At 64.4% G+C, this 55,571-nt stretch carries 55 protein-coding genes, 1 tRNA gene and 2 pseudogenes (1 of these 58 running past the window's edge); 28 read left to right on the forward strand and 30 right to left on the reverse strand.

Annotation, left to right across the window (positions count from 1 at the left end):
* Positions 1-591 precede the first annotated feature (591 nt).
* Positions 592-912, forward strand: a complete 321-nt coding sequence (locus tag ACYVH8_RS06095) for a helix-turn-helix transcriptional regulator (RefSeq protein WP_460487990.1) — start codon at positions 592-594, stop codon at positions 910-912.
* Between the two features lie 3 nt (positions 913-915).
* Positions 916-2,259: a type II toxin-antitoxin system HipA family toxin gene (locus tag ACYVH8_RS06100; protein ID WP_460487991.1), complete on the forward strand. Its 1,344-nt coding sequence runs from the start codon at positions 916-918 to the stop codon at positions 2,257-2,259.
* Positions 2,260-2,476: 217 nt separating this feature from the next.
* Here the strand turns inward: ACYVH8_RS06100 and ACYVH8_RS06105 are convergent, their stop codons facing one another.
* Complete coding sequence (locus ACYVH8_RS06105) at positions 2,477-3,256, reverse strand: hypothetical protein (RefSeq protein WP_460487992.1); 780 nt, start codon at positions 3,254-3,256, stop codon at positions 2,477-2,479.
* A gap of 78 nt (positions 3,257-3,334) precedes the next feature.
* Between ACYVH8_RS06105 and ACYVH8_RS06110 the strand changes: the two are divergent.
* Positions 3,335-3,592: pseudogene (locus ACYVH8_RS06110) on the forward strand (IS21 family transposase); the annotation flags it as partial.
* Here the strand turns inward: ACYVH8_RS06110 and ACYVH8_RS06115 are convergent.
* Positions 3,578-4,876 carry a type I restriction-modification system subunit M gene (locus ACYVH8_RS06115; RefSeq protein ID WP_460487993.1) on the reverse strand — a complete coding sequence of 433 codons (1,299 nt, stop codon included), beginning with the start codon at positions 4,874-4,876 and terminating at the stop codon, positions 3,578-3,580. The pseudogene ACYVH8_RS06110 and the gene ACYVH8_RS06115 sit on opposite strands and share 15 nt — an antisense overlap.
* On the reverse strand, positions 4,873-6,402 hold the full coding sequence (locus ACYVH8_RS06120) for a type I restriction-modification system subunit M (RefSeq protein WP_460487994.1): 1,530 nt from the start codon (positions 6,400-6,402) through the stop codon (positions 4,873-4,875). The genes ACYVH8_RS06115 and ACYVH8_RS06120 overlap by 4 nt, the downstream gene beginning before the upstream one ends.
* Positions 6,403-6,725: 323 nt before the next feature.
* Here ACYVH8_RS06120 and groES point away from each other — a divergent pair, with 323 nt between their 5' ends.
* Complete coding sequence (groES, locus tag ACYVH8_RS06125; RefSeq protein WP_174253249.1) at positions 6,726-7,016, forward strand: co-chaperone GroES; 291 nt, start codon at positions 6,726-6,728, stop codon at positions 7,014-7,016.
* Between the two features lie 156 nt (positions 7,017-7,172).
* On the forward strand, positions 7,173-8,825 hold the full coding sequence (groL, locus tag ACYVH8_RS06130; protein ID WP_460487995.1) for a chaperonin GroEL: 1,653 nt from the start codon (positions 7,173-7,175) through the stop codon (positions 8,823-8,825).
* A gap of 219 nt (positions 8,826-9,044) precedes the next feature.
* Here the strand turns inward: groL and ACYVH8_RS06135 are convergent, their stop codons facing one another.
* The 5 genes from ACYVH8_RS06135 to dsbD form a co-directional block, all read right to left on the reverse strand.
* The gene (locus tag ACYVH8_RS06135; protein ID WP_460488267.1) at positions 9,045-9,221 is read right to left on the reverse strand and encodes a hypothetical protein; all 177 of its coding nucleotides are present in this window, start codon (positions 9,219-9,221) and stop codon (positions 9,045-9,047) included.
* 70 nt (positions 9,222-9,291) lie between these two features.
* Entirely contained in the window at positions 9,292-9,795 is a 504-nt protein-coding gene (locus ACYVH8_RS06140; protein WP_460487996.1) for a hypothetical protein, read from the reverse strand.
* Between the two features lie 78 nt (positions 9,796-9,873).
* Positions 9,874-10,641 (reverse strand): thiol:disulfide interchange protein DsbG, encoded by a 768-nt coding sequence (gene dsbG, locus ACYVH8_RS06145; protein ID WP_460487997.1) that lies wholly within the window; start codon positions 10,639-10,641, stop codon positions 9,874-9,876.
* 7 nt (positions 10,642-10,648) lie between these two features.
* Positions 10,649-11,485, reverse strand: coding sequence for a TlpA family protein disulfide reductase (locus tag ACYVH8_RS06150; protein WP_460487998.1), 837 nt, complete (start codon positions 11,483-11,485; stop codon positions 10,649-10,651).
* Between the two features lie 2 nt (positions 11,486-11,487).
* Positions 11,488-13,275: a protein-disulfide reductase DsbD gene (gene dsbD, locus ACYVH8_RS06155; protein WP_460487999.1), complete on the reverse strand. Its 1,788-nt coding sequence runs from the start codon at positions 13,273-13,275 to the stop codon at positions 11,488-11,490.
* Between the two features lie 109 nt (positions 13,276-13,384).
* On the opposite strand from dsbD, the gene ACYVH8_RS06160 reads away from it, so the two are divergent.
* On the forward strand, positions 13,385-14,050 hold the full coding sequence (locus ACYVH8_RS06160) for a response regulator (RefSeq protein WP_460488000.1): 666 nt from the start codon (positions 13,385-13,387) through the stop codon (positions 14,048-14,050).
* On the forward strand, positions 14,047-15,399 hold the full coding sequence (locus ACYVH8_RS06165; protein WP_460488001.1) for an ATP-binding protein: 1,353 nt from the start codon (positions 14,047-14,049) through the stop codon (positions 15,397-15,399). Before ACYVH8_RS06160 ends, ACYVH8_RS06165 begins: the two co-directional genes overlap by 4 nt.
* Here the strand turns inward: ACYVH8_RS06165 and pgi are convergent.
* Together pgi and tal are read right to left on the reverse strand one after the other, a co-directional pair.
* Positions 15,364-16,923, reverse strand: coding sequence for a glucose-6-phosphate isomerase (pgi, locus tag ACYVH8_RS06170; RefSeq protein ID WP_460488002.1), 1,560 nt, complete (start codon positions 16,921-16,923; stop codon positions 15,364-15,366). The two genes, ACYVH8_RS06165 and pgi, sit on opposite strands and share 36 nt — an antisense overlap.
* Positions 16,924-17,871: a transaldolase gene (gene tal, locus ACYVH8_RS06175; protein ID WP_460488003.1), complete on the reverse strand. Its 948-nt coding sequence runs from the start codon at positions 17,869-17,871 to the stop codon at positions 16,924-16,926.
* Between the two features lie 173 nt (positions 17,872-18,044).
* Between tal and ACYVH8_RS06180 the strand changes: the two genes are divergently transcribed.
* Positions 18,045-18,893, forward strand: a complete 849-nt coding sequence (locus ACYVH8_RS06180; RefSeq protein ID WP_460488004.1) for a MurR/RpiR family transcriptional regulator — start codon at positions 18,045-18,047, stop codon at positions 18,891-18,893.
* Between the two features lie 8 nt (positions 18,894-18,901).
* On the opposite strand, the gene ACYVH8_RS06185 is transcribed toward ACYVH8_RS06180, so the two are convergent.
* A complete protein-coding gene (locus tag ACYVH8_RS06185; protein ID WP_460488005.1) occupies positions 18,902-19,201 on the reverse strand; it encodes a nucleotidyltransferase family protein in 300 nt (99 codons plus the stop codon).
* Entirely contained in the window at positions 19,191-19,616 is a 426-nt protein-coding gene (locus tag ACYVH8_RS06190; protein ID WP_460488006.1) for an HI0074 family nucleotidyltransferase substrate-binding subunit, read from the reverse strand. The genes ACYVH8_RS06185 and ACYVH8_RS06190 overlap by 11 nt, the downstream gene beginning before the upstream one ends.
* 210 nt (positions 19,617-19,826) lie before the next feature.
* On the opposite strand from ACYVH8_RS06190, the gene ACYVH8_RS06195 reads away from it, so the two are divergent.
* Positions 19,827-20,048: a hypothetical protein gene (locus tag ACYVH8_RS06195; RefSeq protein WP_460488007.1), complete on the forward strand. Its 222-nt coding sequence runs from the start codon at positions 19,827-19,829 to the stop codon at positions 20,046-20,048.
* Complete coding sequence (locus tag ACYVH8_RS06200; protein WP_460488008.1) at positions 20,048-20,542, forward strand: hypothetical protein; 495 nt, start codon at positions 20,048-20,050, stop codon at positions 20,540-20,542. The genes ACYVH8_RS06195 and ACYVH8_RS06200 overlap by 1 nt, the downstream gene beginning before the upstream one ends.
* A gap of 163 nt (positions 20,543-20,705) precedes the next feature.
* On the opposite strand, the gene ACYVH8_RS06205 is transcribed toward ACYVH8_RS06200, so the two are convergent.
* Together ACYVH8_RS06205 and ACYVH8_RS06210 are read right to left on the reverse strand one after the other, a co-directional pair.
* Positions 20,706-20,954 (reverse strand): DUF3047 domain-containing protein, encoded by a 249-nt coding sequence (locus ACYVH8_RS06205; RefSeq protein ID WP_460488009.1) that lies wholly within the window; start codon positions 20,952-20,954, stop codon positions 20,706-20,708.
* A gap of 115 nt (positions 20,955-21,069) precedes the next feature.
* A complete protein-coding gene (locus ACYVH8_RS06210; RefSeq protein WP_460488010.1) occupies positions 21,070-22,140 on the reverse strand; it encodes a porin in 1,071 nt (356 codons plus the stop codon).
* Between the two features lie 251 nt (positions 22,141-22,391).
* Between ACYVH8_RS06210 and ACYVH8_RS06215 the strand changes: the two genes are divergently transcribed.
* From ACYVH8_RS06215 to coq7, 3 genes are read left to right on the forward strand one after another with little or no spacing between them, the layout of a single operon-like run.
* Positions 22,392-22,634, forward strand: coding sequence for an AbrB/MazE/SpoVT family DNA-binding domain-containing protein (locus ACYVH8_RS06215; RefSeq protein ID WP_460488011.1), 243 nt, complete (start codon positions 22,392-22,394; stop codon positions 22,632-22,634).
* Complete coding sequence (mazF, locus tag ACYVH8_RS06220; RefSeq protein WP_460488012.1) at positions 22,631-22,978, forward strand: endoribonuclease MazF; 348 nt, start codon at positions 22,631-22,633, stop codon at positions 22,976-22,978. Before ACYVH8_RS06215 ends, mazF begins: the two co-directional genes overlap by 4 nt.
* Positions 22,979-22,983: 5 nt before the next feature.
* On the forward strand, positions 22,984-23,616 hold the full coding sequence (coq7, locus tag ACYVH8_RS06225; protein WP_460488013.1) for a 2-polyprenyl-3-methyl-6-methoxy-1,4-benzoquinone monooxygenase: 633 nt from the start codon (positions 22,984-22,986) through the stop codon (positions 23,614-23,616).
* A gap of 119 nt (positions 23,617-23,735) precedes the next feature.
* Here coq7 and ACYVH8_RS06230 read toward each other — a convergent pair whose 3' ends face one another.
* Entirely contained in the window at positions 23,736-24,185 is a 450-nt protein-coding gene (locus ACYVH8_RS06230; RefSeq protein WP_460488014.1) for an OsmC family protein, read from the reverse strand.
* 59 nt (positions 24,186-24,244) lie between these two features.
* Between ACYVH8_RS06230 and ilvA the strand changes: the two genes are divergently transcribed.
* The 5 genes from ilvA to miaB all read left to right on the forward strand — a co-directional run bounded on the left by ilvA (position 24,245) and on the right by miaB (position 28,741).
* A complete protein-coding gene (gene ilvA / locus ACYVH8_RS06235) occupies positions 24,245-25,792 on the forward strand; it encodes a threonine ammonia-lyase, biosynthetic (RefSeq protein ID WP_460488015.1) in 1,548 nt (515 codons plus the stop codon).
* A 163-nt stretch (positions 25,793-25,955) separates the two neighbouring features.
* On the forward strand, positions 25,956-26,735 hold the full coding sequence (locus ACYVH8_RS06240) for an enoyl-CoA hydratase (protein WP_460488016.1): 780 nt from the start codon (positions 25,956-25,958) through the stop codon (positions 26,733-26,735).
* A gap of 31 nt (positions 26,736-26,766) precedes the next feature.
* A tRNA-Met gene (locus ACYVH8_RS06245) sits at positions 26,767-26,843 on the forward strand.
* 79 nt (positions 26,844-26,922) lie between these two features.
* A complete protein-coding gene (locus ACYVH8_RS06250; protein ID WP_460488017.1) occupies positions 26,923-27,312 on the forward strand; it encodes a hypothetical protein in 390 nt (129 codons plus the stop codon).
* 76 nt (positions 27,313-27,388) lie between these two features.
* Positions 27,389-28,741: a tRNA (N6-isopentenyl adenosine(37)-C2)-methylthiotransferase MiaB gene (gene miaB / locus ACYVH8_RS06255; protein ID WP_460488018.1), complete on the forward strand. Its 1,353-nt coding sequence runs from the start codon at positions 27,389-27,391 to the stop codon at positions 28,739-28,741.
* Here the strand turns inward: miaB and ffh are convergent.
* Positions 28,738-30,102, reverse strand: a complete 1,365-nt coding sequence (ffh, locus tag ACYVH8_RS06260; RefSeq protein ID WP_460488019.1) for a signal recognition particle protein — start codon at positions 30,100-30,102, stop codon at positions 28,738-28,740. The genes miaB and ffh overlap by 4 nt on opposite strands.
* A 69-nt stretch (positions 30,103-30,171) precedes the next feature.
* Between ffh and ACYVH8_RS06265 the strand changes: the two genes are divergently transcribed.
* The 9 genes from ACYVH8_RS06265 (at position 30,172) to ACYVH8_RS06305 (ending at position 40,689) form a co-directional block, all read left to right on the forward strand.
* Entirely contained in the window at positions 30,172-30,972 is an 801-nt protein-coding gene (locus tag ACYVH8_RS06265) for a cytochrome C assembly family protein (protein WP_460488020.1), read from the forward strand.
* Positions 30,969-31,196: a PP0621 family protein gene (locus ACYVH8_RS06270; protein WP_460488021.1), complete on the forward strand. Its 228-nt coding sequence runs from the start codon at positions 30,969-30,971 to the stop codon at positions 31,194-31,196. Before ACYVH8_RS06265 ends, ACYVH8_RS06270 begins: the two co-directional genes overlap by 4 nt.
* Positions 31,197-32,930, forward strand: coding sequence for a two-component system sensor histidine kinase NtrB (locus ACYVH8_RS06275; RefSeq protein WP_460488022.1), 1,734 nt, complete (start codon positions 31,197-31,199; stop codon positions 32,928-32,930).
* Positions 32,927-34,417 (forward strand): sigma-54-dependent transcriptional regulator, encoded by a 1,491-nt coding sequence (locus ACYVH8_RS06280; protein WP_460488023.1) that lies wholly within the window; start codon positions 32,927-32,929, stop codon positions 34,415-34,417. Before ACYVH8_RS06275 ends, ACYVH8_RS06280 begins: the two co-directional genes overlap by 4 nt.
* 121 nt (positions 34,418-34,538) lie before the next feature.
* Positions 34,539-35,138, forward strand: a complete 600-nt coding sequence (ampD, locus tag ACYVH8_RS06285; protein ID WP_460488024.1) for a 1,6-anhydro-N-acetylmuramyl-L-alanine amidase AmpD — start codon at positions 34,539-34,541, stop codon at positions 35,136-35,138.
* Between the two features lie 390 nt (positions 35,139-35,528).
* A complete protein-coding gene (locus ACYVH8_RS06290) occupies positions 35,529-38,429 on the forward strand; it encodes a ribonucleoside-diphosphate reductase subunit alpha (protein WP_460488025.1) in 2,901 nt (966 codons plus the stop codon).
* Positions 38,430-38,554: 125 nt separating this feature from the next.
* Positions 38,555-39,745 (forward strand): ribonucleotide-diphosphate reductase subunit beta, encoded by a 1,191-nt coding sequence (locus tag ACYVH8_RS06295; protein ID WP_460488026.1) that lies wholly within the window; start codon positions 38,555-38,557, stop codon positions 39,743-39,745.
* Positions 39,746-39,919: 174 nt separating this feature from the next.
* The gene (locus tag ACYVH8_RS06300) at positions 39,920-40,288 is read left to right on the forward strand and encodes a histone H1-like DNA-binding protein (protein ID WP_460488027.1); all 369 of its coding nucleotides are present in this window, start codon (positions 39,920-39,922) and stop codon (positions 40,286-40,288) included.
* Positions 40,289-40,359: 71 nt separating this feature from the next.
* A complete protein-coding gene (locus tag ACYVH8_RS06305) occupies positions 40,360-40,689 on the forward strand; it encodes a DUF167 domain-containing protein (protein WP_460488028.1) in 330 nt (109 codons plus the stop codon).
* Between the two features lie 4 nt (positions 40,690-40,693).
* Here the strand turns inward: ACYVH8_RS06305 and ACYVH8_RS06310 are convergent, their stop codons facing one another.
* The 8 genes and pseudogenes from ACYVH8_RS06310 to ACYVH8_RS06345 form a co-directional block, all read right to left on the reverse strand.
* Positions 40,694-41,596: a carbohydrate kinase family protein gene (locus ACYVH8_RS06310; RefSeq protein WP_460488029.1), complete on the reverse strand. Its 903-nt coding sequence runs from the start codon at positions 41,594-41,596 to the stop codon at positions 40,694-40,696.
* A gap of 17 nt (positions 41,597-41,613) precedes the next feature.
* Positions 41,614-42,336 (reverse strand): DUF3426 domain-containing protein, encoded by a 723-nt coding sequence (locus ACYVH8_RS06315; RefSeq protein WP_460488030.1) that lies wholly within the window; start codon positions 42,334-42,336, stop codon positions 41,614-41,616.
* Positions 42,337-42,470: 134 nt separating this feature from the next.
* Positions 42,471-42,596 (reverse strand): annotated as a pseudogene (locus ACYVH8_RS06320) (zinc-ribbon domain-containing protein); the annotation flags it as partial.
* A gap of 45 nt (positions 42,597-42,641) precedes the next feature.
* Positions 42,642-43,535: a 50S ribosomal protein L11 methyltransferase gene (gene prmA, locus ACYVH8_RS06325; protein ID WP_460488031.1), complete on the reverse strand. Its 894-nt coding sequence runs from the start codon at positions 43,533-43,535 to the stop codon at positions 42,642-42,644.
* A gap of 121 nt (positions 43,536-43,656) precedes the next feature.
* Complete coding sequence (gene accC, locus ACYVH8_RS06330) at positions 43,657-45,006, reverse strand: acetyl-CoA carboxylase biotin carboxylase subunit (protein ID WP_460488032.1); 1,350 nt, start codon at positions 45,004-45,006, stop codon at positions 43,657-43,659.
* A 12-nt stretch (positions 45,007-45,018) separates the two neighbouring features.
* The gene (gene accB / locus ACYVH8_RS06335) at positions 45,019-45,468 is read right to left on the reverse strand and encodes an acetyl-CoA carboxylase biotin carboxyl carrier protein (protein ID WP_460488033.1); all 450 of its coding nucleotides are present in this window, start codon (positions 45,466-45,468) and stop codon (positions 45,019-45,021) included.
* A 127-nt stretch (positions 45,469-45,595) separates the two neighbouring features.
* Positions 45,596-46,141 carry a TlpA disulfide reductase family protein gene (locus ACYVH8_RS06340; RefSeq protein WP_460488034.1) on the reverse strand — a complete coding sequence of 182 codons (546 nt, stop codon included), beginning with the start codon at positions 46,139-46,141 and terminating at the stop codon, positions 45,596-45,598.
* Positions 46,142-46,149: 8 nt separating this feature from the next.
* Positions 46,150-46,749: a hypothetical protein gene (locus tag ACYVH8_RS06345; protein ID WP_460488035.1), complete on the reverse strand. Its 600-nt coding sequence runs from the start codon at positions 46,747-46,749 to the stop codon at positions 46,150-46,152.
* Between the two features lie 104 nt (positions 46,750-46,853).
* Between ACYVH8_RS06345 and mpl the strand changes: the two genes are divergently transcribed.
* Positions 46,854-48,323, forward strand: a complete 1,470-nt coding sequence (gene mpl / locus ACYVH8_RS06350; protein WP_460488036.1) for a UDP-N-acetylmuramate:L-alanyl-gamma-D-glutamyl-meso-diaminopimelate ligase — start codon at positions 46,854-46,856, stop codon at positions 48,321-48,323.
* 119 nt (positions 48,324-48,442) lie between these two features.
* Here the strand turns inward: mpl and ACYVH8_RS06355 are convergent, their stop codons facing one another.
* The 6 genes from ACYVH8_RS06355 to ACYVH8_RS06380 all read right to left on the reverse strand — a co-directional run.
* Positions 48,443-49,570: a 3-deoxy-7-phosphoheptulonate synthase gene (locus ACYVH8_RS06355; RefSeq protein WP_460488037.1), complete on the reverse strand. Its 1,128-nt coding sequence runs from the start codon at positions 49,568-49,570 to the stop codon at positions 48,443-48,445.
* Between the two features lie 222 nt (positions 49,571-49,792).
* Positions 49,793-51,253 (reverse strand): metalloprotease TldD, encoded by a 1,461-nt coding sequence (tldD, locus tag ACYVH8_RS06360; RefSeq protein ID WP_460488038.1) that lies wholly within the window; start codon positions 51,251-51,253, stop codon positions 49,793-49,795.
* A 43-nt stretch (positions 51,254-51,296) separates the two neighbouring features.
* Entirely contained in the window at positions 51,297-52,187 is an 891-nt protein-coding gene (locus ACYVH8_RS06365; RefSeq protein WP_460488039.1) for an NAD(P)-dependent oxidoreductase, read from the reverse strand.
* A 58-nt stretch (positions 52,188-52,245) separates the two neighbouring features.
* Entirely contained in the window at positions 52,246-53,400 is a 1,155-nt protein-coding gene (gene rodA, locus ACYVH8_RS06370; RefSeq protein WP_460488040.1) for a rod shape-determining protein RodA, read from the reverse strand.
* Between the two features lie 43 nt (positions 53,401-53,443).
* On the reverse strand, positions 53,444-55,270 hold the full coding sequence (locus tag ACYVH8_RS06375; protein WP_460488041.1) for a sensor histidine kinase: 1,827 nt from the start codon (positions 55,268-55,270) through the stop codon (positions 53,444-53,446).
* Between the two features lie 3 nt (positions 55,271-55,273).
* Positions 55,274-55,571, reverse strand: the 3' portion of a protein-coding gene (locus ACYVH8_RS06380) for a response regulator (RefSeq protein WP_460488042.1). It continues 401 nt past the right edge of the window; the window shows 298 of its 699 coding nt (coding positions 402-699); the start codon falls outside the window, past its right edge; it ends in the stop codon at positions 55,274-55,276.

A 55,571-nucleotide genomic window follows, 5' to 3' on the forward strand; every position in this document is an offset into this window, starting at 1 on the left:
CGGGTCTTCTTCCTCTTGCCTGCGTATTCGGCATCGGCGAAACTGATCTGGTCCATCGGCACAACTCCTTTGCCACGATCAACGATTCAAGGGGCCGTTCGGTGGACTTGTTCAGACCTTCCTTAGCCGACAACCGACACGACATCTGTGCGGAACGCCATTAAGGTTTGGACTGACCCCGCTGTAAGCTGTTGATTCTTATGGAGCGAGGAAAAATCACGCCACTGGAGGCTGGACGAATGCGCCACTAAACATTGGATTTTTACGGTTTTTCGCCATTGAATACTGGATTTTTCCACTTCAAAACTTCCTTGGATACTTATTGAGTCGTTATCGGGACGATTAATTTCGTGGCACTGCGTTGGGTACGCCGTGAGCGAGAAAGCACACGATCTCGCCAGTTTGCTGTGGTCCACTTCGAGCCGCTGTCGCTATCCCGTTCACATGTGTGCAATAATCTTAAATAAGACCATTAAATCAAAAATCAAATTTAATGACTTGAAATAAATCCATTGTTGACATAATTATTTATGGTATATATAATGACCATAAACATGAAATTGATTCTTAACTGATTGTTTTTAAACTATTATGGAAAACTATCTCACGGCCGAGGAGTTCGAGGTGGAACTGGGCGAGCAGCTGCGCGCGGCACGGCTGCGGCGCAACCTGACTCAGGAGGAGTTGGCCACCAGGGCGGGCGTCTCCCGCACGGCGGTTCGCGCGCTGGAGCGGGGTAGCGGCTCCACGGTGCAGACCCTGGTGCGAGTGCTCAAGGCGCTGGGCATGCAGGACTGGCTCAAGAGCCTGCAGCCCGAGGTAACGGTGAGCCCGCTGCAGATGCTGCGCTCATCCAAGCCGCGCCAGCGCGCGCGCTCACCGCGGCGCACCGCTTCCGCCGCAAAGGCGTGATTGATGGCCACCAAGCAGACCCGCAGGGAACACGGCGGCAGCTACAAGCCCGTCTCGGCCGTCGAGATCCGGATCTGGGGAACGATGGTAGGCGCCGTCGTGCTCGATCCTGCGCGCGGCTACTACGCCTTTGAGTACGCCCCTGCTTTCGCGCGCCGTGGTATCGAGCTGGCGCCCTTGCAGATGCCGCTGGCGCAGGCAGACCGCCCCTTCGTGTTCCCCGCCCTGCCAGAGCTGACCTACCGGCGCCTGCCGGCAATGCTGGCCGACGCCTTGCCCGACAAGTTCGGCAACGCGCTGATCGACGCCTGGATGGCCGGCCGAGGTGTGCCGGCACAGAACATCACTGTGCTGGACCGCCTGGCCTACATGGGCCGCCGCAGCATGGGCGCGCTGGAATTCCGGCCGGCCAGGGGGCCCAGCGCAAAGTCCGCGACCGCGCTGCAACTGGCCAGCCTGGTGGAGACCGCTCGCCAGGCGCTCTCGGGCAGGCTTGACACAGACGACCACGCCCGTGCCGCCCTCTCCCAGATCATTTCGGTGGGCACCTCAGCCGCTGGCGCGCGCGCCAAGGCGGTAGTGGCCTGGAGCCGGACCACCGGTGAGTTGCGCGCCGGCCAGTTCGACGTGGAGCCAGGCTTTGAGCACTGGCTTCTCAAGTTCGACGGCGTCGGCGAGGATAAGGTGCTGGGCCCGTCCAGGGATTACGGTCGCATCGAGTACGCCTACTACCTGATGGCCAGGGACGCTGGCGTGCACATGTCCGAATGCCGAATGCTGGAGGAGAACGGGCGAGCGCATTTCATGACCCGGCGCTTTGACCGCGACGGCAATGAGCGCCTGCACATGCAGTCGCTGTGCGCGATGGCACATCTGGATTTCAACCAGAAGGCCACGCACAGCTACAACCAGCTCTTTGACACCATCCTTCGACTCGGGCTGGGCCGGCAAGCGCTCGTGCGGGCTTTCACGGCCATGGTCTTCAACGTGATGACGGCCAACATGGACGACCACACCAAGAACTTCGCCTTCTTGTTGCGCCAAGGCGGTCGCTGGGAGCTGGCGCCGGCATTTGACATCACACACGCCCACAACCCCAGGGGAGAGTGGACCAACCAGCACCAGATGTCGATCAACGGCAAGTTCGACGAGATCACCCGCTCCGACCTGCGCACCGTGGCCGACCGGTTCGATCTGCTGCAGGACTACGCGGCCGTGATCGAGCGCATCGGCGACGCTCTGAGCGCCTGGCCTCGCTACGCGCAGCAGGCAGGGGTGGATCCCGCGGAAACCGAGGCCATCGCGAAGAACCTTCGCGTGCGGAGGCTACCTCCGCACGCAATCTAAAGATGACACTGGGCTGAGATCCACCACCCACCCTGTAGAAGAGCCCCCGATGAGACATCATCGGGGGCTTTTTTCTTCCGCGCGCGCTAATGAGTAGCTGTTGCCCAGAGAATTCTGGGTAACAGGCTGGCCATGAGTTGATTCGCGGTTCCCATAGGTATGGGAGCGAGCCAGTACTACGAATACGCCCCGTATTCAATGCGAGCCAGTCCTCGAACTAGCGTCCTTGTTTTTTTCGATTGGCTTCAGCCCTTTGAAGCAGGCCATCCAACATCTCGTGCATCTGGCTCACAAGTCCTATCTGGTGAAGATCCGCCATGCAGTGCAGTGGGTCTGCATAGCGCAGTCCATCCTCTAGGACCTGCCAAGGCTGCGGACGGCCCCCCAGAAAGTGCAGTGCCAGCTTTCCCGTCCACTTGCTATCCGCAACTGTGTCCAAGATGGGATCGAGCTTTTGAACAAAGCCAAGATCCACCTTGCCAGGTGCACCGGCGATCATCAGGTCTAGCCTCGGGGTTCCGACCAGCTCTAGACGTGGATAGTGAAAGGCCGCACCTACCGTGCCGCCAATGGCCACATTTGGCAGATTCAGTTTAACCAGGCGCTCGATCATTTGTGGGATGGGACGTCCTTCTCCAAACGTGCGGTCGAATTTCAGCGTCGGTCGTGCAACCTGGCGTTGCAGCAACCAGCGGAAGAATTCACTACGAGGAAAAAGCCGCAAGTGGAATTTCCGATCCCCGGTCCGCTCAAGGAAAGTCAGCGACTCCAACCGCTTCATGACGGCCGTAACCGTTGGATGGCTGACATGGAGCTGGTCCTGCAATGCCTTGGAAGTCACGGTGTCTTCGCCTTGGAACCAACGATTCATCAGCGCTTCCAGCACGGCGTCCTGTGCGCCTCCACCAGATTCGACGGCCTGGGCTGTCGGGTTGTGGAACTCCCTTTGCAGCCACTTGTGGAGCTCTGTGTTGAATTCCGCCGAAATCTGACCCACTAAGGACAGAGATTTCCATCCAAAGTTGACCCACGTAGGCCCTACCCTGCAAGTTTTAAAGGCAGGGGGAATTTAGGAGTGATAGACGTGGCGACATTGAATGTCATCAGACGTTGGGCACTGCGAGAACAGATGTCCATTCGCGAGATCTCCAGGCGTACAGGCCTGGCTCGCAACACGGTAAAGAAGTACCTGCGGTCCGATGAGACCGAGCCCACTTACGCAAGACGGGTCAGCTCAAGCAAGCTCGATCCCTACGCTGAGAAGCTGGCCATCTGGCTAGGAATCGAGGCAACAAAATCGCGGAAACAGCGGCGCAATCTAAAGCAGATCTACACACGCAAAGGTCTTGTAAGCGCTCAGAATGCGCTGCTGGTGCGCGGGTGTGAGGAAGCTCTGTGCGCGCTCGCGGGTGACCTCGTTCACCGCGTCGATGAAGATCACCTTGTCCCTGCGAGTGGCGGCCTTTTTGCGATTGCAGATGACGATGCACGACTCCATCGGGGAGTTGTAGAACAGGTTGGAGCCCAGGCCGATAACCGCCTCCACCCAGTCTTGCTCGACCATCTTCGCGCGCATGGCTTGTTCCTCGTTGCGGAAGAGCACGCCGTGCGGCCAGAGCACTGCGCAGCGCCCCTTGGCGGTCAGGCTGGTCAGGATGTGCTGCTGGAAGGCGTAGTCGGCGCGGCCTTGCGGCGGCGTGCCCAACGAGTTGCGGCCCCACTTGTCACTGCTCCACGCCTCCCGGTCCCACTGCTTGATGGAATACGGCGGGTTGGCCAGTATCACATCGAACTGTCGCAGGCGATCGCCTTGTATGTGTTTGGGTTCGGCCAGGGTGTCGCCCCGAATGATTTCGAAGTCCTCCACGCCGTGCAGGAACAAGTTCATGCGTGCGATGGACGAGGTGATGAGGTTGCGCTCCTGCCCGTAGAGCTTGAGCGTGCGGTACTCGCCGCCCGAGCGCCGTACCTCGTCCAGAGCCGAGATCAGCATGCCGCCAGTGCCACACGTGGGGTCGTAGATCGACTCTCCGGCCTGGGGTGCCAGGAGCTGCGTCATTAGATGAACGACCGTGCGGTTGGTGTAGAACTCGGCCGCCGTGTGACCTGAGTCGTCCGCAAACTTCTTGATCAGGTATTCGTAGGCGTTGCCCAGCTCATCTTCGGGGACGTTGGCCACCGAGAGTGTCTGGGTCGAGAAGTGCTCGATCAAGTTCTTCAGCGTTTCATCGGGCAGACGCTCACGGTTGGTCCACGGCGCATCGCCGAAGATGCCGTCAAGCAGATCAGGATTGGCCGTCTCGATGGCGCGCATGGCCTTCTGAATGGCCGCGCCGACGTTCTTGGGTGCCTGGCGTACATCGTTCCAGTGAGCGCCTTGGGGGATCTGGAAGCGGTGGTTCTCAGCGAACTGACCATAGGAGAGGTCACCCTTGGAGCTGGCCAGGGCCGCCTGGTATTCCTCCTCCCACACATCCGAGACACGCTTGTAGAACAGCAGCGGGAAGATGAACTGTTTGTAGTCGCCCGCGTCGATGAGGCCGCGCAGCAGCACGGCGGCGCCCCAGAGGTAGCTTTCGAGCTCTTGTTGGGTGATGCGTTTGCTTGTATGACTCATTTCAGCCATCCCCCTTCAGTCATGACCTGCGCAAGCCGTTCTTCGGCCTCGCGGCAGCGGGTTAGCGCATCCTTGAATGCCGCGATGGCGTCGGGCAGCCGCGGTATGTCTTCTTGCAGGGGCGGCAGGACGTAACGCGAGATGTTCAGCGTCCAATCTTCGGCTTTGATCTCGTCGAGGGTGACCACCCGGACCGCGTCCTGCACATTGGCAAAGCCGCGATAACAGCCGAGGATCTCAGCGGCATGCTCGGGCTCCAAATAGTTCTGCGCGCGGCCCCGGCGGAACAGTCGCGAGGCATCGGCAATCAGCACCTTCTTCTTGTGTTTGACCGGTTTACGCTTGCGCAAGACCAGGATGCACGCGGCTAACCCTGTGCCGTAGAAAAGGTTCGGTGCCAAGCCGATCACGGCCTCGACCAGATCCATTTCCAGCAGTTTCTGCCGGATGTCGCCTTCTGCACCTTTGCGGAACAGAGCGCCCTGGGGCAACACCACGGCCATCCGGCCAGTCACGTCGGCCATCGACTTGACCATGTGCTGCACCCACGCGAAGTCACCGCTGGACGATGGCGGCAGACCGGCAAAGTTGCGGCCGAAAGGATCGTTGAGCCACAGGTCCTCACCCCACTTTTCCAGTGAGAAGGGCGGATTGGCGATCACACAGTCGAAGGTGGCCAGTCGGTCGCCCTCGAAGAAAGCCGGGTTGCGCAGCATGTCGCCGCGCACCACTTGGAAGTCCTCGATGCCGTGGAGGAACAGGTTCATCCGCGCGATGGATGAGGTGGTGAGATTCTTCTCTTGCCCGTACAGCTTTCCCCAAAGCCGCTTCACGTCACCGTGCATCTCTTTGACGTGCTGCACGGCTGCAAGCAACATGCCGCCGGTGCCACATGCCGGGTCGTAGATGGTTTCGGCCTCCTTCGGATCGAGCATGTCGATCATCAGCCGCACCACGCTGCGCGGGGTATAGAACTCGCCGGCCTTCTTGTTGGTGGCGTCGGCGAACTTCTTGATCAGGTATTCGTATGCGTCGCCAACAACGTCCGACGCAACGTCTTGGTTGCCCAGAGGAAGCTTCGAGAAGTGCTCAATCAAGTCCTTCAGCAGCGCGTCGGAGAGACGTTCCTTGTTCGACCATTGCGCGTCGCCAAAGACGCCATAAAGAGTTTCGGGATTGGCTTTCTCGATTTCGCGCATCGCGCGCTGTAGCGCTGCGCCGACGTTTGACGCCTTAGTCCGCACATCGGCCCAGTGGCAGCCCTCTGGAATCTGGAAGCGATGGGACTCAGGGAACCATGCTAGCTGCTCATCACCAGTTTCGGTGACGATGTCCTGGTATTCCTCGTCCCATACATCGCAAATCCGCTTGAAAAACAGCAGGGGAAAGATGTACGTCTTGAAATCAGCCGCATCTACGGGACCTCGAAGGATGTTGGCCGATTCCCAAAGATGGTTTTCGAGCTGGCCCAGGCTGAGTACTTCTTTTTCCAATTTGCCTCCCATGGCATCACTGTGCGGGTGCATGTTAGCTCAGGGACAGACCGTCCAGGCGACGCGCCTGCGCGACAGCCCATCCAGGAGTGGGAATAAATCAATAAAAATCAACCACTTAGGACGGCGCACCGGAAGTAGTCGTTGAAACTTGGCGCTTCCTCTCCGCTTAGGAGTCCAAAGTCCAGTGGCGTTCCGCAATCTGCCCGGGCGCTTGAAACAGGGCAAAAAAGCCTTATGATTAGCACTCGCCGGATTCGAGTGCTAACACCTCGAATCCCAACCCAAGTCAGCGAGCACCAACTCATGGTGCTCGCTTTGTTCAAACCACTGTTTCAAACTCTAGGAGAGCCCTGATGAAACTGCGTCCTCTGGCCGATCGCGTGATTGTCAAACGCGTTGAAAACGAAACCAAGACTGCCTCCGGCATCGTCATCCCCGACAGCGCCGCCGAGAAGCCCGACCAGGGTGAAGTGCTGGCCGTGGGTCCCGGCCGCAAGAACGACAAGGGCGAAATCATCGCCATGAACGTCAAGGTCGGCGACCGTGTCCTGTTCGGCAAGTACAGCGGCCAGACTGTCAAGGTTGGCGGCGACGAACTGCTGGTCATGAAGGAAGAGGACCTCTTCGCGGTGGTCGAGAAGTAATGACGAAATGACCTCGTGCCCGATGGCACATCGATGACGCGGGCTACGCCCGCATGACTTCAGTCATTTCGTCATCGAAGCTGCGCAGCAGCAAGGTCATGCCCGCACTGCGGGCGTCATCCCTGACATAGTTTCAAATTTACTGGAGTAATAGAAATGGCAGCTAAAGACGTAATTTTCGGCGGTGAAGCCCGCGCCCGCATGGTCGAGGGTGTGAACATCCTGGCCAACGCCGTGAAGGTGACCCTGGGCCCCAAGGGCCGCAACGTGGTGCTCGAGCGCTCCTTCGGCGCCCCCACCGTGACCAAGGACGGTGTGTCCGTGGCCAAGGAGATCGAGCTCAAGGACAAGCTGCAGAACATGGGCGCGCAGATGGTCAAGGAAGTCGCTTCCAAGACCTCCGACAACGCCGGTGACGGCACCACCACCGCCACCGTGCTGGCCCAGGCCATCGTGCGCGAAGGCATGAAGTACGTGGCCGCCGGCATGAACCCCATGGACCTGAAGCGCGGCATCGACAAGGCCGTGACGGCCCTGATCGAGCAGCTGAAGAAGGCCTCCAAGCCCACCACCACCTCCAAGGAAATCGCCCAGGTCGGCTCCATCTCCGCCAACAGCGACGTCAGCATCGGCGAGATCATCGCCAATGCCATGGACAAGGTCGGCAAGGAAGGCGTGATCACCGTGGAAGACGGCAAGAGCCTGCAGAACGAACTCGACGTCGTCGAGGGCATGCAGTTCGACCGTGGTTACCTGTCGCCCTACTTCATCAACAACCCCGAGAAGCAGGCGGCCCTGCTGGACAACCCCTTCGTGCTGCTGTACGACAAGAAGGTGTCCAACATCCGTGACCTGCTGCCCACGCTGGAAGCCGTCGCCAAGGCCGGCCGCCCGCTGCTGATCATTGCCGAAGACGTCGAGGGCGAAGCCCTGGCGACCCTGGTGGTCAACACCATCCGCGGCATTCTGAAGGTCGTGGCCGTCAAGGCCCCGGGCTTCGGCGACCGTCGCAAGGCCATGCTGGAAGACATCGCCATCCTGACCGGCGGCAAGGTCATCGCGGAAGAAGTCGGCCTGACACTCGAGAAGGTGACGCTGGCCGATCTGGGCCAGGCCAAGCGCATCGAAGTGGGCAAGGAAAACACCATCATCATCGACGGCAACGGCGCTGCCGCTGACATCGAAGCCCGCGTCAAGCAAGTGCGCGTGCAGATCGAGGAAGCCACCAGCGACTACGACCGCGAGAAGCTGCAAGAGCGCGTGGCCAAGCTGGCCGGCGGTGTGGCCGTGATCAAGGTCGGCGCTGCCACCGAAGTCGAGATGAAGGAAAAGAAGGCCCGCGTGGAAGACGCCCTGCACGCCACCCGCGCTGCCGTGGAAGAAGGCATCGTGGCCGGTGGCGGCGTGGCCCTGCTGCGCGCCCGTCAGGCCGCTGGCACCATCAAGGGTGACAACGCCGACCAGGACGCCGGCATCAAGCTGGTGCTCAAGGCCATCGAATCGCCCCTGCGCGAAATCGTGTTCAACGCCGGCGGCGAAGCCAGCGTGGTCGTGAACGCCGTGCTGGCCGGCAAGGGCAACTACGGCTTCAACGCCGCCAACGACACCTACGGCGACATGATCGAGATGGGCATTCTGGACCCGACCAAGGTGACCCGCACCGCGCTGCAGAACGCTGCATCGGTCGCTTCGCTGATGCTGACCACCGAGTGCATGGTGTCCGAGTCCCCGAAGGACGAGGCTGCTGGCGGCGGTGGCATGCCTGGCGGCATGGGTGGGATGGGCGGCATGGGCGACATGGGCATGTAAGCTCTCCCTTGCTCCTTGCATGAGGGCACATGGCGGCGTTGCAAACGCTTGTCGTGCTAACGTACTGTCAGCGCGTTTGCGCCTTGCCCTGTGCCCTCATGCTGCGTCGAGTGGCGTTACGCTGTTCGATACACAAGAAAAAACCCGCAGTGCTAGCACACTGCGGGTTTTTTATTGCCCCCTCTCCCCCTGGGAGAGGGCCGGGGTGAGGGCTCGCGCTCAGTCGCGCAGCATCTTCAGCAAACCCGCCGTCGACGCGTCCAGCCCCGCCGCATCCCCGCTGCTCAGGCGCGGCTCGATGGCCTTGGCCAGGACCTTGCCGAGTTCGACATCCCATCGGCCCTTTTTTATTTCGTTATTCGCACGTTGCCCCAACCAGGCCAAGGGCAAGGGCAAGGGACTGCTTCATCCAAGCGAAGGCGAACGTTGTTTGACCGGGCATCGGAGCGCCCTTATTGGCGTTACATCATCGCTTTGATCTGTTGTAAAAAAATACAAAATGCCTTGATGTAAGTGCGATGGAAACGCCAAAAACGATATGAATAATCAAGCTCGGATACATCACAGAAAACCCAAGCTCCCAAGGAGTTTTTTCTCCGAAACTCAACGGGAGAAAGAGGGAGTTTAGGATGACGTAGTAGGCAACACCGTAGATTGCGCCGACAGACCATGCAGGAAATCGGCTTTTTGATAGGACAAGAAGGATGAGCAAAGGGGCTGCTGATAGCCAGCCGATGACGAAATGTTCGATAAACATCAACAGGCGAAATTCCATCTCGGGAAGGCCCGTGAAAAATACTTCAAGTAGTTTTTTCCCATAGTGCCCAACGCGAAGCCCAAGAAGCTGGAACATGAAGCCAAATGGAATCATTGCAACCGATGCGATGGTTCCTGACCGAACCGATTCTTTGGCAAAGTCTTTGAACAGCCTCTTTGGGCCTGACGCGTCCGTCATGCATTGCATATTCATTTTCAATTCCAAGTGGTGTGTGTCTGCGCTGCCTTGAGTGAGCCAGCCTGAAAATGGCGCCCGAAGCCCTGGACTGGATCAACGCGGGCCAAGGATTCGGCCCAGCATCTCCGCTGACGGCGCGCCTTGCATATTTTTTAAATTGCCGTCGCCGTCTTTATAAAGGGTCGTCGGTGTGGCAGAAAACCCCAGTTGCTGCATCAGCATCTGGTTGGCATCCAGTTGCGCGCGAACTTTTGGCGAGACCTGGGCCAGGGGCTTGATGCCGCCGCTGCCGTGTTGTTGTTCATGCTGGGTCAGCGCCGCCTGCGGATCCTGGGCCGAGAGCAGGGCCGCCGCCTTGCCCGGACTGGTGGGTCCGAGAATAGCCACGATGACATGCCGCACCTGAACCTTGCCGGCCTTGACCCAGGGTCTGGCATCCTTCCAGAACTTGTTGCAGTACGGGCAGTTGGGATCGGTGAATGTGTAAATGACACGCGGGGCATTTTTGGCGCCATCGGCAATCCAGCTGCTGCCCTCAAGCAGCTTCCAGACTTTCTCGGTCATGGGTTTGCTGACCAGCCTGTTCAGCGGTTCCTGGCTCAGGTCCACGCCTTGTGCATCAATCATGGCGCCGACGATCGCCTGTTTGCCGTCGGCAGTAAGGTAGATGGCCAGCGGCTGCTGCTCGATCATGCCGGCATAGCCGCTCAGTCCACCGGGCGCGTCGAACGTCCCGATCACCTCAACCCCTTTGGCTTCGAGCGCCTTGATCGGTGCGGGCCAGTCTTTGGCCTGTGCGCCCATAGCCATGCCAAGCAAGCCCAGAAAAACTGCAAATTGAACATATGGTTTTTTGATCATGGGGAATCTATTCCTTGGTTGAGAGAGTGGTGCGTGTGCGCAATGGGTTTAACTTGCTGGCCAGGGAGGCGGCCGACAGCTCGCCCAGGTGGGTGTCGGCCAGTCGTCCGCTGGCATCGTAGAACAGCGTGGTCGGCAGTCCTGTCGAGCCGACTGTACGGCCCAGTTCGGCGCCGGGGTCGAGCACCACATTGGCCAGACTCAGTGCGCTGGCGTTCAGGTAGCGCAAAGCGGTCGCCGCGTCTTCGCTCTGGTTGGCGAAGACAAAAGTGACCCCGGTTTCCCGCTGCTGTGCCTCGGCGAGGACTGGCATTTCGCGGCGGCAGGGCGGGCACCAGCTGGCCCAGAGGTTGACCACCATGGGTTGGCCCTTGGCAAGCGCAGCGAGTTCTGTCGATTCGCCTGCGAGTGTGATCAACGCCACTTTGGGCAGGGCCGGTCTGGGAGTGCTGTCGAAGGCGCCGAGTGCACCCGACATCGCTGCCCAGGCCAGCGCACCGGCGGTCAAGCCCAGGGCCAGCGGCTTGCGCAGCGCCGCGCGGCGCCAGCCGCGCCAGATCGCCACCAGCAAGGCCGCAGCCAGGCCGGCCCACGGTGAAAAGCCGCCATCACGAATGTCCAGGATGGACCACGGCGCGGCGCGGTACAGGTCAAACCATGTCGCGACGAAGGCAATGCGTGCGACCAGCAGTCCGCCCCACGCCATGTCGGACAAGACGTTGACGATGCCCGCTTGCTGACGCCGCCCGACCAGGTGGCCGACTCCGGCCGCCACCAGCAGGGACGTCAGCACGAGCAGATGGCTGACCTGCACGGAGAAAGGGCCGAGATTGACGTTGAGCATGCTCAGGCTCCTTGTTTCGCACGCGCCAGGCGGGCGAGAAATTCGTCGGCATCGAGTTCGCCGATGATGCGCTCGGCACGGCGTTCCTTGCCATCGGGGCCGATCAGCAGCATGGTCGGCGGTCCGAGAATCTGGTGGGTGCGCATCAGCGCCTGATCGTCCACATCGTTGGCCGTCACGTCGGGGCGCAGCAACTGCATGCCGGCCAAAGCCTGTTGCACCCGCGGCTCGGCGAATACCTTGCGTTCGATCACGTCGCAGGACACGCACCATTCGGCGTAAAAATCCACCAGCGTCCACTGCCCGCGCTGCCCGGCCTCGGCGATACGGGTTTCGAGCGCTTGTTGTGTCTTGACCGGCCCGAACCGGGTCATGAAGTCATTGCCGACCGCCGCCTGCGCGGGCGGGATGCCTCTTGCCTGGAAGGCCAGCGGCTGCAGGGGGTTCTGGGCGCCCCCGGCCGCGCCGATCACCATCGCGCCGCCCCACAGGCCGAGCAGCAGCGCCAGGTAACGGGACATCAGGCGTCCGCTGCCCATGCCGAGCTTCTGGCCCAGCGCCAGCAAACTCAGTGCGATGGCCAGCAACCAGGCGCCCCACAGGCCCAGCGTCAGCGCCGCAGGCAATACCCGCGCCACGAACACAATGGCGGTACCCAGCAGGACAAAGCCGAACAGCGCCTTGACCCGGTTCATCCAGTCGCCAGGACGCGGCAGCAGCCGTGCGCCCAGCGTGCCGACCAGCAACAGCGGCACACCCATGCCCAGGCCCATGGCAAACAGGACCAGGGCGCCGGTCACGACATCGCCGGTATTGCCGATATAAAGCAGCGCGCCGGCCAGGGGCGCGGTCATGCAGGGGCCGACCAGCAGCGCCGACAGCACGCCCATCGTGGCAGCGCCCGCCACCGTGCCGCCGCGCCGGCCCTGGCTGGCGTTGTTGAGGCGGTTGCGCAGCACAGCGGGCAGTTGCAGTTCATAAAATCCGAACATGGCCAGCGCCAGCACGACAAACACCAGACCGAAGGTGCCCAGCATCCAGGGGTTCTGCAACACGGCCTGCAGATTGGCGCCGGCCAGCGCCGCGGCGGCGCCGACACCGGCGTAAGTCAGCGCCATCGGCAGCACGAAGGCCAGCGAGAGGATAAAACCGCGCCTGGGACTCGCGCCGCTGCCCGCGATCAGGCTCGAGAGAATCGGCACCATCGGCAGCACGCAGGGCGTGAATGCCATCAGCAGCCCCAGTCCGAAGAACACGACAAGCATCCAGCCCATATTGATGCGCGACAGGCGTTCGGCCAGGTCCTGGTCTTCGCCGAGCGCGCCCGGGGGCGCCGGGTTCGGACGGGTCGTGGCCGAATCGGCCGGGACTGCCGGCGTTGCCGCGACATCGGCCAGATGGACGCGCCGGGTCTGCGGCGGGTAGCAAAGACCCGCATCGGCGCAGCCCTGCCAGCCGATGGTCAGCGCACGGGCATCGGTTGCATTGACCAGGACGCTGACCTGGTCGTGATAAACCTCGCTTTCGCCGTAGGTCTCATCGGTTTTGAACGTGCCGGCCGGCCACTTGACCTGCAGCCCACCACCGGCGGGGTCGGCTTCGACCTTCATTTGCTGGCGATAAAGGTAATACCCCTTGCTGATCGTCCAGTTCAGGCCGATCTGGCCATCGGCTTGCCTGGTGACGTCCAGTCGAAAAGCCTGCCCCACCGGCAGAAAATCCTGCTGGGCATGCGCCGGCAGAGCCCACAACACGGGCACCATCACGATCAACCACAACAAACGCAGCATAAGTGCCTTCACATCAAATGGAACACGCATCTTTGCGCGACCAGATTAAGGCTGCGTTAACGCTGGGATAATTAAAGGCCTGGATACTATCTGGCATGGAGGACAGGCCATGCGCGTGTTGCTGATTGAAGATGATGAACTGATTGCGCACGGCATCCTGGCCGGCCTGCGCGCGCACGGTTTGACGGTCGATGGTGTGCGCACTTCGGTACAGGCCGAGGCCGCCCTGTCGGCGGTGCATTGTGACGTGGTGATTCTCGATCTCGGGCTGCCCGACGAGGACGGCATGCGCCTGCTGCAGCGCTTGCGGGCCCATGGCATGGCGCTGCCCGTGTTGATACTGACCGCGCGCGACGCCGTCGAAGACCGCGTGGCCGGGCTGCGCGCCGGCGCGGACGACTATCTCCTCAAGCCTTTCGACCTCAACGAGCTGGTGGCCCGCCTGCAAGCCTTGCTGCGCCGCGCCGCCGGACGCAGCGTCGATGTCATCGAGCACGGCCCGCTGCGCCTTGATCCGGCCAGCGGCGAAGTCTCCCTGCACGGACGCGCCGTCGCTTTGTCACGGCGCGAACTGGCGCTGCTGGCCGCCCTGCTGCATGCGGGTGGACGCATCCTGAGCCCCGACCAGCTGAAAGACAGCCTTTACGATTTCAGTGAAGAGATCGAAAGCAACGCCCTCAGTGTGCATATCCATCATTTGCGGCGCAAGCTGGGGGCCGATGTGATCGAAACGGTGCGTGGCATGGGTTACCGGTTCAGTGCGGGGAAAGCATGACACTCAGGCTGCGCTTGTTGCTGATGATCGGCATCTCGATGATCCTGCTGTGGGGCGCAGTCGCGCTCTGGATGCTGCACGGTCTGGACAAGGAAATGCACCGCACCCTGGACCAGCGGCTTGCCATGTCGGCGCACATGGTGGCCGGGCTGATGTCGCAAAACCCCGCCGCCTGGGATGGCCGCACCGGGAAAGCGGGCGCATCGACGTTGAGCCTGCCGGCGGCGGCAAAAGGCCTGGCATGCCAGGTATCGCTGCGTGGCGAAGTGATCGCGCGTACACCGGGCGCCGTGCCCGAGGCGATGGCGACAGCCGCGTCGGCCCTCGGCTTTTTCGACCGCGAAATCAGGGGAGAACACTGGCGCAGCTACACCCTGGAATCACACGGTTTGCGGGTCACCACGTCCGATCGCCTGAACGAGCGTGATACGCTGCTGGGCAATGTGATGCTTGCGGCGGCAGTGCCCTTTGTCGTCGCCCTGGTGGGCAGCCTGGCGGTGCTGTGGTTCGGTGTGGGAAGCGGCTTGCTGCCGCTGGAGCGCCTGCGGCAGGCGCTGGCCAGCCGTACGGCGGAGACTTTGACACCGATTCCAGACAAACCCATGTCGCGCGACTTGCTGCCGCTGGTCAATACCCTGAACCATCTGCTGGGGCGGATGAACGTGACGATCCGCCGCGAACGCCGCTTCACCAGCGATGCTGCGCATGAATTACGCACGCCGCTCACCGCGATCAAGACCCATCTTCAGGTCGCGCGCATTACCCGCGGCAAGGACACCGAAGAGGCCATGGATTACGCTGAAGAGGGCGTGGCGCGGCTTCAGCGCACGCTCTCTCAACTGCTGACGCTGTCAGAAGTGGAAGGCGCTTTTTCCTGGGATGACGGGCGCGTCGCAGAGGCCCACGAAGTAGCCCGCCTCGCGATGCGCGACGCAGTACCCGATGCGCCTGAGCAGATCGCGCTGGACAGCGACGGCAACCGCGCCGAACTGGCGCTGCCCCAGGCGCTGGCAGTCACCGCACTGCGCAACCTGCTTGACAACGCCTTGCGCCACTCCCCTGCCGCCAACAGCGTCAGGCTGGAGATACGTCGCTCGCCGGAAACAATCAGTTTTCACGTGTTCGATCGCGGGCCGGGACTCAGCGATGACGAACTGGCGCTGGCGACGCAGCGCTTCTGGCGGCGCGGATCAGGTCGAGGCAGCGGACTGGGCTTGTCCATCGTTGCCGCCATTGCCGAGCGCTTCGGCGGATCGTTCGAATTGCTGCAGAGGAGCGATGGTGGTCTGGAGGCGAGATTGACACTTCCATGCTCAACTGCGCAGGCGTTTGAGCAAGCCGGCCGTTGATGCGTCCAGGCCGGTGGTGTCGCCACTCTCCAGGCGCGGCTCGATGGCCTTGGCCAGGACCTTGCCGAGCTCGACACCCCACTGATCGAAACTGTTGATGCCCCAGAGCGAGCCGGCCACGAAAACGCGGTGCTCGTAGAGCGCGATCAGCGCCCCCAGACTGGCCGGCGTGAGTTCTTCCAGAACCAGGAAGGTGCTGGGCCGGTTGCCCGGCATGTGGCGATGGCCACCAGGATCGGCCTGCCCCAGCATCAGGGCCTGGGCCTGGGCCAGGCCGTTGGCCAGCAGCTTGAGGTGGTGTTCTGGCAGCTCATGCGCCACCCTCTTCACCGCGATGAACTCGACCGGAATGACATCGCTGCCCTGGTGCAGCATCTGGAAATAGGCGTGCTGGCCATTGGCGGCCGGCTCGCCCCAGATCACGGGCGAGGTTGCGTAGGGCAGGGCCTGCCCGGTCTCGTCCACGCGCTTGCCGTTGCTCTCCATCTCCAGCTGCTGCAAGTAGGCCTGCATGCGGCGCAGGCCGCTGTGGTACGGCGCCACACTGCGGCTGCTGAAACCATGGAAATTGCGGTGCCAGAGGTCCAGCAGCGCCAGCTGCACCGGCAGGTTGCGCTCCAGCGGTGCGGTCCGGAAATGCGCGTCCATGGCGTGCGCGCCCGCCAGCAGTTCGCGGAAGTGCTGCGGCCCGATGGCAATGGCGATCGGCAAGCCGATCGCCGACCACATGGAATAACGCCCGCCCACCCAGTCCCGGAAACCGAAGGTGGTGCTGATACCGAATTCGGCTGCTGCCTGCACATTGCTGGTCAACGCGCAGAAATGGCGTGCGATATCGCGACCACCCTGCGCCTGGAACCAGGCCTTGGCCGAGCGGGCGTTGGTCATGGTTTCCAGCGTGGTGAAGGACTTGGAAGCCACCAGGAACAAGGTGCTCTCCGGCCGCACCCGGCGCAGCACCTGGCTGAGCTCATGCCCGTCCACGCTGGAGACGAAGTGGTAGCGCTTCCCTTGGTCGGCAAACTCGTCCAGGGCCAGCACGGCCATCTGCGGCCCCAGATCGGAACCGCCGATGCCGATGTTCACCACGTCGGTGATGGCCACGTCCTCACGCACGGCCTGGGCATAAGCCAGCATGGCGTCGAGCACGGCGTGGACCTGCCGCAGCTCGACCTGCACCGGCAGTGGCAGGGCCTGGGCATCAGCCACAGGCTGGCGTAGCAGCCAGTGCATCGCGGCGCGGTCTTCGGTGCTGTTGACATGCTGGCCGCTGAACAGGGCGTCGCGGTGCGCAGCCACCCCGCATTGCCGCGCCAGCTCGGTCAGTGCAGCCTGCAGGGTTTCATCGACCAGGTTCTTGGACAGATCGGCAAAAACATGAGGCGCTTGCAGGGTCAGCCGCTCGAAGCGGCCTGGATCGGTCGCAAAGACCTGACGCAGGTCCAGGGTGCGGCCCCGGGTCTCGAACAGCCGACGCAACACACCCCAGGCCGGGGTGCGGTCACAACGCAGGCGCATACTCATTCAGGCCGCCAGGATCAGTTGTTCGAGCTTGGCCGTGTCCACGGCAAAGGCCCGGATGCCCTCGGCCAGTTTCTCGGTGGCCATGGCGTCCTCATTGAGCGCGTAGCGGAAACCCGCTTCGTCGTACTGCACGGCCGGCAAATCCAGACTGCGCGCGGCCTGCGCGTCCAGGGCGCGCGTCACCGGTCCCTCGGCGACAGCCAGCTGGGCCAACAATTCGGGCGCAATGGTCAGCAGGTCGCAGCCCGCCAGCGCCACGATCTGGCCCGTGTTGCGAAAACTCGCGCCCATGACCTCGGTGGCAATGCCATGGCGCTTGTAATGGTTGTAGATGGCGCGCACAGACTGCACACCCGGGTCTTTGGCGCCGCTGTTCGCCGTCTCGTCCCAGGCGCTGCCTGCGGTTTTCTTGTACCAGTCATAGATGCGACCGACAAAGGGGGAGACCAGCTGCACCTTGGCCTGCCCGCAAGCCACGGCCTGCGAGAAGGAAAACAGCAGCGTGAGATTGGTGTGGATGCCGCGCCGCTCCAGTTGCGCCGCCGCCTGGATGCCCTCCCAGGTCGCGGCGATCTTGATCAGCACGCGGTCGATGTGCACACCCTGGGCCTGGTAGAGCTCGATGATGCGCTCGGCGCGCGCCACCGTGGCCGGCGCGTCGAAGCTCAGGCGCGCGTCGATTTCGGTCGAAACGCGGCCCGGGATCAATGCCAGGATCTCGCAGCCGAAGCGCACCAGCAGGCGGTCCACGATCTCGTCCCGTGCCCGGCCGCGAAACCGGGCCACGGTCTCTTGCAGCAGCGGGCGGTACGCCGGTTTTTGCACCGCCTTGAGGATGAGCGAGGGATTGGTGGTTGCATCCTGCGGCCGGACGGCGACCAGCTGGTGGAAATCGCCCGTATCGGCCACCACAGTGGTGAACTGGCGCAGCGCATCGAGTTGTTTCATGCCTTGAATTATGAGTGAAATAAAATTACGCTTGCTCATCAATCCATGTAACCTGCACATCTCACCCCATCCGTTCGGACTGAGCTTGTCGAAGTCCTGGTTTTGCTGGCGTTGCGCTTCGACAAGCTCAGCGCGAACGAGGTTGCAGTATCAGACGCACTATTGGAGAACCCATGCTCGACCGCATCCGCGCTTCGCTCCCCTCGCTGGCCCCGGCCGAACAGCGCGTGGGCCAGCTTGTCCTGGCCGATCCGCGTGCCTTTGCCAACCTGCCCGTCAGCGAACTGGCCGACCGCTCGCATGTGAGCAAGCCCACCGTCGTGCGTTTTTGCCGCAGCATGGGCTACGACGGCCTGTCCGACTTCAAGCTCAAGCTGGCCGGCACCGTCAGCGAAGGCGTACCCTTCATCCACCGCAGCGTGGACGTGGACGACAAGACCAGCGACGTGGTGGTCAAGGTGATCGACAACACGGTATCGGCCTTTCTCAAGTACCGCAACAACGCCTCCACGGCCGCCATCGACAAGGCCGCCGTCGTGCTGGCCGCGACCTACAAGACCGGCAAGCGCATCGAGTTCATCGGCGCGGGTAACTCGGGCATCGTGGCGCTGGACGCGCAGCACAAGTTCTTCCGCCTGGGTGTGAACACCGTGGCCTACAGCGATGGCCACATGCAGGTCATGAGCGCTTCGCTCATGGGACCGGGTGACTGCATGGTGATCATCTCCAACTCCGGTCGCACCCGCGACCTGATGGACGCCTGCGACATCGCGCGCAAGAACGGCGCCACCACCATCGTCATCACCACCAGCGGTTCGCCACTGGCCCTGGCCGGCCACATCCACCTGGCCGCCGACCACCCCGAAGGTTATGACCGCTACAGCCCCATGGTCTCGCGCCTGCTGCACCTGATGATCGTGGACATCCTGGCCACCTGCGTGGCCCTGCGTATCGGCGGCAACCGCCTGCAGCCCATGCTCAAGGAAATGAAGAACAACCTGCGCAACAAGCGCTACGCCTGAGGCTGGCGTCAGATCGCCAGCATCTCCTGCTGTATGCGTTCGGCCATGCCAGCCGGCAGGGCGCCGGCCTCCACCACATCGACGCAATAAGGCAGTTCACTGGCCTCAAAGGCATCACGCAATGCGGCACGCTGCGCCCAGGTCAAGCGCCATGGCTGCAGGATCAGCAGATCGAGATCGGAAAACGGGCGCGCTTGCCCGGTGGCGCGGGACCCGAACACGCGGAACACGGCTCCCGGCACAACCCCCTGGACGATGGCTCGCACCAGGCGCTTATGCTCGTCAGACAGCATCAGTTCAACGGGCAAGGCTGCGCTCCAGCGCTAGCGCGAGCTTCTTGGCATCCGGCCAGAACTGAGCGGCAGCCGCCGCCACCTCGGCAGCACGCGCCTCATCGTAGGTGTGACTGGTGGCGTTACGCATTTCACGCCACCGGCGCCAAGTCAGTGCATCGGGTAACAAGCCGGCGTCTGCTCCTTTCCTCAGCAGATCATTGAAGGACAAGTCGATGATCGCGTCCGCCGTGGCCACCCGTTCGATCAAGACCCGGCGCAGCATGCGCACCGACAATTCGTAGCTGAATTCAAATGACTGGATCACCGCAGAACGCAAATGCCGTTTCAAAAGTGCATCGTCCGGCTGCTGTTGCCAGAAGGTCAAGGCTTCCTCCAATTGTGCAAGGGCCTTGTGCAAAGGGCTCAGGTCGACCGACGGGTTTGCCATGGATCTGATTTTCGCTGTCGTACGGCAAATTGGCAAATTTCACCCGGCTGCACCTGATGATCGTGGACATCCTGGCCACCTGCGTGGCCCTGCGCATCGGCGGCAACCGCCTGCAACCAGCTCCCAGGCAATGAAGAACAAGCCGCGCAACAAGCGCTGCGCCGGAGGCGGCTTGCGACAGCCCCGTGGCGGGGATACACTTCAGACACCATGAAGACAGTCGGCCAACGACGCGAACCCGAATTGTCCCGGCAGGCCAGCGGCAGCCTGCTGGCCGAAGGCGCCCGTTTCAGCGAAAGTATCGCCTGGCTGGCCCCCAGCACTTTCGTGCCCAAAGGGGTCTATCGCTACGCCTCCCATGAAGAAGCCAACAGGCATGCGCTGGAGTGTCTGGCCAGAGGCATGGCACGGCAGGCCATGGAACGCGGCTGATGCAGGAGTTCAGTCGTCCTGCCACCCTGGACGATCTGAAGCTGCTGCTTCGCTCACTCAACGCGCATGAAGTGGAGTATCTGCTGATCGGAGGCTATGCCCTGGCAGCCCATGGTTACCAGCGTGCCACGACCGACATTGACGTTGTCGTCCCCGCCACCATCGAGGCAGGCCTGCGCGTCAAGCAGGCACTCATGGTCCTGCCTGACCAGGCAGCCCGGGACTTGAAACCCGAATGGTTCGAGGAAGGCGGGAACATCCGCGTCGCCGATGCCTTTGTCGTCGACCTGATGCTCAACGCCAACGGACAGACATACGACCAACTCAAACAGTATGCCGAAACGATCGATCTGGACGGCATACCGGTACGCACCCTCAAACTCCAGGGCCTTTTGCTGACCAAGAAGACGCTGCGGGACAAGGACACCGCAGACCGCGCCATCATCGAGCGGGCGCTTGACATCCTTGGAAAGAGCCTGCCCCCGGAGAAATGAAGAACAAGCCGCGCAACAAGCGTTGCGCTTGAAACGCAGCCCTGCATTGACACCCCAGTAGCGCGGCCCCCGTTCGGGCCGAGCCTGTCCTGAGCTGGATCGAAGGGCCCTTCGACAAACTCAGGGCGAACGGATGTGATGTGTGTCGTGATTCATGGAAGTCTCAATAGGGTTGGCGTGCCAGCAAGGCGCCGTCCAGCCCCACCGGGCCATACCAGGCACGCGCCTGTGATTGCGTGTTGTCGCTGTCGGTCATGACGGCCACACCGATCAGCCGGCCGGGTTCTTCACCAAAGACCTGGCGGTAATCGGCGCCTACATCACGCTCACAGGCCAGCCACGGGTTCAGGCCAGTTTGAGCAATATACCTACCAGCAAGCCTGATTGCGCCAAGGCCAGACCGACCACCCATTTGATGAGATCGGCCTTGAGCTCAGCTTGCTCGTAAGCACAATGAAAAAACCCTGCCGCGTTGCCGCGGCAGGGTTTTGGCTCCGAATCGTCAACTGGCTTGCGCCAGCGTCAGATCAGAAGTTGTGGCGCAGGCCGACCAGCAGGCGGCTGGCGTCCTTGACAACAGCAGCACCGCCGTTGTCGGCCTTCTCGATGATGTAGCGTGCGTAGGTGGTCGAACGCTTGCTCAGAGCGTACTGCACACCCAGGCCCGTCATGGTCGAGTCCACGTTGCCGACGAGCTTGTCGTCCAGCTTCTGGATGTTGGCCGTCAGGGTCAGGGCGGAAGACAGCGGCACATCGGCAGCCAGGTTCATGCCGGCGTTATCAGCCGTGTCCGTACCAGTCGCGTCGGTAGCCTTGTAGCTGTGACCACCCAGGGTGAACTTGGCGAACTTGAAGTCGTACGACACATAGTAGCTGGTCAGGTCATTCTTGGAGCCAACAGCTGCGGTAGCGGTACCAGCGTTACCACTGCCACCAGCAGTACCACCACTACCGATTTCGCGGGCGAACTTGCTTACGCCAGCGGCGATGGGGCCGTTGGCATAGAACAGGCCGACGTCGGACAGGGCGCCGGCAACGGGGGTGGTGCCATCGTCAGACTTGGGCGAGTAGAGCAGGGCGACGCTGAAGCCGGAGAAGTTCGGCGAGGTGTAGCCGATCGAGCTGTCGAAGCGGGTCACGGCCAGGCCCATCAGGGTGGAGTAGCCGCCAGCGCCCAGAGAGACACGGCCGGCGTCCTTGGTGCTGAAGCTGGCGCCACGGGCGCCCTGGACGGTCAGGGTGGGGGCGTTCGGAGCGCCCAGCTTGACGGAACCGAAAGAGCCCGACACGCCGACGAAGGACTGGCCGGTGCCGTAGGTGCCGCCGCTGCCTTCGGTGGCGGTGTCGGCCGCGTTGAAGTTGGTTTCCACCAGGAAGTCAGCCTTCAGGCCGCCACCCAGATCTTCCGAACCGGACAGGGTGAAGCCGGTCGTACCGAGGCCGTCCTTGCTGATACGCGTGCTGTTAACCGTGGTGCCGGCAGTGGTTTCGGTCTTGCTCGAGCGGTAGGTGGCGTCCAGGGTGCCGGACACGGTCACGTTCTGGGCGAAAGCGCCGGTGGCAGCCAGGGCAGCCACAGCAATCAGGGTCTTTTTCATGTTGAAAGTTCTCCAAAGGTTTAACAAGGGGTCCCGAAGGGAGTTTCCGGATCCCCGGGCCAACCTCCTCTAGCAAGGAAGTTGCATGTATTGCACCAGAGCCCGATAGCCGGGTCAAAGGAAAAACCCCCAGTCCTCCCGATTCGCACCGGGTTTCGTTGTGGCTCTGCAACATCGCCCCCATCCCTGGTGGCGCCCCCCGCCGATACCGCCAAATGTATCTACAATGTAGACACATTTCAAAGAAAATCATGGAAACCACCATCAAGAAATGGGGCAACAGCCCCGCCTTGCGCCTGCCGGCGGCTCTGGTCAAGGCGGCCTCGCTCAACCTGGACCAAAAAGTGAGCATCACGGCCCGTGGCGGCAAGCTCATCATCGAGCCGCTGGATTCGATCGAGTACCAGCTTGAAGACCTGCTGTCCGGGATCAGCCCCGCCAACCTTCATGACGAAGCCGACACAGGCAGGGCCGTGGGAAATGAATCGCTGTGACCACCGCGCGCGGCTACGTGCCGGAATGCGGTGATGTTGTCTGGCTGGCATTCGACCCGCAAGCCGGCCATGAACAGGCTGGCCACAGGCCAGCGCTGGTCGTCAGCCCGGCCACGTACAACCAGAAGACCGGACTGATGATCTGCTGCCCCCTGTCGACCCGGATCAAGGGTTATCCATTCGAAGTCCTCGCCGAAGTGGACGGCATTCAAGGCGCTGTCCTCTCCGATCAAGTCAAGTCCCTCGACTGGCGTGTGCGGAATGCCAAAAGAAAAGGCGCCGTCAACGCGGAAGTACTGGCGCAGGTGAGGGCAAAGATCAAGGCGCTTCTTGCCATCAAGTGATTGTCATGAACCCTCATTTTCCCGATCCCTTGCTCAGTGCCGCCGACACCGCCCTGCGCACCCTGTTTGCCCCGCCCCGCGCCACACACCCCACACCCCGCCCGGCCAGCCCGGACCGGGAACTGACGAACGAGGACAAGCGCCTTTCGGCCGCACTGATGCGCGTGAACCACGCAGGCGAGGTCTGCGCCCAGGCGCTTTACACCGCCCAGGCCCTGAGCACACCCGACCCGGCCCTGCGCGCGCATTTCAAGCGCGCCTGCGCCGAGGAAACCGATCACCTGGCCTGGACGAAGCGGCGGCTGGATGAGCTGGGCTCGCGCACTTCGCTGCTGAATCCGCTGTGGTACGCCGGCGCCTTCGGCATCGGCCTGGTGGCCGGCCGCCTGGGCAACGCGGTCAGCCTGGGTTTCGTGGTCGAGACCGAGCGGCAGGTGGAAGCCCATCTGATGAGCCATATGGACAGATTGCCCGCAGGCGACCAGACCTCGCGCGCCATCGTGACGCAGATGGCCGCCGACGAGGTGAGTCACGCCGTGGACGCGCAAAAGGCCGGGGCCATGGAGCTGCCCGGGCCGGTGAAGGATCTGATGCGTGCAGCGGCCAGGGTGATGACCACCACGGCGCATTACGTTTGAGAAAGAGGTGGGGCAGCCCTCACCCTGACCCTCTCCCAGGGGGAGAGGGAAAAGAGACCCAACGGACTTGTGGCCCCCTCTCCCTCCGGGAGAGGGCGGGGGTGAGGGCAATGAACCTGTCAGGCCTCCAATACCTCGAAACCGGTCGTGATCTCGGCCATCTTGCCCAGCATGATGCTGGCCGAGCAGTATTTTTCGTGGCTCATCTTGATGGCACGTTCCACGGCGGCGGCCGGGATGCCCTTGCCGGTCACGGTGAAGTGCATGTGGATCCTGGTGAAGACCTTGGGGTCTTCCGTGGCGCGCTCGCTCGTGAGCTTGACGCTGCAGCCGCGCACGGCGTGCCGGCCACGTTTGAGGATGAGCACCACGTCGTAGGCCGTGCAGCCGCCCGTGCCGGCCAGCACGGTCTCCATGGGGCGCGGGGCCAGGTTCTGGCCGCCGTTCTCGGGCTTGGCCGGGTCGGGCGCGCCATCCATCACCAGCACGTGGCCGCTGCCGGTTTCGGCCACGAAGCCCATGTGGGAGCGCGCGCCGGTGGCGCCGGTCCAGCTGACGGTGCATTCCATGTTCTGTTCCTTGTCAAAATGGGGGTCTGGCGCAAATTATCCCCACACCGCCAGTCCCCATGAAAAACAAGCCTCTCCAGCCCGCCGATTACCTGAAAAAAATCCTGACCGCGCGCGTCTACGACGTGGCCGTGGAGTCGCCTTTCGAGCCCGCCAAGGCCTTGAGCCGCCGCCTGCACAACAAGGTGCTGCTCAAGCGCGAGGACCAGCAGGCGGTGTTCAGCTTCAAGCTGCGCGGCGCCTACAACAAGATGGCGCATCTCTCTCCAGACGAGCTCAAGAGGGGGGTGATCTGCGCCTCGGCCGGCAACCATGCCCAGGGCGTCGCGCTGGGCGCGCACCGCCTGGGCACCCGCGCCGTGATCGTGATGCCCACGACCACACCGCAGCTCAAGATCGACGCCGTCAAGGCGCTGGGGGGTGAGGTGGCCCTGCACGGCGACAGCTATTCCGACGCCTACACCCACGCCCTGACACTGCAGAAGAAACAGGGGCTGACCTTCGTCCACCCCTTTGATGATCCGGACGTGATCGCCGGCCAGGGCACCATCGCCATGGAGATGCTGCGCCAGCACCAGGGCCCGCTGGACGCTGTTTTCGTGGCCATCGGCGGCGGCGGGCTGATCAGCGGCGTGGCGGCCTACATCAAGGCCGTGCGGCCCGAGGTCAAGATCATCGGCGTGCAGATGAACGACTCCAACGCCATGATCCAGTCGGTGCGCGCGGGCAAGCGCGTCACGCTGCAGGATGTGGGCCTGTTCTCCGACGGCACCGCCGTCAAGCTGGTGGGCGAGGAAACCTTCCGCCTGACGCGCAAGCTGGTGGACGACTACGTCGAGGTCGACACCGACGCGGTCTGCGCCGCCATCAAGGACGTTTTTGTGGACACACGCTCCATCGTGGAGCCGGCCGGCGCGCTGGCCGTGGCCGCCATCAAGCAGTACGTCGCCAGGCACAAGACCAAGGGGCAGACCTATGCCGCCATCCTGTGCGGCGCCAACATGAACTTCGACCGGCTGCGCTTCGTGGCCGAGCGCGCGGAAGTCGGCGAAGAGCGCGAGGCGCTGTTCGCCGTGACCATCCCGGAGGAACGCGGCAGTTTCCGCCGCTTCTGCGAGCTGATCGGCGCCCTGCCCGGCGGGCCGCGCCATGTGACCGAGTTCAGTTACCGCATCAGCGATGACCAGCAGGCCCATGTCTTCGTCGGCCTCACGACCTCGACCCCGGGCGAAAGCGGCAAGATCGCCGCCAACTTCAAGCGACATGGCTTCGCGGCGCTGGACCTGACACACGACGACCTGGCCCAGGAGCACATCCGCCACATGGTGGGCGGCCACTCCAAGCTGGCCCGTGACGAGCGCCTGCTGCGCTTCGTCTTCCCGGAGCGGCCGGGCGCATTGATGAAGTTCCTGAGCCTGATGCGCCCGGGCTGGAACATCAGCCTCTTCCATTACCGCAACCAGGGGGCCGACTATGGCCGCATCCTGGTCGGCATCCAGGTGCCCAAGACCGACGACAAGGCTTTCGCCAAATTCCTGGCCACGCTGGGCTATGCCTACGTGGAGGAAACGCGCAACCCGGCCTACCGCATGTTCCTGCAGGCCTGAAATGAAGCACCCCCGTGGCGGCCCTGGGGCCGCCTCCCCCCTCAAGGGGGCAACGCCAGTGGCCCGGCAAAGCCGGTTCCACGGCGTTCCCCGGTTAGACCGTCTCATGCGTCGCGAGTCGTGCACGGCGCGGTGGAGCAACTGATCTGCAACGGAGATCCACATGACTTACGAAATGATCCAGGTCCGCACCGAAGCCGGCAAGGTCGGTTTCATCACCCTGAACCGTCCCAAGCAGCTCAATGCGCTGAACGACCAGTTGATGGACGAGCTGGGCGCAGCGCTCAAGGCCTTCGATGCCGACGCGGCCATAGGCTGCATGGTCATCACCGGCAGCGAGAAAGCCTTTGCCGCTGGCGCCGACATCGGCGCCATGGCCAGCTACAGCTTCGCCGACGTCTACAAGGGCGACTACATCACGCGCAACTGGGAAACACTGCGCAGCATCCGCAAGCCGGTGATCGCCGCCGTCAGCGGTTTTGCCCTGGGGGGCGGCTGCGAGATGGCCATGATGTGCGACTTCATCATCGCCGCCGACAACGCCCGCTTCGGCCAGCCCGAGATCAAGCTGGGCGTCATCCCCGGCGCCGGCGGCACGCAACGCCTGCCACGCGCCGTGGGCAAGGCCAAAGCCATGGACATGGCGCTGACGGGCCGCATGATGGACGCGGCAGAGGCCGAGCGCGCCGGCCTGGTCAGCCGGGTCGTGGCGCTGGACAAGCTGATGGAGGAAACGCTGGCGGCCGCCCTGATGATCTGCGATTACTCGCAGGTGGCCGTGATGGCCGCCAAGGAAGCCGTGAACCGCGCCTTCGAGGGCTCGCTCAACGATGGCGTCATGTTCGAGCGGCGCCTGTTCCACGCCCTCTTTGCCACGGCCGACCAGAAGGAAGGCATGGACGCCTTTGTCAACAAGCGCAAGCCCGTTTTCCGGAATTGCTGAGGCGGCAAAAAACGCTATAATTTGCCCCGTCGGTGATATAGCTCAGTTGGTTAGAGCGCAGCATTCATAATGCTGATGTCGGTGGTTCAAATCCACCTATCACCACCAGAATTACCCCCAAAGCCACTGCCCGTGTACAGTGGCTTTTTTGTTGCGACGTCATCCTTTCAGCCTCTGGATAAACACCATGAACCGCTGTTCAACATTGCCTTCGTTCCATCTCCGATGCGTCCTCCTGGCCCTCGCCTTCGGTGGGCACCTGGTCACGGCCAGCGCCTCGGCCCAGACGACCGAGCCCCAGCGCATCCCCCCGATCTCCGCCAAGGCCCAGCGCGGCGTGCTGCGCGTCGTGGCGCCGCCCGATGTCCTGGTGGACGGCCAGCCGGCGCGCCTGGCGCCCGGCGCGCGCATCCGCGACCGCAACAACCTGATGGTCGTCTCGGGCGCGCTGCTCGGACAGGATCTGGTGGTGCGCTACACACGCGATCCGCTGGGGCTGATGCACGAGGTCTGGGTCCTCACGGCCAGCGAGGCCGCCGCCGGCATGCCGGCCCAGCCGGCCCCTGCGCAGTACTGACCCTTCTTGCCCGCCGTCGCGGATAGACGGCGGCCGCCATGCCACCCGTCGCAGCGCACTCATTCAGGATCTCACCATGAGCAAAAAAGTTTTCATCAAGACCTTCGGCTGTCAGATGAACGAGTACGACTCGGACAAGATGGCCGACGTCCTGGGCGCCGCCCAGGGTTATGAACCCACGCAGGACGTGGAGGAAGCCGACCTGATCCTCTTCAACACCTGCTCGGTGCGCGAAAAAGCGCAGGAGAAAGTGTTCTCCGACCTGGGCCGTGTGCAGCACCTGAAAAAGAAGGGCGTGAAGATAGGCGTGGGCGGTTGTGTCGCCAGCCAGGAAGGCGCCGAGATCATCCGCCGCGCGCCCTATGTGGACGTGGTCTTCGGCCCGCAGACCCTGCACCGCCTGCCCGAGTTGCTGAACGCACGTGAAGCACAGAACCGGCCGCAGGTGGACATCAGCTTCCCCGAGATCGAGAAATTCGATCACCTGCCGCCCGCCAAGGTGGAGGGCGGCACCGCCTTTGTCAGCATCATGGAGGGCTGCTCCAAGTACTGCAGCTACTGCGTGGTGCCCTACACGCGCGGCGAGGAGGTGAGCCGCCCCTTCGAGGACGTGCTGGTGGAAATCGCCGGCCTGGCCGACCAGGGGGTCAAGGAAGTCAATCTGCTGGGGCAGAACGTGAATGCTTGGCGCGCACGGATGAGCAGCAACGCGAGCGTTGCGGGGACATCCGGCGAGATGGCCGACTTCGCCACCCTGCTTGAGTATGTGGCTGACATCCCCGGCATCGAGCGCATCCGCTACACCACCAGCCATCCCAACGAGTTCACGCCCTCGTTGATCGCGGCCTACGAGAAGCTGCCCAAGCTGGTGAGCCACCTGCATCTCCCGGTGCAACACGGCAGTGACCGCATCCTGATGGCCATGAAACGCGGCTACACCGCCATGGAATACAAGAGCACGGTGCGCAAGCTGCGCGCCATCCGCCCCGGCATGTCCATCAGCAGCGACTTCATCGTCGGCTTTCCGGGTGAGACAGAGGAAGATTTCAGCAGGATGATGAAGCTGATCGAGGACGTGGGCTTCGACAACTCCTTCAGCTTCATCTTCAGCCCGCGCCCGGGCACCCCCGCGGCCAACCTGCACGACGATACGCCGCACGAGGTCAAGCTGCGGCGCCTGCAGACACTGCAAGCGGTGATCGAAACCCATCTCAAGCAGATCAGCGCCAGCCGCCTGGGCACGGTGCAGCGCATCCTGGTGGAAGGGCCGTCCAAACGGGACGCGGAGGAACTGATGGGCCGCACCGAATGCAACCGCGTGGTGAACTTCAAGGCGCCGCAGCGCCTGATCGGCCAGATGGTCGACGTGACCATCACCAGCGCCATGCACTACAGCCTGCGCGGCGAGGCGGTGACGGCTGACGTCTAGAAGGGCATTTTCGGGAGGCCTTTCATGCCCCCCATGCGCTTCATCATCTTCATCATGCCGCCGCCCTTCATCTTCTTCATCATCTCCTGCATCTGCTCGAATTCCTTGAGCAGGCGGTTGACGTCCTGAACCTGCACACCGGCGCCGGTGGCGATGCGGCGCTTGCGCGTGGCCTTGATGAGCTCGGGCTTGCGGCGCTCCAGCCTGGTCATGCTCTGGATGATGCCTTCCTTGCGGCGCAGGTCGCGCTCGACCTTGTCCGTGTCCATCTGGCCCGCCTTGGCCGCCATCTGGGCCGGCAGCTTGTCCATCAGGCTGGACAGGCCACCCATCTGCTTCATCTGCTGCAGCTGGGCCAGGAAGTCGTTGAGGTCGAAGCCCTCGCCGCTCTTGACCTTGGCGGCCAGCTTCTGCGCGGCCTCGATGTCCACGTTGGCCGTGACCTGCTCGACCAGGGCCACGATATCGCCCATGCCCAGCACGCGGCCCGCATGGCGCTGGGCGTCGAAGACCTCCAGCCCGTCGATCTTCTCGCTCGTGCCCGCGAACTTGATGGGCACACCCGTGACGGCGCGCACCGACAGCGCCGCGCCGCCGCGTGAATCGCCGTCGGTCTTGGTCAGGATGATGCCGGTCAGCGGCAGGGCCTCCTTGAAGGCCTTGGCCGTGTTGATCGCGTCCTGGCCCTGCATGGCGTCGACCACGAACAGTGTCTCGACCGGGTTCAGCGCCGCGTGCAGATCGCGGATCTCGCGCATCAGCGCCTCGTCGATGGCCAGGCGACCGGCCGTGTCGACCAGCAGCACGTCGAAGAAATGCCTCTTCGCATGGTCCAGTGCGGCGCGCGCGATGTCGGCCGGCTTCTGGTCCGGCGTGCTGGGGAACCACTCCGCGCCGGCCTGCGCCGTCACGGTCTTGAGCTGCTCGATGGCCGCCGGACGGTAGACGTCGCCCGAGACGGTCAGCACTTTCTTCTTGCGCTTGTCGATCAGGTGGCGCGCCAGCTTGGCCGTAGTGGTGGTCTTGCCCGCGCCCTGCAGGCCGGCCATGAGGATCACGGCCGGCGGCTGGGCCGCCAGATTGATGTCCGACACGCCCTCGCCCATGGTGGCGGCGAGTTCGCGGTTGACGATGCCCACCAGGGCCTGACCGGGCGTGAGCGAGCCCATGACGGCCTGGCCCAGGGCCTGATCCTTGACGCGGGCGATGAAGTCGCGCACCACCGGCAGGGCCACGTCCGCCTCCAGCAGGGCCATGCGCACTTCGCGCAGCATGTCGGCCACATTGGATTCGGTGATGCGGGCCTGGCCCCGGATTTCCTTGACGAGGCGGCTGAGTTTGTCGGTGAGGGCGGAGGCCATGGGTGTGTTCCGGTAGACGGGGGAGCCTGGAAGGCCAACCGGCGATTGGCAAGGGGCTAAACTGTATCCATGATTTTACCCAGTGCCTCCCCCACCGGCATGGCCCTGGCCCTGGCCGTGCTGGCTGCCGCAGCCTACGCCGTCCCGGCCGCCGGCCGACTGTCAGCCGTCGCCGCACGCCGCGTGGTGCTTCTGGCCTGGCTGCTGCACGGCCTGTTATTGGCCTGGGGCCTGTTGGGGGACAGCCCGCGCTTCGGTTTCGCACCGGCGCTTTCCGTCACCGTCTGGCTGGTGGCTGCGGTTTATGCCATCGAAAGCCAGTTCTATCCCCAGCTGCAGACCCGCTGGGCGCTCTCGCTCCTGGGGGCCGGCGCCGTGATGCTGGCGCTGTTTTTCCCCGGCCAGACCCTGCAAGCCCAGGCCTCGGCCTGGCTGCCCTTGCACTGGGCGTTGGGCATCGCCTCCTACGGCCTGTTCGCGGTGGCCGTGATGCACGCCCTGCTCATGCTGCGCGCGGAGGAGCGCATCCGCCATGCAGCCGACCCCCGCAGCGGCCTGCCCCTGCTGACACTGGAGCGCCTGACCTTCCGTTTCGTCGGCGCCGGTTTTGTGCTGCTGTCGGCCACGCTGCTGGCCGGTCTGCTGTTCGATGAGCAGTTGTACGGCTCGGCCTGGAAATGGAGTCACAAGACCGTGTTTTCCGTGCTGTCCTGGGCGGTCTTTGCCGTGCTGCTGATCGGCCGCGCGCGTTTTGGCTGGCGCGGCTGGCGCGCCGCGCGCCTGCTCTTCACCGGGGCGAGCCTGCTGCTGCTGGCTTATGTGGGCTCGCGTTTCGTGCTCGAAATCATCCTGGGACGCAGCACCGCATGAAGTTCCTGCTTTTCCTCGCCATCCTGCTGCTGGCCGTCTGGCTGTGGCGCTCGGGCCGCCGCAGCGACAGCCGCTCCGACCGGGCCGCGGCGCCCCCGCCACCCGGCCCCCAGGAAATGGTGCGCTGCGCCCACTGCGGCGTACACCTGCCGCACGGTGAGGCCATCGTGGGCCGCATCGGCCTGTACTGCAGCAGCGAGCACCGGCAGAACGCGGAGCCTTGAATGGATCCGCGGGACAACGTGCATTCCTGGTTCGGCCCCTCCCTGCTGGACGAACGGCTGGAGGCCCCCGAAGAACAGCAGGAGTTCAGGCGCCTGTGGCTGGGCTTCATGACGGCGCGCGTCACGCTCGGCCTGGTGCTGCTGCTGCTGCAAACCACCCTGTATGCCCTGGGCCAGGCCGCCAACATCTGGCTGGTGCTGCTCAGCGGCGTCTATTTCACGGCCACGCTCATGGTGCGCGTGGCGCCGCGCCCACGCCCACTGGGCCAGACCTTCGACCAGTCCTGGCTCTCCAGCATCGGCATCGACGTGCTGGTCTTCACGGCCCTGCAACTGCTGCACGGCAGCAGCATCAACTACACCCCGCTGTACGCGCTGCCGGTGCTGCAGGCCGCCGTGCTGGGCTCGCTGACCCTGTCCATGGGCACGGCCGCCGGCATCACCCTGCTGCTGCTGCTGCACAGCGCCTGGCAATCACTGCACGGCCCGGGGGAGGCCACCCCGTTCTTCATCCAGGCGGCGCTCACCGGCGCGGGCAGCTTTGTCATCGCCTTCCTGGCGCACCAGCTCTCGGCCCGCCTGGCCAGCGAGCAGCAGCGCGCACGGCGCAGCCAGCATGCCATGCGCATCCAGCAGCAGGTCAACGACCTGGTGATCGAAGCCCTGACCGATGGCATCCTGGTGGTGGACGTGCGCGGCACCGTGCATGCGGCCAATCCGGCGGCGCGTCAGATGCTGCAGGCCGACGAACGGCCGCTCAAGCACACCCCTTTCAATCTGGCAGGCGAACCGGGCTGGCAATCGTTGGCCGAGCTGGCCTTCCAGGTCTTCACCGGCCGGGGGGACTTCCGCCATGCCGACATCGGCATCGAACATGTCGGCCAGGGCAACCGGCGCCTACGCGTGCGCACCCGCATGACCACCGCCCACTGGGGCGAGACCGAGATCCTGTGTGTCATGTTCCTGCAGGACCTGCGCGAAATGGAAGCGCGCATGCGCACCGAGAAACTGGCCAGCATGGGTCGCATGTCGGCCGCTGTGGCGCACGAGATCCGCAACCCGCTGGCCGCCATCACCCAGGCCAATGCCCTGCTGGAAGAGGACATCCAGGATCCGCGGCATCTGCGTCTGACCCAGATGGTGCGGCAGAACGCTCAGCGCCTGGACCGCATCGTCGACGACGTGCTCAACATCTCCCGCGCCGGCAAGCAGGCGGCCAACTTCGAGTCGCGTGTTCTGGAACTGACGCCCTCCGTGCAGCGCATCGGCCAGGACTGGGCCCAGCAGACCGGCAGCAGCACCTTGCTGTCCCTGCATCTGGCCCCCCATCCGCTGCCGGTGCACTTCGAACCCGAGCACCTGCGCCGCGTGCTGGTCAACCTGCTGGACAATGCGCGCCGTTACGCCCGCCAGCTGCCCCATGCGATCCAGGTGCATGCCCGCGCCGACACCAGCGGGCAGGCCCTGCTGGCGGTCTGGAGCGACGGCCCGCCCATGGAGCCCTCGGTCGAACAGCACCTGTTCGAGCCCTTCTTTTCCTCCGAAAGCCGTTCCAGCGGTCTGGGCCTGTATATTTGCCGGGAATTGTGCGAAGGGCACGGCGCCGCCATCGGCTACCACCGTGCCCGCCGCATCGCACGCGACACCCTGATGGATGGCAACGAATTCTTCATCACCCTGCGCCTGGCGGCCGCTGCGGCATCACCCGCCGCCCGCACCCGCGCCGCACCATGACCACGCCAGCCGCCACCCCCCACATCCTGGTCGTCGATGATGAACCCGACCTGCGCACACTCTACGAGTTGACGCTCTTGCGCGAAGGCTACCGCGTCGACGTGGCCGAGACCGTCGCCGACGCCTGGAACCACCTGCAGGAACGCCGCTACGAGGTGCTGATCACCGACATGCGCCTGCCCGACGGCTCGGGGCTGGAGCTGATCCAGCGCCTGCGCGCCCAGCAGCGCAATGAGCGCAGCGTGGTCATCACGGCCTACGGCTCGGCGGAGAACGCCGTGGAGTCGCTCAAGGCCGGCGCCTTCGACTACCTGACCAAACCGGTCGATCTGAAGCAGTTCCGCACCGTCATCGCCTCGGCCGTACAGGATGCCCTCAGCCCCCGTGCGACCAGTGCGCCCGCCCCCGTCAGCACCGCGCGTGCAGCGGTCCCCGCACCAGCTTCTGCAGCCGACGCAGCCCTCAAACGCCTGGTAGGCAGTTCACCGGCCATACGCCGGGTGCGCGAGCGCATCGTCAAGGTGGCGCGCAGCATGGCCCCCGTGCTGGTCTGCGGCGAGTCCGGCACCGGCAAGGAGCTGACAGCCCAGGCCCTGCACGCCTGGAGCCACCGTGGCACCGGCCCGCTGGTGGCCGTCAATTGCAGCGCCATCCCGGAGAGCCTTCTGGAGACCGAGTTCTTCGGCGTGCGCAAGGGCGCCTACACCGGCGCCAACCAGGACCGCAACGGCTACTTCCAGGCGGCCGGCGGCGGCACCCTGTTCCTCGACGAAATCGGTGACCTGCCCCTGTCCATGCAATCCAAGCTGCTGCGTGCCATCCAGGAGCGCTGCGTGCGCCCCGTAGGCGGCACGCAGGAGGAGACCGTGGACGTGCGCATCGTCAGCGCCACCCACAAGAACCTGGCACGCGAAGTACAGGAAGGCCGCTTCCGGCAGGATCTGTACTACCGGCTCAACGTGATCGAAATCGACATCCCCCCGCTGCGTGAACGCCGCGAGGACTTGCCCGCCCTTTGCGAAACCCTGCTGGCCCGCATCAGCCAGGAGTCCGGTCTGCGGATGTCGCGCCTGCCGCCCGAAGCCCTGGCCCAGCTGGCCAAGCACCCGCTGACCGGCAATGTGCGTGAGCTGGAAAACCTGCTGCACCGCGCCATGGCGCTGAACGAGGGCGGCGAACTGAGTTTCGACAACATCGACACCACGCCCGCCATCCTGGATCCGACGGCCTCGGACCTGGCGCCCACCGTGCCCGGGGTGCCGCCACCCGGCCTGGCCCCCGGCCCGCCGGAGAACCCGGAACTGCCGGCCGACCTGCAAGGCCACCTGGACCGCCAGGAGCGCGACATCCTCATCAAGGCGCTGCAGGAAACCGGCTTCAACCGCACGGCCGCCGCAGCCAAGCTGGGCCTGAGCCTGCGCCAGATCCGCTACCGGATCGCCCGCCTGAACATCGACACGCCACAGGGCAACGAGTCCGGCGCATGAGCACCGCACGGCCGCCCGAAGGGGCTCGCACCGCAGCCCGTCAGGGCGGAGGTCTCCCATGAGCACCCGCACGGCCGCCAGCAGGCGCTCACCCCGCAATGCGCAGCATGGAGCTTAGCCCTTGAGCACGCCCCCCCCCACCCCGGTGCGCGACAGCCTGTGGGACGGCGGCTGGTACCGCTACGCGCGCCGGCTGGACTCGCCCAACTTCGGGCCGCGTCCGGCAGATGCCACCGTGGACCTGCTGATCATCCACTCCATCAGCCTGCCACCGGGCCAGTACGGCGGCGACGAGGTGCAGCACCTGTTCACCAACACGCTGGACTGGAACGCCCACCCCTACTTCAAGAACATCGAGGGCATGCAGGTCTCCTCGCATTTCTACATCCGCCGCAACGGCGATCTCTGGCAGTTCGTGAGCTGCGAGGAGCGCGCCTGGCATGCCGGCGTCTCGAGCTACCGCGGGCGCGACAACTGCAACGATGACTCCATCGGCATCGAGCTCGAAGGCCTGGAAGGCGAGACGTTCGAAGCCGGGCAGTACGAAACCCTGGGCAGCCTGTGCGCAGCCCTGGGTCAGCGCTACCCGGTGCAGCACATTGCCGGGCACGAGCATGTGGCGCCCGGACGCAAGGCCGACCCCGGCCCGGGTTTCCAGTGGCCGGTGCTGCGGCGGACCCTGGGCTGGCCATCTCGGTATTTTCCCGAAGAGCCCGCCTGAGCCGGACCACCCGGCGGCGGCACACCGACCGCGCTTCACATCACTCCGAAAAGCCGCAGCGCAGACTGCATGCGGTCTGGCACGGAAAATCTGCTGCCGTGCCGCATGCCTGCTGGCCTTCGGCCAGAAGATTGCGCGATTTCAAGCGCTGCGCCGCGCCAGCACTGGACCTTGCGCTCACTGTTTCCGCAAGCAGATACAGCACTTTTTTTGCGCCAGATACGCCATGTACTGTATGCCCAACGCTACACTACCGGTAGTGGCTTGTATTCACCAAACACACCATATATAGTGCTTTTTGCTGGCAGTGCTTTTCTTCAACAGAACGCATCGCGAGCCAGAATACGGACCCCGAGAACCAACAACAGATTTGCTGACGACGAGGAAATAATGCAAACAGCCTTGAACCCCGCCACCCCCGCCCTGCACACCGGTGTCCTGACCATGCAAACCCAGGAAAACACGGCCGCCACGCCCCTCAACAACTACCAGATCATCCGCCGCAACGGCGCCGTCGTGCCCTTCGAGCCCAGCAAGATCGCCGTGGCCATGATGAAGGCCTTCCTGGCGGTGCACGGCACCCAGGGCGCCGCCTCCGCCAGTGTGCGCGAGGTGGTGGACGCCCTGACGCAGAACGTGGTGCGCGCGCTGATGCGTTCGCGCCCGGGCGGCGGCACCTTCCATATCGAAGACGTGCAGGACCAGGTCAAACTGGGCCTGATGCGCGGCGGCCACCACGAGATCGCCCGCGCCTACGTGCTCTACCGCGAGCGCCGCACGCAGGAGCGCGCCCAGCAATCCGCCCAGGCGGCGCCCAAAGCCCCCCTGCTGCACGTGATCGATGGCGACCAGCGCGTGGCGCTGGACCTGGGCCGCCTGCAGCAGCTGATCGAAAATGCCTGCGCCGGCTTAGGGCAAGACATCAAGCCCGATCCCATCGTCGCCGAGACCATGCGCAACCTCTACGACGGCGTGCCGATCGACGAGGTCTACAAGGCCGCCATCCTGGCCGCCCGCACCCTGATCGAAAAAGACCCGGACTACACCTACGCCACCGCGCGCCTGCTGTTCCACACCATCGCCCGCGAGGTGCTGGGCCGCGACGTGCCGCAAGCCGGCATGGGCCAGGCCTATGCCGACTATTTCCCTGAATTCATCAAGAAGGGCGTGGACAACGAGCTGCTCAACCCGGACATGCTGCAGTTCGACCTCAAACGCCTGGGCGCCGCGCTCAAGGCCGAGCGCGACCTGCAGTTCGACTACCTGGGCCTGCAGACCCTGTACGACCGCTACTTCCTGCACGTGCGCAAGAGCCGCATCGAACTGCCGCAGGCCTTCTTCATGCGCGTGGCCATGGGCCTGTCGCTGGGCGAGATCGACCGCGAGGCACGCGCCATCGAGTTCTACGAGGTGCTGTCCTCCTTCGACTTCATGTCGTCCACGCCCACGCTGTTCAACGCCGGCACCCTGCGCTCGCAGCTCTCCAGCTGCTACCTGACCACGGTGCCTGACGACCTGGACGGCATCTACGAGTCCATCAAGGAAAACGCCCTGCTGTCCAAGTTCGCCGGCGGCCTGGGCAACGACTGGACCCGCGTGCGCGCCCTGGGCAGCCATATCAAGGGCACCAACGGCGAGTCGCAAGGCGTCGTGCCCTTCCTCAAGGTGGTCAACGACACGGCCGTGGCCGTGAACCAGGGCGGCAAGCGCAAGGGCGCGGTCTGCACCTACCTGGAAACCTGGCACCTGGACATCGAGGAGTTCCTGGAACTGCGCAAGAACACCGGCGACGACCGCCGCCGCACGCACGACATGAACACGGCCAACTGGATCCCCGACCTCTTCATGCGCCGTGTCATGGAAAAAGGCGAGTGGACCCTGTTCTCGCCCTCCGATGTGCCCGACCTGCACGACCTCTTCGGCACCGCCTTCGAGCAGGCCTACGTCGTCTATGAAGCCAAGGCCAAGCGCGGCGAGATCAAGCCCAGCAAGACGGTGCCGGCCACCGACCTGTGGCGCAAGATGCTCTCCATGCTGTTCGAGACCGGCCACCCCTGGATCACCTTCAAGGATGCCTGCAATGTGCGCTCGCCGCAGCAGCACGCCGGCGTGGTGCACTCCTCCAACCTGTGCACCGAGATCACGCTCAACACCAGCGACACCGAAACCGCCGTCTGCAACCTGGGCTCGGTCAACCTGCGTCAGCACCTGAAGAACGGCGCCATCGACCAGGAGAAGCTGAAGAAGACCGTGTCCACCGCCATGCGCATGCTGGACAACGTGATCGACATCAATTACTACGCCGTCAAGAAGGCGCGTGACTCCAACCTGCGCCACCGTCCGGTGGGCCTGGGCATCATGGGCTTCCAGGATGCGCTGTACGAGCTGCGCATCCCCTACGCCAGCCAGGCCGCCGTGGAATTCGCCGACCAGTCCATGGAAGCCGTCTGCTACCACGCCTACTGGGCTTCGACCGAACTGGCGCGCGAGCGCGGCCAGTACTCCAGCTACAAGGGTTCGCTCTGGGACCAGGGCATCCTGCCGCTGGACACGCTGGACCTGTTGGCCAAGGCCCGCGGCGGTTATGTGGAAGTGGACCGCTCGGCCACCCTGGACTGGGATGCCCTGCGCCGCAAGATCGCCCGTGACGGCATGCGCAACTCCAACTGCGTGGCCATCGCCCCGACCGCGACCATCTCCAACATCATCGGCGTGGACGCCTCGATCGAGCCCTGCTTCGGCAATCTCTCGGTCAAGTCCAACCTGTCGGGCGAGTTCACCGTGATCAACAGCTACCTGGTGCGCGACCTCAAGCGCCTGGGCCTGTGGGACGACGTGATGGTCATGGACCTCAAGCACTTCGACGGCTCGCTGGCCCCCATCGACCGCGTGCCGCAGGACATCAAGGCCCTGTACGCCACGGCCTTCGAAGTCGAGACGCTCTGGCTGGTGGAAGCCGCGGCGCGCCGCCAGAAGTGGATCGACCAGGCTCAGTCGCTCAACATCTACATGGCCGGCGCTTCCGGCAAGAAGCTGGACGACACCTACAAGCTGGCCTGGTTGCGCGGTCTCAAGACCACCTACTACCTGCGCACGATGTCGGCCACGCACGCCGAGAAGTCCACCGTGACGGCCGGCCGGCTCAACGCGGTCTCCTCCGGCGCCGCCGCGAGCGGCGGCATGAGCGCCCTCGAAGCAGCAGCGGCTGCAGCGCAGGCACAGATGGCCACGGCAGCAACCGATATCAAGTTCTGCGCGATCGACGACCCGGGTTGCGAAGCCTGCCAATGATCGCGCCGCACTGTCGCATGGCCTCATGCATGCGATGTTATTGAGCAACAAAATTGGGCAGCGATGTGAATGAATACTTTCCATTTCACGTCGTCGCTCTCATAATCCGCTGATTGGAACCTCTTATGTTGTCCTGGGACGAAGAAGTCAAGCCCACATCGTCAATGTCTTATGCCGGCGCTGCCACGAGCAGCCGCCCGACTGAGCTTCCCTTGCATACACCCCAGCTGCGCACGGCGCAGCACAGTGCGGCGCCTGTCACCGCTGCTCCCGCCGCCAGCGTTGCGGCCGCCACCGCGCACCGCATCAAGGCCGCCGACAAGCGCATCATCAACGGCCAGACCGACGTCAACCAGCTGGTGCCCTTCAAGTACAAGTGGGCCTGGGAAAAATACCTGGCCACCTGCGCCAACCACTGGATGCCGCAGGAAGTGAACATGAACCGCGACATCGCCCTCTGGAAAGACCCGAACGGTCTGACCGAAGATGAGCGCCGCATCGTCAAGCGCAACCTCGGCTTCTTCGTGACCGCCGACTCGCTGGCCGCCAACAACATCGTGCTGGGCACCTACCGCCACATCACGGCGCCCGAGTGCCGCCAGTTCCTGCTGCGCCAGGCCTTCGAGGAGGCCATCCACACCCACGCCTACCAGTACATCGTGGAATCGCTGGGCCTGGACGAAGCCGAGATCTTCAACGCTTACCTGGAAGTCCAGTCCATCCGCGACAAGGACGAGTTCCTGCTCCCGTTCATCAACGCGATCATGGACCCCAACTTTCACACCGGCACCCCGGAGACCGACCAGACCCTGCTCAAGAGCCTGATCGTCTTTGCCTGCCTGATGGAAGGCCTGTTCTTCTACGTGGGCTTCACGCAGATCCTGGCCCTGGGCCGCCAGAACAAGATGACGGGCGCAGCCGAGCAGTACCAGTACATCCTGCGCGACGAGTCCATGCACTGCAACTTCGGCATCGACCTGATCAACACGATCAAGCTCGAGAATCCGCAGCTGTGGACGCCTGAATTCAAGGCCGAGATCAAGGCCCTGTTCGAAAAAGCCGTCGAGCTGGAGTATCGCTACGCCGAGGACACCATGCCGCGCGGCGTGCTGGGCATGAACGCCTCCATGTTCAAGGGCTACCTGCGCTACATCGCCAACCGGCGCGCCACCCAGATCGGCCTGGAGGCGCTGTTCCCCAATGAAGAGAATCCCTTCCCCTGGATGAGCGAGATGATCGACCTGAAGAAGGAACGCAACTTCTTCGAGACCCGTGTCATCGAGTACCAGTCCGGCGGCGCGCTCTCCTGGGACTGAAAAAATCAATCTATGGCTTCCAGAATCACACCGGCTGTCTACCGCTCCACAGAGAGCGGCGCCAGCCTGTGTCACCCCGTTCATGGCGTTGGGGTCCGCCCCAGCCTCATGAATCGCTTCATGCATCCAACACGCGTGAAGTGCTCTTTGTAACTTGATCAAGGAGAATTAGTAATGGCAACTGCAAAAAAAGCGGCTAAAAAGGCCCCCGCGAAGAAGAAGGTAGCAGCAAAGAAGGCTCCGGCCCGTAAAGCTGCAGCGAAGAAGGCTCCGGCCAAGAAGGCCGCGGCTAAGAAGCCGGCAGCCAAGAAGGCTGCTGCCAAGAAGCCCGCCGCCAAAAAGGCTGCGAAAAAGAAGGTAGCCAAGAAGGCTGCCAAGAAGCCGGCTGCGAAAAAGCCTGCTGCCAAGAAGGCTGCGAAAAAGCCTGCGAAGAAAAAGGCCGCTGCGAAGCCTGCTGCTGCCCCGGCCCCCGCGGCTCCTGCGGCTCAGACCACTCTGAACCCGCAGGCCGCATGGCCCTTCCCCACGGCCAGCCGTCCTTAAGACTGCCGAGGCCTCAAGCCCGTTGCCTGCAAAGGCAGCGGGCTTTTTCTTTGGCAGCCTGCGTCCACACCATGTCCGGCCTTCTTCCGCCTGATCAGCCCTATCTGCATGTACAGAAGGATGGTGCGGTGACCGTGGAGATGCATGTCATGCCCAATGCAGCCCGCACCCAGATCCAGGGCTTGCACGACGGCGCCCTGCGTGTGCGTCTGCATGCGCCCCCCGTGGACGGCAAGGCCAATCTGGCCCTGCAGGCCTGGCTGGCCGAAACGCTGGATATTCCGAAATCAGCGGTGGAACTTATGCGCGGCGCGAGCGCCCGTCGCAAGCAGCTGCGCGTGGCCGCCAGCCATGCAGCACTGGCCCGCTGGCAAGCGCTGACGCCCCCACCCGAGGCCTGAACCCTCAGGCGCCGAAGGCCTGCGGCGAAACGGTGTAGTTCTGCGGGCCGCGGTGCGCGATCTTGTGCGAGCCCATGCGGTTACCCAGCTCGGCCGACTTGCCCAGCGACCAGCCGCGTTCCAGGCCGTAGAGCAGGCCACCGCGGTAGGCGTCGCCGCAACCCGTGGGGTCGACCACGGCGGCGGCCCGGACCGGCGGCACCAGGGTCTTGTGACCGTCCACCCAGACCTCGCTGCCCTCATGACCCAGGGTGATGACCAGGCCACGCACCTTGCGCGAGATATCGGCCGGACTCCAGCCGGTGCGCTCGCAGAGCATCTTGCCCTCGTAGTCGTTCACCGTGACCCAGCTGGCGAGTTCGACGAAGTGCGCGAGGTCCCTGCCGTCGAACATGGGCAGGCCCTGGCCCGGGTCGAAAACGAAGGGAATGTCCGCCGCCTTGAACTGCTCGGCGTGCTGCAGCATGGCGTCGCGCCCGTCGGGCGAGATGATGCCCAGCTTCACGTCCGGCTGGCGCTCGATGCGGGTCACATGCGCCTGCATCATGGCGCCCGGGTGGAAGGCCGTGATCTGGTTGTTGTCGCGGTCCGTCATGATCAGCGCCTGCGCCGTGTAGGTCTCGCCGATCTCACGCACATGCCGCGTGTCGATGCCAAGCTCGCGCAGGCGCTGCACGTAGCCGGCTCCGTCATTGCCAACGGTGGCCATGGGCAGGGGTGCACCGCCCAGGGCCTTGAGCGCATAGGCGATGTTGCCGGCGCAACCGCCGAAGTCACGGCGCAGCGTGGGCACCAGGAAGGACACATTGAGGATGTGCAGCTGGTCGGGCAGGATCTGCTCGGCGAAGCGGCCCTCGAAGTTCATGATGGTGTCGAAGGCCAGGGAGCCGCAGATGAGAGTTGCCATGGATTTCTCTTGAAGATTCAGGGATAAAAAGCAAGCAGCCGGTAACCGGCGACGCGCTCGCCGCTGCCATTGGTCTTGATGGTCAATACCAGGGTGGCCTGGGTCTCGGCGGCGGCCGGGATCACACCCGACTTGACGCCCAGCTCCTCGGGCTGGAAGACGCGCCGCATGAGCGCGTGGTCCAGGGTATCGGTCAAAGCCAGCTCGATGGCCGGCATGGCCAGATCGACGGGGGCGTTGTTCTTGAGGGTCAGGCTGAGGCGGTACAGGTCACCCTTGATCTTGCTGAAGGCCGAGCTGTCGATCACCACCGACTCGATCTCTCGCAGCGGCTCGATCTGGCAGTCCAGCAAAAGGCAAACTTCCTCGATCAACGGCCTGAGACCGGGTTCGCGGACGACCAGCTGATTGCGCTCCTGCACCAGCAGCTGCAGCGCCAAGCCCAGGACCAGCAGCAGACAGATCACCAGCAGGGTGGCACGCACCAGCGGCCGGTGCCAGCGCGAAGGCCGGGGCGCACCGCGCATGAAGGAAAGTTCGGCGGTGGCCGAGGCGCGCGGCACGGGCTCTGTTTCGGCAGCGAACACGGGCTCGGCGCGGCCGGTCACGCCATAGGCCGATCCGTCGGGCAGCAGACCGGGACCGGAGACCGGCTCCAGCACCGTGTCACCCTGTGGCTCGTGCAGTTCCAGGTCCAGGTCCACATCGTGAACCACAGGCTGGGCCGGGGCTTCGGCCACAGGTTTTTTCCGGTCCTCTTGTCGGCCTTGCGGGTTTCGGACGCCATGGCAGCAGCCAAGGCGCCTTCGAAAGGGGCCATCTCCTGGTCAGGTGCGTCTGCAGCCCCCGCCACCGGCACGACCGCCTCCTGCATGTGCGCCGAAGCGTCGAAGATCTCCTCACACTTGCCGCAGCGCACCCAGCCCTCGGAGATCCGCAACTGGTCCGGAACGACCTTGAACATCGTCCGGCAGGCAGGGCAGCGTGTGATCAGGCTCATGGGTGATCGATTGTAGAGCCCGGAACCCGGAATCTTAGAGCCTGTTCACGGTCTCGCAGGGGCCGCGGTCATCAGAATCCAGCCGTCTTCGGCATCGGCCACCTGGAGAGCCGCATAGGGCGCATAGGCCTCTTGAAGTTCCCGAGCCTGGCGTTCCAGAATGCCAGCCAGCACCAGGGCGCCACCGGGCGCCACACGCGAGCACAGCAGCGGCGCCAGCACCTTGAGCGGCGTGGCCAGGATGTTGGCCAGCACGGTCCGGTACCGGCCCTGGGCCAGCTCGGGCAGGCCGGCGTTGAGCGTCACGCCATTGGCTTCGGCATTGAGGCGCGTGGAAGCCACGGCCGCCTCGTCGATGTCCACGGCATCGATGTCACGGGCGCCGAACTTGGCCGCGCCGATGGCCAGGATGCCCGAGCCGCAGCCATAGTCCAGCACGCGGCCCAGGCCCTGGACGCCATGGCGCGCGATCCAGCGCAGACACATGCGGGTCGTCGGGTGGGTCCCGGTGCCGAAAGCCAGGCCGGGATCGAGCCGGATGATGGTCTTCGCCTGCGCCGGCGGCTCGTGCCAGGTCGGCACGATCCAGAACTCGGGCGTGATGTCGACCGGGGCGAACTGCGATTGCGTCAGCCGCACCCAGTCCTGCTCGGGCACCTCGGCCGCACCCAGCACAAGGCAATCCGCGAAGAAATCCTGGGCCTGCAACAGCGCGGCGGCCTCGTCGGCCGCTACGCGCGTGGGAAAAAGCGCCAGCACCCGCGAACGCTGCCAGCCATCGGCCGGCGGCGGCATGCCGGGTTCGCCAAAAAGCGCCTGCTCGGCCTCGGTCTGGGCGTCGGCGTCCTCGACACTGACGCTCAGCGCATCCAGTGCGTCGAGCGCCTCGCCCAGGACCTCGACGCGGTCCTGGGGGCAAAGCAAACGAAGTTCGTGCATAGGGCGAGAGCGCAGGGTTTAAATTCGCAGGCTCCCGTGGAACCGGCTTCGCCGGGCCACTGGGAGCGTCTCCCCGCCACCGAAGGATGAGCGGGGGGAAGGCGCATCGCGCCTCAGGGGGTCATCTCTTGTGATGCCGCATCCACTCCTCGAGGTAGTGGATGTTGGTGCCACCGGTCATGAACTTGGCATCCGCCATCAGCTCGCGGTGCAGCGGGATATTGGTGCTGATGCCCTCGACCAGGGTCTCGGCCAGGGCCGTGCTCATGCGGGCCATGGCCTGCTCGCGCGTGTCACCGTGCACGATGATCTTGCCGACCATGGAGTCGTAGTTCGGCGGAACGAAGTAGTTGGTGTAAACGTGCGAGTCAACACGCACCCCCGGGCCGCCCGGCGCGTGCCACATGGTGATGCGGCCCGGCGAGGGCGTGAACTTGTAGGGGTCTTCGGCGTTGATGCGGCACTCGATGGCATGGCCGCGGATCACGATGTCCTTCTGGGTGAAAGGCAGCCTCTCGCCGGCGGCCACCATGATCTGCGTCTTGACGATGTCCACGCCCGTGATCATCTCGGTCACCGGGTGCTCGACCTGCACACGCGTGTTCATCTCGATGAAGTAGAACTCGCCGTCCTGGTAGAGAAACTCGAAGGTGCCGGCGCCGCGGTAACCGATCTTCTTGCAGGCCGCGACACAGCGCTCGCCCACCTTCTCGATCAGCTTGCGCGGGATGCCGGGGGCCGGCGCTTCCTCGATGATCTTCTGGTGGCGGCGCTGCATGGAGCAGTCGCGCTCGCCCAGGTAGACGGCGTTCTTGTGCTTGTCGGCCAGGATCTGGATCTCCACATGGCGCGGGTTCTCCAGGAACTTCTCCATATAGACAGCCGGGTTGTTGAAGGCCGCGCCGGCTTCGGCCTTGGTCATCTGCACCGCATTGACCAGCGCCGCCTCGGTGTGCACCACGCGCATGCCGCGCCCGCCGCCGCCGCCCGCCGCCTTGATGATGACCGGGTAACCCACGCTCTTGGCAATGCGTTTGATCTGGGTCGGGTCATCGGGCAGCTCGCCTTCGGAACCGGGCACGCAGGGCACACCGGCCTTGATCATGGACTGCTTGGCCGAGACCTTGTCCCCCATGATGCGGATGGACTCGGGTGTCGGGCCGATGAACTGGAAACCGCTCTGCTCCACGCGCTCGGCGAAATCGGCGTTCTCGCTCAGGAAGCCGTAGCCGGGGTGGATGGCCTCGGCATCGGTCACCTCGGCGGCCGAGATGATGGCCGGCATGCTGAGGTAGCTTAGGCCGGAGGGCGCCGGGCCGATACAGACGGCTTCTTCGGCCAGCTTGACGTACTTGGCTTCGCGGTCGGCCTCGGAATAAACCATCACCGCCTTGATGCCCAGCTCGCGGCAGGCGCGCTGGATCCGCAAGGCAATCTCACCGCGATTCGCGACCAGAATCTTCTTGAACATGGGGTGGCAGCCTTATTCGATGATGAACAGGGGCTGTCCGTACTCCACGGCCTGGCCGTTCTCGCACAGGATCTGCGTCACGGTGCCGGCCTTGTCGGTTTCGATCTCGTTGAGGATCTTCATGGCTTCGATGATGCACACGGTCTCGCCCTGCTTGACGGTCTGGCCCACTTCCACGAAAGCCTTGGCGCCGGGCGAAGCCGAACGGTAGAAAGTACCCACCATGGGCGACTTGACGGCATGGCCACTGGGCGCCGCCGGGACAGGGGCCGCCGCCGCCGGGGCAGCCGGAGCCGCCGCAGGTGCGGGAACGGCCTGCGCAACCGGCATCTGATAAGCCTGGACCATGGCCGGACCGCCTTTGACGATGCGCACCTTGCCTTCGGCTTCGGTGATTTCCAGCTCCGACACGTTCGAGTCGGACACCAGATCGATCAGGGTCTTGAGTTTTCGCAAATCCATGGGAACTCCAACGTCGTTATTTCATGTGCCATCAATTTAGAATAATTGCCAGCAATTTCCAGCCAACTACGGCGAACTCGATGTGCCCGCTCATGGCCGGGCGCCATCATAAGCGATCTTGGAGGCGCTATTTCAGTTCACGCCAGAGCGCCAGATCGTGCTCGGAAAGCTTGCCGATTTTACGGTTCAGGATGCCTCCGTCGGCCCCGACCAGCACCGTGAAGGGCAGCCCGCCGGCCTGATTGCCCAGGGATTTGCTCAGCGCCAGACCTTCCATACCAGCCAGAACCACCGGAAAATCCAGCGCTTGACGGGCCAGGAAAGCCTGAACCGGCGCCAGCTTGTCCACGGCAATTCCAACAATTTGCCAACCTTTGGCCTGGTTTTTTCGGAAAAAAGCGTTCAATAAGGGCAGTTCCTCCACGCAGGGAGGACACCAGGTGGCCCAGAAATTGAGCATCAAAGGACGCCCACGCAAACTGGCCAGCGCCAGCCGCGTGCCATTGGGCGTGTCGAATTCCAGGCCCCAGAACTCCTGCGCCCAGGCCGGATCAGGCGAAGCCGGCGTGTAACGCCACCAGGCCAGCCCTGCGCCGGCCAGCCCCGCCGCCGCCGCGGTCATGGCATACAAGGCGTACCGGCGCCTGGGGAGATTGCTGCTGTTTTGTTCCAAAAATCACCTCAATTTTTATCTACTTCGCCCAAAAGACGGCGTACGGCCATCAGATCACCGCGCGGCGTCCGGTTCTTGCTGTCGCGCAACAGGGCACCACGCAGGTCGTCCAGATCATGGACCATCAAATGGACCCCGACCGTCTCACCCAGTTCCCGGCAGGGGGCATGAAAACTCAGCGCCTCGACCGGCTCCCGGTGCAGGCCAGTCACCGTGCGCGGCGCGTAGGCCACCCCCTGATCGATCAATTCGATCTCGGCCGACTTCTCGTCCTCGCAAAAGAGCTGGAGATAGATGTCCGACAGGCGCGTGGCCGTGCCGTGCCAGACCGCCCCGCTCAGATGCGGCCGGAACCGCGCCAGCCGCTCCATCCAGAGCAGGGCCAGGCGACGCAGGGCCAGCAGTTCGCCCGGCTGGGTATCGGCGCAGAAGACCGCGATGTACTCGCGCACCGCGTCCTCGACCTCATCGTTGCCCGGCAAGGGGGTGCGCGGTGGCAGGCCCAGCTGGCGCAGGGCACGCCGCTTGGCGGGACCATACTCCAACCCCTCTTCCACGACCACCTGCGCCGCCGAGGCGGCAATTTCCTGCGTACTCACGGCCGCCATTCTGCTCCTGCCGGTCACGGGAGTCCCTAAGAGCCTGTTTACGATCTGGAAGCGACCCCTTCCAGATCGTAAACAGGCTCTAAGGCTGCACCTAGAATCGACCGATGCATATCCATATCCTCGGCATCTGCGGCACCTTCATGGGGGGACTGGCCGCCCTCGCCCGTGAAGCGGGTCACAAGGTCACCGGTTGCGACGCCGGCGTCTACCCGCCCATGAGCGAGCAGCTGCGCGCACTGGGCATCGATCTGATCGAGGGTTTCGGCGCCGACCAGACGGCCTTGAAGCCCGATATGTACGTGATCGGCAATGTGGTGAGCCGCGCACGCGCCACCGACGGCAGCCCGAAGTTCCCGCTGATGGAAGCCATCCTCGAAGCCGGCGCGGCCTACACCAGCGGCCCGCAGTGGCTGGCCGAGCACGTGCTGCAGGGCCGCCACGTGCTGGCCGTGGCCGGCACGCACGGCAAGACCACCACCACCTCCATGCTGGCCTGGATCCTGGAGGCTGCGGGCAAGCAGCCCGGCTTCCTGGTGGGCGGCGTGCCGATGAACTTCGGCATCTCTGCCCGCCTGGGAACTGTGGCCCCCACGCTCCCCGCTGCGCGTGGTTCGCTGCCCCCCGAGGGGGCCCTTGCGCCTTGGGGCGGCCCGGCGGCGCAAGCCCCCGCCCAAAGCCGTCCGCTCTTCGTGATCGAGGCCGACGAATACGACACCGCCTTCTTCGACAAGCGCAGCAAGTTCGTGCACTACCGGCCGCGAACGGCCATCCTGAACAACCTGGAGTTCGACCACGCCGACATCTTCGACGACCTGGCCGCCATCGAGCGCCAGTTCCACCACCTGGTGCGCACCGTGCCTGGCACGGGCCGGGTCGTGGTCAACGGGCTGGAGGAAAGCCTGGCGCGCGTGCTGCACACCGGCTGCTGGAGCGAGCAGCGCAGCTTCGGCGCGGCGGTCAGCGATTTCAGCGCGCGCGGTGAGCCTCATGACTTCGAGGTGCTGCAGCAAGGAAAAACCGTGGCCCGCGTGCAGTGGAGTCTAACGGGCGTGCACAACCAGCTCAACGCGCTGGCGGCCATCGCCGCGGCCGAACACGTGGGCGTGTCACCTGCGGTCGCAGCACATGCGCTGGCGGAATTCCAGAACGTCAAGCGACGCATGGAAGTGCGCGGCACGGCGCGCGGCATCACCGTCTACGACGACTTTGCCCACCACCCCACGGCCATCCGTACCACGGTGGACGGCCTGCGCCGCAAGGTCGGCAAGACGGCCCGCATCCTGGCCGTCTTCGAGCCGCGCAGCAACACCATGAAACTGGGGACCATGAAGGCCCAGCTGCCCTGGAGCCTGGAAGACGCCGACCTGGCCTTCTGCCACAGCGGCGGGCTGGGCTGGGACGCGCGCGAGGCCCTGGCCCCCATGAATGCGCGCGCGCAGGTGGCCGACAGCATCGATGAACTGGTAAGACTGGTGGTCACCGCGGCCCGCCCGGGCGACCACCTGCTGTGCATGAGCAACGGCGGCTTCGGTGGCGTGCACGGCAAATTGCTGGAAGCCCTGCAGGCAGGCTGACGCAGAGCGCCGGCCCTCACCCCAGCCCTCTCCCAGGGGGAGAGGGGGTCAATCGGGGGGGGGCATGACTCGGGGTGTTCACTCCCTCTCCCGCCGGGAGAGGGCTGGGGTGAGGGCAATCAGCGCGAGCGCCGTGCCTTGACCGCGTCCGACAAGACCTGCAGGGCCTGGATGGAATCGTCCCAGCCCAGGCAGGCGTCGGTGATGCTCATGCCGTACTCGAGCTTGCTCGCATCGTCCTTGCCCGGCGTGAACTTCTGCGCGCCGGCATTCAGATGGCTTTCCACCATCACACCAAAGATGCTGCGTGAACCGCCCGAGATCTGGCCGCCGATGTCACGCGCCACATCGAGCTGCTTCTCGTGCTGCTTGCTGCTGTTGGCGTGGCTGCAGTCCACCATCAGCGTGGCGGGCAGCTTGGCGGCCTCCAGCTCCTTGCAGGACGCAGCCACGCTGGCCGCGTCGTAGTTCGGCGTCTTGCCACCGCGCAGGATGACGTGGCAGTCCCTGTTGCCGTTGGTCTGCACGATGGCGACCTTGCCGTTCTTGTGCACCGACAGGAAGTGGTGGCCGCGCGCCGCCGCCTGGATGGCGTCGGTGGCGATGCGGATGTTGCCGTCGGTGCCGTTCTTGAAGCCGATGGGTGCGGACAGACCCGAGGCCAGCTCGCGGTGCACCTGGCTTTCGGTCGTGCGCGCGCCGATGGCGCCCCAGGCGATCAGGTCGCCGATGTACTGCGGGGAGATCACGTCCAGGAACTCGCTGCCGGCCGGCAGGCCCAGGCGGTTGATCTCGATCAGCAGCTGGCGCGCAATGCGCAGGCCCTCGTCGATGCGGTAGCTCTCGTCGAGGTAGGGGTCGTTGATCAGGCCCTTCCAGCCCACGGTGGTGCGCGGCTTCTCGAAGTACACGCGCATCACGATCTCCAGCGTGTCCTTGTATTTCTCGCGCTCCGTCTTGAGCCGGCGGGCGTATTCCACGGCGGCGGCCGGGTCATGGATGGAGCAGGGCCCGATGATGACCAGCAGGCGGTCGTCCTTGCCGGCCATGATGTTGTGAATGGTGTGGCGCGTGTGGGAGATCAGGCTCTCCACGGGCGTGCCGCTGATGGGAAAGAAACGGATGAGGTGTTCGGGCGGGGGCAACACGGTGATGTCCTTGATGCGTTGATCGTCGGTGCGACTGGTCTTGTCACCGGGATGCGCATACCAGGCGTCGGCGCCGGTCGCGGGGGTTTGGGCAGTCATCGTGTCACTCCTAACGTTGGTTTTGAATGGGTGTATCGGGCAAAAAAAAACCGCCGGCGGGGCCGGCGGTTTTTGGAATTCGGGACGTTTCTACTGGGTACGTTCAGAACTCTCTCTCGCCGGCGGCGTGTGAGAACCAAAAGTAGCTAAAAAAGTAGGAACGGGTCGAAACCATGGATTCAATATAGCACAGAAAATAAGGGGGCGAACCGCGCCCGGCCTTCAAGCCGTGCCGCCGACCGTGAGGCCGTCGATGCGCAGGGTGGGCTGGCCCACGCCGACCGGCACGCTCTGGCCTTCCTTGCCGCAGGTGCCCACGCCGCTGTCGAGCTTCATGTCGTTGCCGATCATGGTGACGCGGGTCAGGGCATCGGGGCCATTGCCCACCAGGGTGGCGCCCTTGACCGGGTACAGGATCTTGCCGTTCTCGACCCAGTAGGCCTCACTGGCCGAGAACACGAACTTGCCCGAGGTGATGTCCACCTGGCCACCGCCGAAGTTGGGCGCGTACAGGCCGCGTTCGATGCTGGCCACGATCTCCTCGGGCGCCCTGTCACCACCCAGCATATAGGTGTTGGTCATGCGCGGCATGGGAATGTGGGCGTAACTCTCACGCCGGCCATTGCCGGTGGGACCGGTCTTCATCAGGCGCGCGTTCAGGGAATCCTGGATATAGCCCTTGAGGATGCCGTCCTCGATCAGCACATTGCGCTGGGTCGGGTTGCCTTCGTCGTCCACGTTGAGCGAACCACGGCGGTCGGCAATGGTGCCGTCGTCCAGCACGGTCACGCCCTTGGCCGCCACCCGCTGGCCGATGCGCCCGGCAAAGGCGCTGGAGCCCTTGCGGTTGAAGTCCCCCTCCAGGCCATGGCCGATGGCCTCGTGCAGCAGCACGCCAGGCCAGCCCGGGCCCAGCACCACGGTCATGTCACCGGCCGGAGCGGGACGCGACTCGAGGTTGGTCAGCGCCGCGTTGACCGCCTCGTTCACGTACTGATGGATCATGGCCTCGTCGAAATAGGCCAGGCCGAAACGGCCGCCCCCGCCCGAAGAACCCATCTCGCGCCGGCCGCTCTGCTCGGCGATCACCGTCACGGAGAGGCGCACCAGGGGGCGCACATCGGCGGCCAACGTGCCGTCGGCGCGGGCCACCAGCACCACGTCGTATTCACCAGCCAGACCGGCCATGACCTGCGCCACGCGCGGGTCCTTGGCACGCGCCAGTTTCTCCACCTTTTCCAGCAGGGCCACCTTGGCCGAGCTGTCCAGGGTGGCGATGGGGTCCGTGCCCGGGTAGAGCGAGCGCGAACCGGCAATCTTCTGCGCCGCCGCCTTCACGCGGGCCGACTGGCCGGCGTTGGCGATGGTGCGCACGGTCCGGGCCGCGTCGAGCAGGGATGCCTCGGAAATGTCATCGGAGTAAGCGAAAGCGGTCTTCTCGCCGCTGACGGCGCGCACGCCCACGCCCTGGTCGATGGAAAAGGAACCGGTCTTGACGATGCCTTCCTCCAGGCTCCAGCCCTCGCTGCGTGTGTACTGGAAGTAAAGGTCGGCGTCGTCCACCTTGTGCGCGCGGATCTCGGACAGGGCGCGCAGCAGGTGCGACTCGTCCAGACCGAAGGGTGTCAGCAGGAGTTCGCGGGCGATCGCCAGGCGTTCGAGGGTGGGTTCGCGTGAAATCATGGGCCCATTGTAGGACGGGCCCTTGTCCGTTGCTGCCCAGGGGCTAGGTTTGGTCTTCCAGCCAGCGCAGCAGGGCGGCATCGTCCAGATCGGCCAGACCGGCCGCGCTGGCCCGGGCAAAAACCCGGGCCGCCGCGGCGCCCAGCGGGCCGCTGAACCCCGCCGCCTGCGCAGCCTGCACGGCCAGGCGCGTGTCCTTCTCCAGCAGGGTCATGTGGGCGCGCGGCGCAACGTCGCCGATGATGGCCCGGCGCATGCGGTCCGAGCCTATCCAGCTCTGGCCACTGGACTGCTCGATCACGTCCAGCGTGCGCCCCAGGTCCAGCCCCATGGCGCGCGCCATGGCCAGCACCTCGGCGGCCCCCACCAGGTTGATGCCGGCGGCCAGGTTGTTGACCAGCTTGGTGCGCGCGCCGTCGCCCACCCGTGCGCTGATGCGGAAGATGCGCGAGGACAGCGCCGCCAGCAGGGCCTCGAAACGCGCCACCAGCTCGTCGGGGCCCGCCAGCATCAGGCTCATGCTGCCGTCGCGCGCCCGGGCCGGGCCACCCGACATGGGCGCGTCCAGCACTTCGATGCCATGCCGGGCCAGGCGCCCGGCCAGGGCTTCGGTGTCTTGCGGGGCAATGGTCGGGCACAGCATCACCATGCTGCCCGGTGGCATGGCCCCGGCCAGGCCCTGAGGACCGAACAGCACCTGCTCGCACTGCGCGGCGTCGACCACGCAGACCATCACCGCCGCGCAGCCCAAGGCGGCCTGCGCCGGGCTGGCATGGGTCGTGGCGCCAGCGGAAAGCAGCGCCGCATGTTTCCGGGAATCGATGTCGTGCACCCGCACCGGCCAGCCCTGGGCCAGCAGACGCGCCGCCATGGCGCCGCCCATATTGCCGACGCCCACCAGGGCCACAGGGTAGGGCGCCGGCAGCGGCGTCACTGAAATACCTCCGTGCTGTGCACTGCGGTGCGAGCGCCTGCTGGCGGCCGGGCGGCGCTCATGACTGGATCAGGCGCTTGGACTTGGCGATGGACATCAGCATGCCCAGCCCCAGGCCCAGGGTCACCATGGCGGTGCCGCCGTAGCTGATGAAAGGCAGGGGAACACCCACCACGGGCAGGATGCCGCTGACCATGCCCATGTTGACGAAGGCGTAGGTGAAGAAGATGGTGGTGATGGCGCCGGCCAGCAGGCGCGCGAACAGCGTGGGCGCCTCCAGCGCGATGGCCAGGCTGCGCAGCACCAGGAAGAGAAAAGCCCCCAGCAGGATCAGATTGCCCAGCAGGCCGAATTCCTCGGAGTAGGCGGCGAAGATGAAATCGGTGGTGCGCTCGGGAATGAACTCCAGGTGGGTCTGCGTTCCCTGCATGAACCCCTTGCCCAGCACGCCGCCCGAGCCGATGGCGATCATGCCCTGGATGATGTGGAAGCCCTTGCCCAGCGGGTCGCGCCAGGGGTCGAGCAGGGTGCAGATGCGCTGCTGCTGGTAGTCGTGCAGCAAGGGCCAGCGCACCCCCGAAGCGCACAGATCGGATTCGAAGACGATCAGCAGCAGCACGGCGAGCAGCCCCAGCAACACCGGGGGCACGATCAGTTTCCAGCTCAGGCCGGCGAAGAAGATCACAGAGATACCGGCGGCCAGCACCAGCAGGGCGGTGCCCAGGTCCGGCTGCTTGACGATCAGGCCGATCGGCACCAGCAGCAGGATGCCGGCCACCAGGAAGTCCAGCGGCCGCAGCTGGCCCTCGCGCTTCTGGAACCACCACGCCAGCATCAGCGGCACGGCGATCTTGAGAATCTCGCTGGGCTGGATCACCACGCCCACGTTGATCCAGCGTTTGGCGCCCTTCTTGGTGATGCCGAAGATCGCCACGGCGATCAGCAGGGTCACGCCCAGCACATACAGGGGCACGGCAAAACTCATGAGCCGCTGGGGCGGCACCTGGGCCACGATGAACATGATGGCGCCGGCGATCAGCATATTGCGGCCGTGGTCGATGAAACGCGTGCCGTGGTCGTAGCCTGAGGAGTACATGGTCAGCAAGCCGACACCGGCCAGCATGAAGACGACAAAAGCCAGAGGCCCGTCGAAACCCTGGAACCAGGGCAAAACACGCTGCAACAGGGTGGGGCGTTCAAAGATGACCGGCATGGCGCGCATTATCCCGCCATTGAGGGGGAACGGACCGGAGGCCCTAAACGATCAGGATTTCCACCACCGTGCGACCCGGCTCGCTGCTGACCTCCAGCACCACCCCGATGGCGGCGGCGCGTTCGCGCAGCGAGGCCAGGCCCTTGCGCTGCACCTGCTCGGGGGAAAAACCGCGGCCGTTGTCGATCACACGCAGCCGGGCGCCCCCATCGGGACAGGCGCGCAGCTCGATGCGCAGCTCGCTGGCCTGGGCGTGCTGCAGCACATTCGACAGGGCCTCGAAGACCATGAACTGCAGCTGGCGCATGGCCTTGCCGTCCAGGCGCGCCAGCGGCGGCAGCAGGTCCACCTCCCAGGCCAGGGCGATGTCCGAGGCCTTGAAACGCGGCTCGAGCCGGTAACGCAGATTGGCCAGCAGGGTGGTGAGATCCCCCGGGGGCAGGTTCATGGCGTCGATGGACAGCTTGAGCTGGTCCAGCGAATCACGCAGGGTCTGCAACAGATCCTCGTCGGTCGCCTTGCCCGACTGCAGCTGGCGGATGGCCGCGCTGATGTGCGAGCCCACGCCGTCGTGCATGTCGCGCAGGATGCGCGTGCGCTCGGCCGCGCGCTCCTGCTCGCGCGCCAGCTGTTCGAGTTGCCGGTAGCTGCTGGCCAGCGCCTGCTCCTTCTCCCGGACCTTGGCCGCCATGTTGTCCATCAGGTCACGCGCCTGGGTGCTGGCTTCGCGAAAGCGCGTGATCACGATGTATCCCAGCGCCAGTCCGAACAGCACCGAGGAATAGCGCATCCAGGAGATCTCGGCAAAGTTGCTGCCGGCACGGATCACGATCCAGTCGCGGAAACCCACCAGCACATTGAACACGCCGGCGGTAGCCACCAGCACGTGCTCGGTGGTCGGCTTGCGCACCGAGCCCCAGAAATAGACCGCGGCATAACCGATGAAGAGAAAGGTGGCAAAGCCGTACCAGCCGGTCAGGTACACGTCGCTGTGCCGGGTATAGGCCAGCCAGGCGGCCGGTGCCGCCGTCAGCATCAAGGCCCACACCACGGCACGCACCCAGCGCATGGAGGCGTGCCGATGCCAGCCCGCCACATAGTGGCAGAACAGGGCGGAGCCGCAGAACCAGCCGGCATAGGCCAGGGCCTGCAGCACGCCCCAGCCCGGCCAGGCCAGCGGCGGGTCGGTCAGGGCCGTGTCGGACAGGCGCAGCATCCAGCACATCTCGGCCACGCCGGCGCTCAGATACAAGCCCACGCGCCGAGGCTGCCCACCCGGTGCGGACTCGACCTGTGTCACCCAGAGCAGCAACGCAATGACGCCCACCATCAGGCTGAAGACAGACACCGCAATGGAACCATTGACCAGCCAGCGGTAGATCAGGTGGTAATGCTCGCGCACCTCGACCTCAGGGCCCACCAGCATGCTGGAGAGCCCGCCGCGCCGTCCGCCGTCCGCGTGCACGATGATGCGGAACAGGTTGTCGCGCTGCAGCAGCTGGGCCGGGATCAGCACGTACTGCGGGGCCTTGGCATAGTCTTCACGGTTGGAACGGTCCAGGTCACCGAAACGCGAGAGCAGCACGCCGTTGAGCCAGATTTCGGCGCGGTTACCCAGGCGCGAGAAATACACCGCATAAGGCTCGGCCGGCAATTGGGGCAGCAGCAGGGGGATTTCAAACACGGCGACCCCGGGCTGCCCACCGTGCTGGCGGTCCCAGTTGTAGGGCAGACTGGCTTCTCGCTCCACCATGTCGCCATCGACCACGGTGCTCACGTGTGCGCGACGCAACTCCAGCAACTCCGCCTGAGCCAGGGGCAGCAGACCCCACAGCAGCAGTGACAGCCCCAAGGCGCGCAACATCCCCATGCCTCAGACCCTCGGTGGCAGCAGGCCCAGACGCGAAGCCTCGAAGACCGCCTCGTTCTTGGAATGCACGGACAGCTTGGAGTACAGGTTCTTGATGTGGGTCTGCACCGTGTGCACGCTGACCGACTGCAGGCGCGCGATCTCGGCATAGGAGAAACCACGCGCGATCAACATCAGCACCTCGTGCTCTCGCGGCGACAGCAACGGGCCCTCGGCCGAGGGTTTGGGCGCCACCGGTTCCGGCGCGGCCGCAGCCTCGCCCGGACGCGCGCGGCTGGCGTACTTGGACAGCACCTTGCGC

The sequence above is a fragment of the Curvibacter fontanus genome, assembly GCF_054780335.1.

Coding starts and splice junctions, on each gene's coding strand:
- ACYVH8_RS06095 (WP_460487990.1), top strand. CDS start 592: ATGGAAAACTATCTCACGGCCGAGGAGTTCGAGGTGGAACTGGGCGAG.
- ACYVH8_RS06100 (WP_460487991.1), top strand. CDS start 916: ATGGCCACCAAGCAGACCCGCAGGGAACACGGCGGCAGCTACAAGCCC.
- ACYVH8_RS06115 (WP_460487993.1), bottom strand. CDS start 4,876: ATGAGTCATACAAGCAAACGCATCACCCAACAAGAGCTCGAAAGCTAC.
- ACYVH8_RS06120 (WP_460487994.1), bottom strand. CDS start 6,402: ATGCACCCGCACAGTGATGCCATGGGAGGCAAATTGGAAAAAGAAGTA.
- groES (WP_174253249.1), top strand. CDS start 6,726: ATGAAACTGCGTCCTCTGGCCGATCGCGTGATTGTCAAACGCGTTGAA.
- groL (WP_460487995.1), top strand. CDS start 7,173: ATGGCAGCTAAAGACGTAATTTTCGGCGGTGAAGCCCGCGCCCGCATG.
- ACYVH8_RS06140 (WP_460487996.1), bottom strand. CDS start 9,795: ATGAATATGCAATGCATGACGGACGCGTCAGGCCCAAAGAGGCTGTTC.
- dsbG (WP_460487997.1), bottom strand. CDS start 10,641: ATGATCAAAAAACCATATGTTCAATTTGCAGTTTTTCTGGGCTTGCTT.
- ACYVH8_RS06150 (WP_460487998.1), bottom strand. CDS start 11,485: ATGCTCAACGTCAATCTCGGCCCTTTCTCCGTGCAGGTCAGCCATCTG.
- dsbD (WP_460487999.1), bottom strand. CDS start 13,275: ATGCTGCGTTTGTTGTGGTTGATCGTGATGGTGCCCGTGTTGTGGGCT.
- ACYVH8_RS06160 (WP_460488000.1), top strand. CDS start 13,385: ATGCGCGTGTTGCTGATTGAAGATGATGAACTGATTGCGCACGGCATC.
- ACYVH8_RS06165 (WP_460488001.1), top strand. CDS start 14,047: ATGACACTCAGGCTGCGCTTGTTGCTGATGATCGGCATCTCGATGATC.
- pgi (WP_460488002.1), bottom strand. CDS start 16,923: ATGAGTATGCGCCTGCGTTGTGACCGCACCCCGGCCTGGGGTGTGTTG.
- tal (WP_460488003.1), bottom strand. CDS start 17,871: ATGAAACAACTCGATGCGCTGCGCCAGTTCACCACTGTGGTGGCCGAT.
- ACYVH8_RS06180 (WP_460488004.1), top strand. CDS start 18,045: ATGCTCGACCGCATCCGCGCTTCGCTCCCCTCGCTGGCCCCGGCCGAA.
- ACYVH8_RS06190 (WP_460488006.1), bottom strand. CDS start 19,616: ATGGCAAACCCGTCGGTCGACCTGAGCCCTTTGCACAAGGCCCTTGCA.
- ACYVH8_RS06195 (WP_460488007.1), top strand. CDS start 19,827: ATGAAGACAGTCGGCCAACGACGCGAACCCGAATTGTCCCGGCAGGCC.
- ACYVH8_RS06200 (WP_460488008.1), top strand. CDS start 20,048: ATGCAGGAGTTCAGTCGTCCTGCCACCCTGGACGATCTGAAGCTGCTG.
- ACYVH8_RS06205 (WP_460488009.1), bottom strand. CDS start 20,954: ATGGGTGGTCGGTCTGGCCTTGGCGCAATCAGGCTTGCTGGTAGGTAT.
- ACYVH8_RS06210 (WP_460488010.1), bottom strand. CDS start 22,140: ATGAAAAAGACCCTGATTGCTGTGGCTGCCCTGGCTGCCACCGGCGCT.
- ACYVH8_RS06215 (WP_460488011.1), top strand. CDS start 22,392: ATGGAAACCACCATCAAGAAATGGGGCAACAGCCCCGCCTTGCGCCTG.
- coq7 (WP_460488013.1), top strand. CDS start 22,984: ATGAACCCTCATTTTCCCGATCCCTTGCTCAGTGCCGCCGACACCGCC.
- ACYVH8_RS06230 (WP_460488014.1), bottom strand. CDS start 24,185: ATGGAATGCACCGTCAGCTGGACCGGCGCCACCGGCGCGCGCTCCCAC.
- ilvA (WP_460488015.1), top strand. CDS start 24,245: ATGAAAAACAAGCCTCTCCAGCCCGCCGATTACCTGAAAAAAATCCTG.
- ACYVH8_RS06240 (WP_460488016.1), top strand. CDS start 25,956: ATGACTTACGAAATGATCCAGGTCCGCACCGAAGCCGGCAAGGTCGGT.
- ACYVH8_RS06250 (WP_460488017.1), top strand. CDS start 26,923: ATGAACCGCTGTTCAACATTGCCTTCGTTCCATCTCCGATGCGTCCTC.
- miaB (WP_460488018.1), top strand. CDS start 27,389: ATGAGCAAAAAAGTTTTCATCAAGACCTTCGGCTGTCAGATGAACGAG.
- ffh (WP_460488019.1), bottom strand. CDS start 30,102: ATGGCCTCCGCCCTCACCGACAAACTCAGCCGCCTCGTCAAGGAAATC.
- ACYVH8_RS06265 (WP_460488020.1), top strand. CDS start 30,172: ATGATTTTACCCAGTGCCTCCCCCACCGGCATGGCCCTGGCCCTGGCC.
- ACYVH8_RS06270 (WP_460488021.1), top strand. CDS start 30,969: ATGAAGTTCCTGCTTTTCCTCGCCATCCTGCTGCTGGCCGTCTGGCTG.
- ACYVH8_RS06275 (WP_460488022.1), top strand. CDS start 31,197: ATGGATCCGCGGGACAACGTGCATTCCTGGTTCGGCCCCTCCCTGCTG.
- ACYVH8_RS06280 (WP_460488023.1), top strand. CDS start 32,927: ATGACCACGCCAGCCGCCACCCCCCACATCCTGGTCGTCGATGATGAA.
- ACYVH8_RS06290 (WP_460488025.1), top strand. CDS start 35,529: ATGCAAACAGCCTTGAACCCCGCCACCCCCGCCCTGCACACCGGTGTC.
- ACYVH8_RS06295 (WP_460488026.1), top strand. CDS start 38,555: ATGTTGTCCTGGGACGAAGAAGTCAAGCCCACATCGTCAATGTCTTAT.
- ACYVH8_RS06300 (WP_460488027.1), top strand. CDS start 39,920: ATGGCAACTGCAAAAAAAGCGGCTAAAAAGGCCCCCGCGAAGAAGAAG.
- ACYVH8_RS06305 (WP_460488028.1), top strand. CDS start 40,360: ATGTCCGGCCTTCTTCCGCCTGATCAGCCCTATCTGCATGTACAGAAG.
- ACYVH8_RS06310 (WP_460488029.1), bottom strand. CDS start 41,596: ATGGCAACTCTCATCTGCGGCTCCCTGGCCTTCGACACCATCATGAAC.
- prmA (WP_460488031.1), bottom strand. CDS start 43,535: ATGCACGAACTTCGTTTGCTTTGCCCCCAGGACCGCGTCGAGGTCCTG.
- accC (WP_460488032.1), bottom strand. CDS start 45,006: ATGTTCAAGAAGATTCTGGTCGCGAATCGCGGTGAGATTGCCTTGCGG.
- accB (WP_460488033.1), bottom strand. CDS start 45,468: ATGGATTTGCGAAAACTCAAGACCCTGATCGATCTGGTGTCCGACTCG.
- ACYVH8_RS06345 (WP_460488035.1), bottom strand. CDS start 46,749: ATGGCGGCCGTGAGTACGCAGGAAATTGCCGCCTCGGCGGCGCAGGTG.
- mpl (WP_460488036.1), top strand. CDS start 46,854: ATGCATATCCATATCCTCGGCATCTGCGGCACCTTCATGGGGGGACTG.
- ACYVH8_RS06355 (WP_460488037.1), bottom strand. CDS start 49,570: ATGACTGCCCAAACCCCCGCGACCGGCGCCGACGCCTGGTATGCGCAT.
- tldD (WP_460488038.1), bottom strand. CDS start 51,253: ATGATTTCACGCGAACCCACCCTCGAACGCCTGGCGATCGCCCGCGAA.
- rodA (WP_460488040.1), bottom strand. CDS start 53,400: ATGCCGGTCATCTTTGAACGCCCCACCCTGTTGCAGCGTGTTTTGCCC.
- ACYVH8_RS06375 (WP_460488041.1), bottom strand. CDS start 55,270: ATGGGGATGTTGCGCGCCTTGGGGCTGTCACTGCTGCTGTGGGGTCTG.